We start from the raw sequence: 56,669 nt of genomic DNA on the forward strand, positions 1-56,669 counted from the left end.
TTGATAGGCCAGATCTGGAAGCCCGGTAACGGGTGGAGGTGACTGGTACTAATAGGCCGAGGGCTTGTCCTCAGTTGCTCGCGTCCACTGTGTTGTTCCCAGACAACGAACAGTTTGTGCTGGCTGAACAGTTTCACTTATCAATTGAAAAGTGTGCTAGTTCGCCGCCCTGTTCTTGCGTCCCCTGCGGGGGATGTCTGAAAGGGTTTCGGTGGTCATAGCGTGAGGGAAACGCCCGGTTACATTTCGAACCCGGAAGCTAAGCCTCACAGCGCCGATGGTACTGCAGGGGGGACCCTGTGGGAGAGTAGGACGCCGCCGAACTATTATTGAAGAGGACCTTCGGTCCCGGCACACATGCTGGGACCGAAGGTCCTTTTTGTATTTCCAGAGCTTTTCTCGCAGCGCGCCGGTCCGCCGGCTGCGCGAGAATGACTGCGGTACCGATGACAGGAGTCCCCCCGATGCCCACCAACTCTCCCGACGAGCGACCGGAGCGCGATCAGCGCCACCGGGACAATGGTGACCGCGGCGGCTACCGCAGCGGTGGCGCCCCCCGTAGTGGCGGGTTCCGTGGGCGCGATGACCGTCCGTCGTTCGGGGACCGTGACCGGGATCGTGGGCGGCGCCGTGATGGCGACCGTCCCCCGTTCCGCCGTGACGATCGGCGCGATGACCGGCGCGATGACCGGCGTGGTGGCGACAACCGGGGCAGTGACAGCCGCGCTGGGGACAGCCGGGGTGGTGGCTTCCGGCGCGACGACAATCGCGGCGGGGACAACCGCGGTGGCGGGTTCCGTGGGCGCGATGACCGTCCGTCGTTCGGGGACCGTGACCGGGATCGTGGGCCGCGCCGTGATGGCGACCGTCCCCCGTTCCGTCGTGACGACCGGCGTGACGATCGCCGCGATGACCGGCGTGGTGGCGACAACCGGGGCGGTGACAGCCGCGGCGGTGGTGGCTTCCGGCGCGACGACAATCGCGGTGGTGACAACCGTGGTGGCGGGTTCCGCCGTGATGACCGTGGCAGTGACCGGCGCGATGACAACCGCGGCGGCGGGTTCCGTGGGCGCGACGAGCGTCCGTCGTTCGGGGACCGTGACCGGGATCGTGGGCCGCGCCGTGATGGCGACCGTCCCCCGTTCCGCCGTGATGACCGGCGTGACGACAATCGCGGCGGCGGGTTCCGCGGGCGCGACGACCGTCCGTCCTTCGGGGACCGTGACCGGGATCGGGGGCCGCGGCGCGACAGTGACCGGCCTCCCTTCCGGCGTGATGACAACCGTGGCGGCGACAACCGTGGTGGCGGGTTCCGCCGTGACGACCGTGGCAGTGACCGGCGCGATGACAATCGTGGTGGCGGGTTCCGTGGGCGTGACGAGCGTCCGTCGTTCGGGGACCGTGACCGGGATCGTGGGCCGCGCCGTGATGGCGACCGTCCCCCGTTCCGTCGTGACGACAATCGCGGCGGCGGGTTCCGCGGGCGCGACGACAACCGGCGTGACGACAACCGTGGCGGCGGGTTCCGTGGACGGGACGACAACCGGCGCGACGACAACCGTGGTGGCGGCTTCCGCGGCCGCGACGACCGGGGCGGACGGCCCGGTGGCGGATACCGCGGGCGCGACGACCGCCGTGACGACCGCCGTGACGACCGCCGTGACGACCGCCGTGACGACCGGCGGGACGACCGTCGTGGTGGCGGGCGCTACCGCGACGAGCGTGAGCGGGACCGCGAGCCGATCCGGCGGCTGCCGATCCCCGAGGACGTCTCCGGCTTCGAGCTGGACAAGGACGTACTGCAGGAGCTGCAGTCCCTGCCGAAGGGGCTCGCGGAGGACGTCGCCAAGAACCTGGTGATGGTCGCCCGGCTGATCGACGAGGACGCCGAGGGCGCCTACGGGTACGCCAAGGTCGCCCTGCGGCTCGCGTCCCGCGTGGCGGCCGTCCGTGAGGCCGCCGGGTTCGCCGCCTACGCCAGCCAGAACTACAGCGAGGCGCTCGCCGAGTTCCGGGCGGCGCGGCGGATGACCGGGCGCGCGGAGCTGTGGCCCGTGATGGCCGACTGCGAACGCGGGCTCGGCCGGCCCGAGAAGGCGCTCGACATGGCCGGTGAGCCGGAGGTGCAGAAGCTCGACAAGGCCGGACAGGTCGAGATGCGGCTTGTGGCCGCCGGCGCCCGGCGCGACATGGGGCAGCTCGACGCCGCCATCGTGACGCTGCAGAGCCCCGAGCTGGCCTCGCACTCCGTACAGCCGTGGACCGCGCGACTGCGGTACGCGTACGCCGACGCGCTGCTGGCCGCCGGCCGTGAGGACGAGGCGCGCGAGTGGTTCGCCAAGGCCGTGGAGTCCGACAAGGACGGCAGCACGGACGCGTCGGACCGGCTGGCCGAACTGGACGGCGTCGAGTTCGTCGACGCCTTCGACGACGAGGACGACGACGCCGAGGAGAACGAGAGCACCGGCGGCGCCGGCGGGACGTCCGAGGTCGCGGACCGTGACGACAGCGGTGCCGACGAGGACGCGGAAGACGCCGACGAGAAGTAGGCGCGGCGCTGGTACGTGATGACGGGCGGGTCCTTCGGGGCCCGCCCGTCAGTCGTTTCTCAGCGTGCGCAGGACCAGGCCCGTGGCCGGCTTCGGGCCGAACGACGTCGACTTGCGGGGCATCGTCACCCCCTGGCGGGCCAGCTCGCGGACTACCTCCTCGCGGACCGGGTGCATGAGGACCGCCGTGCCGCCGTCGCGCTGCGCCTTCTCGACGGTCGCCGCCGTGTCGTGGATGTACGCGATGTCGGCGGGGGAGTCCTCGGGGATGCCCCAGACGTGGCCGAGGAGCGTGGAGTGCAGGACCGTCGCATCCAGGGTGCGCCAGGCCGCGGGGCGGTCCGCCGGGATCGTGCGGTCCAGGAGCGCCGGGTCCGGGCGGTCCAGCAGGTGGTAGGTGGCGCCGGCGCCCGTGAGGAGGAAGGCGTTGCCGTCCTTCGCTGCCTCGGCGAGGGAGTCCATCGCCGGGGCGAGGGGACCCGCGACCTCCCGGACGCGGAAGAAGGGGGCGGCCGCCGCGAGCGCGCGGTCGACCGGGAGGCGGTTGAGCAGCCGGTGGATGGCGCGGACCCGCAGCGGGTAGCGGGCCGTGTCGACGAGGAGGACCAGGCCGTGGTCCCACGGGGTGGGCGACGGGTGTTCGGCGCGCAGCCGCAGGTAGGTCGCCCAGCGGTGATGGCCGTCGGCGATCAGCGCCTGATGCCGGGCGAGGTCGGCGCGGACCGCCCGGATCTCGGCCGGGTCGGTGAGGGACCACAGGCGGTGGCTGTAGCCGTCCTCGGTGGTCGTCGACAGGAGCGGGGCGCGGCGGGCCGTCGCCTCGATGACAGCGGTGGCGCCCGTCGCGGAGCCGTCGCCGCGGTAGGTCAGCAGGAGGGGTTCGAGGTTCGCCGCGGTGGCGCGCATGAGCCCCGCGCGGTCCTCGACCACGTGCGGCATCACGTCCTCGTGCGGCAGGACCACGCCCTCCGCGGCCTCCGACAGGCGCAGCGCGCCGATCAGGCCGCGCTGGAGCAGGTCGCCGCTGCGCTGTTCGTACACGTAGAGGGCCGGTTCGGCGTCGGGGGCGAGGACGCCCTCGGCGAGCCAGCGGTGCAGAGTGGCGGCCGCCTGGTCGTTGCGCGACCGCGGAGAGCCTGACGGGCCGGTCTGCGGGAGGATCAGGCGGACGATGTTGTGCGGGTCCGCGCTCTCCAGGTGCAGCAGGCCGTCCGGGCGGACGACGACGTCGTACGGGGGCGAGGTGACGGCGGCGAGGCTGCCGATGCGCTCCGGCACGTAGCGCACTCCGCGGAAGGGGTGCAGATCCAAGCCGTCACCTGCAGTGTTCATCCGTGCATCGTACGAGTGTCGGTGGCGTGGGGGATGATCGGGGGAGTGGGACCGAGGGAAGGGCATACGGAATGAGCCAGAGCGCGAGCGGTGCGGACAACCAGAGGCCGCGGATGCGGCCCGCGAGCAGTCCGCGGGCGTTGAGCGAGGCGTACGACACCGCGCTGCTCGATCTCGACGGGGTGGTGTACGCGGGTGGGCACGCCATCGCGCACGCCGTGGACTCGCTGGCCGAGGCCCGGAAGGCGGGGATGGGGCTCGCGTACGTCACGAACAACGCGCTGCGGACGCCCGACGCCGTGGCCGGGCACCTGGGTGAGCTGGGGATCCCGACCGAGGCCGGGGATGTCATCACGTCCGCGCAGGCCGTCGCGAGGCTCGTCAGCGACCAGGTGCCCCAGGGGGCGCGGGTGCTGGTGATCGGCGGCGAGGGGCTGCGGGTGGCCCTGCGGGAGCGGGGTCTCGAGCCGGTGGACTCCGCCGAGGACGAGCCGGTCGCGGTCGTGCAGGGGTACGGGGGGCCCGATATGGCATGGGGGCGGTTCGCCGAGGCCTGTTACGCGATCGCCGCGGGCGTGCCGTGGTTCGCCTCGAACACGGATCTGACCATCCCGAGCGCGCGCGGGATCGCGCCGGGGAACGGGGCGGCGGTGGAGGTCGTCCGGATCGCGACGGGGGCCGAGCCGCAGGTGGCGGGGAAGCCGCTGCCGCCGATGCACCGGGAGACGATCCTGCGGACGGGGGCCAGGTCGCCGCTGGTCGTGGGGGACCGGCTGGACACGGACATCGAGGGCGCGTTCAACGGAGAGGTCGACTCGCTGCTCGTGCTGACCGGCGTGACGGACGCGGCGCAGCTGCTGGCCGCGCCGCCGCAGCACCGGCCCACGTATGTGGACCGGGATCTGCGCGGGGTCCTGACCGGTCAGCCGGAGGTGACCGAGGACGGCGACGGGTTCCGGTGCGGCGGGTGGACGGCCACGGCCGGGGACGAGCGGCTGGAGCTCGCGGGGGACGGGGAGGCGCTCGACGGCCTGCGGGCGCTGTGCGCTGCCGCCTGGACGGCGGCGGGGGACGGGTCCTGCGCGCTGGACGCGGCGAAGGCGCTGGCGCGGCTGGAGCTGTAGGGGACCGCCGGGCCGGGCCCGGGGTGGCGCAGCGGCATGCTCCGCCGGGTTTGCCGCCGCCGTATGGGGTGAGCAGAGCAGCGAGGTCGGGCGCTGCGCCGACCGCGTCCGGCGCGGGTCCGGGGGCGACCCGGGCCGGGCGGGAGGCGTGGGAGATGCTTCTCTCTGCGCAGCGGGCTGTAGCCGATTTGGAGGGTAGGCTAACCTAACCTCGTGTTGGTCGACAGTCCCCCAGAAACGAGCGCGGAGCCCGTACCCGCGCCCCCCGGCCGTCGTGCGGCGCTGCGCACGGCCGGGCTGCTCGCCTCGCTCGTCGTGCTGGCCGCCGTCCTGGTGGCGAGCATCGCCGTCGGCGCGAAACCGCTCGCGCTCGACCAGGTGTGGCACGGGTTGTTCCACGACTCGGGCACGTACGCGGACATCGTCGTCGGCGAGCGCGTCTCGCGGACGTTGCTCGGTCTGCTGGCCGGGGTCGCGCTCGGTCTCGCCGGCGCCGTCCTCCAGGCGCTGACCCGCAACCCGCTCGCCGACCCCGGCATCCTCGGCATCAACATGGGCGCCTCCGCCGCGGTCGTCACCGCCATCAGCTTCTTCGGGGTGACCTCGCTCAGCGGCTACGTCTGGTTCGCCTTCTTCGGCGCCGCCGCCGTCGGGGTCCTCGTCTACGTACTCGGCGGCACGCGCAGCGCGACGCCCGTGCGGCTCGCGCTCGCCGGCACGGCGATCACCGCGGCGCTCTCCGGCTACCTCTACGCCGTGATGATCACCGACGACGTGGCGCTCAACCGGATGCGGTTCTGGCAGGTCGGTTCGCTCGCCAGCGCCAAGACGGACATCATCCAGCAGGTGCTGCCGTTCATCGCCGTCGGTGTGGTGCTCGCGCTCGCGCTGGCCCGGCCGCTGAACGCCATGGCCATGGGCGACGACACCGCCCGGGCCCTCGGCGCCCACCTCGGCCGCACCCGCGCCCTGAGCATGGCCGCCGCGACGCTGCTCTGCGGCGCCGCCACCGCGGCCTGCGGGCCCATCGTCTTCGTCGGCCTGATGGTGCCGCACATCGTGCGCTCGTTCACCGGGCCCGACATGCGCTGGATCCTGCCGTACGCGGCGGTCCTCTCGCCCGTGCTGCTGCTCGGCGCCGACGTCGTCGGCCGGCTCGTGGCCCGCCCGGCCGAACTCCAGGTCGGCATCGTCACCGCCGTCATCGGGGCGCCGGTCTTCATCTTTCTCGTACGACGCCGGAGGTTGGCCCAGCTGTGAAGGCGATACGCACCCCGGGCGGACTCTCCGTGCGGCTCGACGTCCGGGCGGCCGTCGTCGTGGCCGTCCTGGTCGTGGCCGCGCTCGCCGCGAGCGTCGTCCTGATCGGCACCGGCGACTTCCCGATCCCCGCCCTCGACGTGCTGCGCACCCTGGCGGGCGGCGGCAACGCCGGGCAGGAGTTCATCATCAACGACCTGCGGCTGCCGCGGGTCCTCGTCGGCCTCCTGGTCGGCGGCGCGCTCGGCCTGTCGGGCGCCCTCTTCCAGTCCATCTCGCGCAACCCGCTGGGCAGCCCCGACGTGCTCGGCATCGGGCAGGGCTCGACCTCCGGCGCGCTCGTCATGATCGTGATCTTCGGCGGCAGCGCCGGGCAGGTCGCGGCCGGCGCCCTGGTCGGCGGACTCGTCACCGGCCTGCTCATCTACGTACTGGCCTGGAAGCGCGGCGTGCACGGCTACCGGCTCGTCCTGGTCGGGATCGGCGTCTCCGCGTTCGTCACCGCGGTCAACGGCTACCTGCTGACCAAGGCCGACTTCGTGGACGCGGCCCGCGCCACCGTGTGGATGACCGGCTCCCTGAACGGCCGCGGCTGGGAACAGGTGTGGCCGCTGCTGATCCTCTTCGTGGTGCTCGTGCCGGTCGTCGCCGCGTTCGGCCGGCCGCTGCGCATGCTGGAGATGGGCGACGACGCGGCCGGCGCGCTCGGCATCCGTGTCGAGCGGACCCGGCTGCTGCTGCTCACCGCCTCCATCTTCCTGACGGCCGCCGCGACCGCCGCGGCCGGACCGGTCGTCTTCGTGGCGCTCACCGCCCCGCAGATCGCCCGGCGCCTGACCAAGTCGCCCGGGCCGAACCTGATGGCCGCCGCCTGGATGGGCGCCACGCTGCTGATCGTCGCCGACCTGGCCTCGCAGCGGCTGTTCGGCGCGGACCAGCTGCCCGTCGGCGTGGTGACCGGCGTCGTCGGCGGCGCCTACCTGCTCTGGCTCCTGGTCACCGAGCGCAAGGCGGGCCGGATATGAGCGCCCGCCCGCACCCCTGTCCCGCGGACACGGACCAGCCGCACCAGAACCCAAGGAGCACCGCTGTGAACAGGCTGACAGCCGACGACGTGACCCTCGGCTACGACCAGCGCGTCATCGCCGAGAAGCTGTCCGTGGAGATCCCCGACCACTCCTTCACGGTGATCGTCGGCCCGAACGCCTGCGGCAAGTCCACGCTGCTGCGCGCCCTGTCGCGGATGCTCAAGCCGAGCGCCGGGCGGGTCCTGCTCGACGGCGGCTCCATCCACGCGATGCCCGCGAAGAAGGTCGCCAAGACGCTCGGCCTGCTGCCGCAGTCGTCGGTCGCGCCCGACGGCATCACCGTCGGCGACCTCGTCGCCCGCGGCCGCTACCCGCACCAGGGGCTGCTGCGCCAGTGGTCGCCCGAGGACGAGCGGGTCGTGCGGGAGTCCATGGAGTCCACCGGTGTCGCCGAACTCGCCGACCGGTACGTCGACGAACTCTCCGGCGGCCAGCGCCAGCGCGTGTGGATCGCGATGGCGCTCGCCCAGCAGACGCCGCTGCTGCTCCTCGACGAGCCGACGACCTTCCTGGACATCCAGCACCAGATCGACGTGCTCGACCTCTGCGCGGAGCTGCACGAGGAGCAGGGGCGCACGCTCGTCGCCGTCCTGCACGACCTCAACCACGCCGCCCGCTACGCCACCCACCTCATCGCCCTGCGCGGCGGCGAGATCATCGCCGAGGGCGCGCCGAAGGAGATCGTCACCGCCGACCTCGTCGAGCGGCTGTTCGGGATGAAGTGCCAGGTCATCGACGACCCGGAGACGGGAACTCCGCTGGTGGTGCCCGCGGCCCGCAAGGCGCGGAAGCAGCCCGTCGTCCCGGCCCCGGCCCCGGCCGTGGCTAAAGCAGCGTCCTGAGGCGCAGCAGGTCGCGGAAGGATGCCTCAAGGCGGACGCGGCCCGAGGCCCAGGCCTTCGCGAAGTTCAGCCGGCCCTCCACCAGCGCCACCAGGTCCTCGCCCGTCATCGCGAGGCGCAGCTGCGCCTTCTCCGCGGGCGGTCCGGGCCGGGTGGCGAGCACCTCGATCCGGCCGTCCCGCAGCCGCCCGGAGAACGTCACGTCCAGGTCCGTGACGTGGCAGCTGAGGGTGCGGTCGAGCGCCGCGGCGGCCCGGACCTCCCCGTCCGCGCCCGCCATGGTGTCCGAGAGTCTGTCGAGTGCCGCCCGGCACTCCTGCGTCGTCGCCATCGTGATCGACCGTACACGGGGCTTCCGGGGTAGCGTCGGGGCATGAGCGAGATCCCCGCCGGGACCGAGGCACCGGCCGAGACACAGGTCCCCGGCGAACCGTCGTACGAGCCCGCGGGGCCCGCCCCGCTCGGCGTCGACCGCACCCCCACCGGCGACCCGGACGTGGACGCCCTGCTGGAGCGGCTCGGCGACGTGGACCACCTCGCGGCGGACGGCCATGCCGAGGTGTACGAGGATGTACACCAGGGGCTGCGGACCGCGCTGACCGCGCTGGACGCTCCGCCCCGGCCGTCTTCCCCGTATGAGCACAGGAGCTGAACCGACGTGGCAGGTGTGGCACGTATCCGCCTCGACGCCGAACTCGTCCGCCGTGAGCTGGCCCGTTCGCGCGAGCACGCCAGTCAGCTGATCGCGGCCGGCCGGGTCTCCGTCGGCAAGATCGTCGCGACCAAGCCGGCGACGCAGGTGGAGAAGGCCGCGGCGATCGTCGTCGCGCCGGACGACGACGACCCCGAGTACGTCTCGCGCGGCGGGCACAAGCTCGCCGGCGCGCTGGCCGCCTTCGCGCCCCAGGGGCTCGCGGTGGAGGGGCGGCGGGCGCTCGACGCCGGGGCGTCGACCGGCGGCTTCACCGACGTCCTGCTGCGGGCCGGGGTGGCGCACGTCGTCGCCGTCGACGTCGGCTACGGACAGCTCGCCTGGTCGCTCCAGAGCGATGACCGCGTCACCGTCAAGGACCGGACGAACGTACGCGAGTTGACGGTGGAGGCGATCGACGGAGTGCCGGTGGACCTCGTGGTCGGGGACCTGTCCTTCATCCCGCTGGGCCTGGTGCTGCCCGCCCTGGCCCGGTGTGCGGCGCCCGGCGCGGATCTGGTCCTCATGGTCAAGCCGCAGTTCGAGGTCGGCAAGGAGCGGCTCGGCAGCGGCGGCGTCGTACGCAGCCCCGAGCTGCGGGCCGAGGCGGTGCGGGGCGTGGCCGCACAGGCGTTCAAGCTCGGGCTCGGCGTGCGGGGCGTCACCGCGAGCCCCCTGCCCGGGCCGTCCGGGAACGTCGAGTACTTTCTGTGGCTGCGTGCCGGGGCACCCGTGCTGGACCCGGCCGACGTTGACCGTGCAGTGGCGGAGGGGCCGCGTTGACACAGACCCGAGCTCGTACTGTTTTCCTGCTCGCGCACACCGGGCGGCCCGCGGCCATCCGCAGCGCCGAGCGCGTCGTGCAGGGCCTGCTGAGGCACGGCCTCGGGGTGCGGGTCCTGGAGTCGGAGGCGCCCGACCTGCCGCTGCCGCCCGAGGTCGAGCTGGTGAAGGAGGCCACGCCCGCCTGTCTCGACGGGGCCGAGCTGCTCATCGTGCTCGGCGGCGACGGGACACTGCTGCGCGGGGCCGAGTTCGCCCGCGCCTCCGGGGTGCCGATGCTCGGCGTGAACCTGGGGCGCGTCGGATTCCTGGCGGAGGCCGAGCGCGACGACCTGGACCAGGTCGTCGACCGGGTCGTCACCAAGGAGTACGAGGTCGAGGAGCGCATGACGATCGACGTCGTCGTGCACCACAACGGGGACGTCGTGCACCGCGACTGGGCGCTGAACGAGGCCGCCGTGCAGAAGACCGAGCCCGAGCGGATGCTCGAGGTCGTCCTGGAGATCGACGGGCGGCCCGTCACCGGGTTCGGCTGCGACGGGATCGTGTGCGCGACCCCGACCGGGTCGACGGCGTACGCGTTCTCGGCGGGCGGGCCCGTGGTCTGGCCGGAGGTCGAGGCGCTGCTCATGGTGCCGATCAGCGCGCACGCCCTGTTCGCCAAGCCCCTGGTGACCTCGCCGAACTCGGTGCTGGCCGTCGAGGTGCAGCCGGACACGCCGCACGGGGTGCTCTGGTGCGACGGGCGGCGGACGGTGGGGTTGCCCGCCGGGGCGCGGGTGGAGGTGCGGCGGGGGGCCGTGCCGGTGCGGCTCGCTCGGTTGCATCATGCCGTGTTCACCGATCGGCTCGTGGCCAAGTTCGCGCTGCCGGTGGCTGGGTGGCGGGGTGCTCCGCAGTAGCCGCGGCCTTGGGGGCCCGGGGTCTTGACCGGCCTGTATGTGGTTCGGCCGGGTCCCGCCCGGGTCTGGGAGGTGCGTTGTCGTCCGCGGTCCGGTGGGGGTTGAGCGCGCAGTTCTCCGCGCCCCTTTCGGGGCACTGGGGATGGGGGCCGTCGCATGGAGGGGGCGGGACCTCGTAAGGTCGTGTCCGTGTTGGAGGAGATGCGGATACGGTCGCTCGGAGTCATCGACGACGCGGTGGTCGAGCTGTCACCCGGCTTCACGGCGGTGACCGGCGAGACCGGCGCGGGCAAGACCATGGTCGTCACCAGCCTCGGGCTGCTGCTCGGCGGGCGGGCCGACCCCGCGCTCGTGCGGATCGGCGCGAAGAACGCCGTGGTCGAGGGGCGCGTCGCCGTGCCCGCCGGCTCGGGCGCCGCGCTGCGCGCCGAGGAGGCCGGCGCCGAGCTGGACGACGGGGTGCTGCTGGTCAGCCGGACCGTGTCGGCCGAGGGGCGCTCGCGGGCGCACCTGGGCGGGCGGTCCGTGCCGGTCGGCGTCCTCGCCGAGCTGGCCGACGAGCTGGTCGCCGTGCACGGCCAGACCGACCAGCAGGGCCTGCTGAAGCTCGGCCGGCAGCGCCAGGCGCTCGACCGGTACGCCGGGGACGCCGTCGCGGGGCCGCTCGCCAAGTACGCGGCCGTGTACAAGCGGCTCAAGGCCGTCGGCGCCGACCTCGACGAGATCACCACGCGCGCCCGGGAGCGGGCGCAGGAGGCGGACCTGCTGCGGTTCGGACTGGAGGAGATCGCCGCCGTCGAGCCGCGCGCGGGGGAGGACGTGGAGCTGGCCGAGGAGGCCTCGCGGCTCGGGCACGCGGAGGCGCTCGCGTCGGCCGCCGCCGTCGCGCACGCCGCGCTCGCCGGGAACCCGGAGGACCCCGAGAGCGTGGACGCCACGACCCTGGTCGGCGGCGCCGGCCGGGCCCTGGACGCCGTACGCTCCCACGACCCGGCCCTCGCCACGCTCGCCGAGCGGATCGGCGAGGTGCAGATCCTGCTCACCGACGTCGCCGCCGAACTCGCCGGGTACGCCGACGACCTGGACGCCGACCCGCTGCGGCTCTCGGCCGTCGAGGAGCGCCGGGCCGCCCTCACCCAGCTCACCCGCAAGTACGGCGAGGACGTCAGCGGCGTACTCGCCTGGGCCGAGGCCGGCGCCCAGCGGCTGCTCGAACTCGACGGCGACGACGAGCGCATCGACGAACTCACCGCCGAGCGCGACGCGCTCCGCGGCGAACTGGGCGCGCTCGCGCAGGAGCTGACGCGTGCCCGCACCGAGGCCGCCTCCCGGTTCGCGGCCGCCGTCACCGACGAGCTGGCGTCGCTCGCCATGCCGCACGCCCGGGTCTCCTTCGACATCCGGCAGACGGAGACCGGCGCGGCGGACGGCGTCGAGGTCGACGGCCGGACCGTGGCCTGCGGGCCCAGCGGCGTCGACGAGGTCGAGCTTCTGCTCGCGCCGCACCCCGGGGCGCCGCCCCGCCCCATCGCCAAGGGCGCGTCCGGCGGCGAGCTGTCCCGGGTGATGCTCGCGGTGGAGGTCGTCTTCGCCGGTACCGACCCCGTCCCCACCTACCTCTTCGACGAGGTCGACGCCGGTGTCGGCGGCAAGGCGGCGGTCGAGATCGGCCGGCGCCTCGCCAAGCTCGCCAAGTCGGCGCAGGTCGTGGTCGTCACGCACCTGCCGCAGGTCGCGGCGTTCGCCGACCGCCAGCTCCTGGTCGAGAAGACGAACGACGGAACGGTGACGCGCTCCGGAGTCACCGTGCTCGAAGGCGAGGACCGCGTACGGGAGTTGTCGCGGATGCTCGCCGGACAGGAGGACTCGGAGACGGCACGGGCCCACGCGGAGGAACTCCTCGAGGCGGCGCGGGCGGACGCGTAGCGCGCGGGGCACGGGGCCGCCCCGGAGCGCGGGCGGCCCTAAGGTTGAGGCCATGACCGACCTCGCCCGCACCCTGCGCACCGCCGCCCTCGCCGGCGGCCTCACCTGCGCCGCCCGCACCGTGCTGCGCCGCACCAAGCCGGGCGGCGCGCCGCTGTGGGACCGCAAGAACCACGCGGGCCGGGACGTCGATCTGTGTGCCGGGCCCGCCGTCACGGTGGGCGTCGCGACGGGGGCGCTCGCCGCGGACCCGGGCGCCCGGGGCGCCGCCCTCCTCGTCACGCTCACCGCCGGAGCCTGCGGCGCGTACGACGACGTGGCCGGGGCGGACGATCCGCGGCGCGGCCCGCGCGCCCACCTCGGCGCGCTGCGGCAGGGCGAACTCACCAGCGGCGCCGTGAAGTTGTTCGGCATCTCGGCGGCCGGTCTCGTCGCCGGCACGCTGCTCAAGGAGCGGTGGGCCGACCGGGTGCTGGCCGGCGTCGTCGTGGCCGGCACCGCGCACTTCCTCAACCTCGTCGACGTACGCCCCGGACGCGCGGCGCAGGCCGCTCTCGCCCTCGGCAGCGCCGGACTGCTGCGCGGATCGCTCGCCGCGGCGCCGATGGGGGCCGCCGCGGCCGTGCTCCCGGACGACCTCGCCGAGCGCGGCATGCTCGGCGACGCCGGGGCGCACGCCCTCGGCGGGGCGCTCGGCGTCGCCATCGTCGCGGGCAACGGGCGGGCCGGACTCGTCGCGCACGCCGCCGGTCTCGTGGCGGCGGCCGCCTGCGGGGAGCGGGTGAGCGCGTGGGCCGCGAAAGGGCCGGACGGCCCTCGGTGAGGGCCCCGGCGCCGGGCGGGCCGCCGTCCGTCACCTCACCCGTGCGGGTGGTCCGGTGCGCCGGGTTGCCTGAGGCGGCCCGGTGGGGGACCGTGGCCGGTGCCGGAACGCCCGTACGGGCTGGCATCCTTGGCCTGGACCACCCGAACCGAACCCTCAGGAGCCCCGCCGCGTGAGCCACGTGAGCAGCCACTCAGCCCACGGACAGTCGCCGCTGCGCACCGTGCAGGTGCTGGGCGGCGGCAGCGCGGGCAGCAGCGCCCACGTCCGGTCGCTGGCCGCCGGACTCGTCGCCCGCGGGGTGCGCGTCACGGTCTGCGCTCCGTCCGAGGCCGAGCACGCGTACGGGTTCGGCGACGTCGGCGCCCACCACCTCGCGGTGCCGCGCCGCAGCGACCCGGCGTCCGTCGCCGCGCTCCGCGCGGCCTGCGCCGACGCGGACCTGGTGCACGCGCACGGCCTGCACGCCGCCCTGCGCGCCGCCCTCGCGCTCCACGGCCGCCGCGTCCCCCTCGTCGTCACCTGGCACACCCGCTCCTCCGCCGAAGGGCCCCGCGCCCATCTGCTGCGGGTCCTGGAGCGGCGGGTGGCCCGGGCCGCGTCCGTGGTCCTCGGCACCTCCTCGGACCTGGTCGACCGGGCCCGGGCCCGGGGCGCCCGCGACGCCCGGCTCGCCGCCGTCTCCTCGCTGCCGCGCCGTCCCGGCCGGGCCGAGCCCGACGACCCCGAGGACGCCGAGCGCGCCCGCCTGAAGACCCGGGCCGAACTCGGCGCCGCGGACCGCCCGTTGCTGATGGCCGTGGGCAGCCTGGAGCGGCACCGGGGCTACGACGTACTGCTCGACGCCGCGCACGCCTGGCTCGACCTCGACCCCGCCCCGCTGCTCGTCATCGCCGGGGAGGGGCCCGAACGGGCCGCGCTCCAGCGGCGGATCACCGGCGAGGGGCTGCCGGTGCGGTTGGCCGGCCGGCGCGACGACGTCGCCGAGCTGCTGCCCGCCGCCGACATCGCGCTGCTGCCCAGCAGTTGGGAGTCGCGTTCGCTGCTCGCGCAGGAGGCGCTGCTCGCGCGGGTGCCGCTGGTCGCGACCGAGGTCGGCGGCACGCCCGAACTGGTGGGGGACGCCGCCGAGTTGGTGCCGTACGGTGACGCCCCGGCGCTGGCCCGGGCCGTCGAGCGGCTGCTGGCCGACCCCGGGCGCCGTGCGCAGCTGAAGGAGCTGGGCAGCGCGCAGGCCGCGTCCTGGCCGACCGAGGACGCCACCATCGCCCAAGTCCTCAGCGTGTACGACGAGTTGACCGGCGCCTTCTGAAACCGTCCGGCCGCGCGGCGCCGGTCACGGCACGTGGCGGCGGGCCCGCAGTGCCAGGCTCAGCGCGAGCACCGTCTGCGGATCGTCCAGGTCCGCGGCGAGCAGCTCCCCGATCCGGGCCAGCCGGTTGTAGAGGGTCTGGCGGTTCAGGTGCAGCTCCCGCGCCGTCTCCGCCTTGCGGCCGGCGTGCGCCAGATAGATCTGCAGCGTCGGCAGCAGCGGCGGCTTCGCCCGCTTGTCGTGCTCCTGGAGCGGGCCGATCGCCCGCTCCACGAACGCCGCCAGCGCCTCTTCGTCGTGGCAGTGCAGCCGCCACAGCAACAGGTCGATGTCCAGGCGCCGCGCGTCGTACCAGGCCCGGTCCTCCAGGCCCTGCGCCGCCGTCGCCGTCTCCGCCGCGTGCCGCAGCCCCGCGGCCGCCGCGGCCCAGCCGCCCGCGCCGCCGACCACCACGACCGAGGCCTTGGCGCCCGCCCGCCGCATCCCGGCCCGCTCCACCCCGGCCCGCAGCGCCGCCCCGACCCGCTCCGCGACCGTCACCCGCTCGCCTTCCGAGCGCAGCCCGATCAGCAGCGGCACCCGCCCCTCGACGGGACGTACGCCCAGCAGGACCGGCACTCCGACCGAGGCCAGCTCCTCCGACACGGCCCGGGCGAGCACCGCCCACCCGCCCCCGCCGGGGGAGAGGCCCACGGAGTTGGCCGACGCCTCCGGCAGCCGCATCACCACCGGGAGCAGCGGGCCCTGGCCGGGCTTGAAACCGAGGACCCGGGCCTGCGCGGGAGCGTCCTGCGGCGCGATCCGGCCCTCCGCGAGGTCGGTGAGGAAGTCGCCGCGCCCGCGCGCCGCCAGCTCCTCCTCCTGCCGGGCCTGCATCAGCACCACGGCCAGCGACCCGGCGGCCCGCTCCGCCGCGATCCGGTGGACCGGCGCGAGCGGCGCCGACGCCGGCAGCAGTACGAGCCGCGCCCGCACCGAACCGGCCCCGGGCCCGCCGCCGGGCACATCCACCAGCACGGCCCCGCCGGGCGGCTCGTCCTGGTGGGTGCCGCGCATGCCCTGCCACACCTGGAGCGGATCGGCGACATCGGCGGCGACCCCGGCCGCGTACAGGAGCTGTCCGTCGACGGTCTCCAGGAAGACCGGGTTGCCGCTGAACCCGGCCAGGATGCGCAGTACTTGGGGGACACCGCCGCCGCCGAGCAGCGCCTCGGTGCACCGGCGGTGCACCTCCTCGGCCCGCTGGAGCAGCGCGTAGTGCCCGTTGACGATCTCGGTGTGGATCTCCTCGGTGACCGTCACGAAGGGCACCTCGCGGTGCAGCTGCACCAGCGGCAACCCGGCGGCGCGCGCCGTGTCCACGAGCGCCGCGGGCAGCCGCGCGAACCGCTGCCCCAGCTCGATCACGAGCGCGGCGATGCCCCGCTCGGCCAGCTTGCGCACGAAGGCCCGCTGCTCGGCGGGCCGGGTCCCGATGCCGTACCCCGTGCTCAGCAGCAGTTCGCCGCCCTTGAGCAGCGACGCGATGTTGGGGACCTCGCCCGCGTGCACCCAGCGCACCGTCCGCTGGAGCCGGTCCGCGCCCGCCACCACCTCGGGCAGCCCGCTGCGCAGCCCCGGCAGTTCCAGGGCGCGCTGCACGGTGATGCCACCGGGGACGTTCTGCGGGGCGGGGGAGCTGTCCATGGAGCGGACGCTACCGGCGCGGCCGCTCCACGGGCATGCCGGGGTCAGCCGCTGTAGGCACCCGACGAGGTCAGCCGCAGGGCCGTGTCGATCAGCGGCACGTGGCTGAAGGCCTGCGGGAAGTTGCCGACCTGGCGCTTCAGGTGCGGGTCCCACTCCTCGGCGAGCAGGCCCAGGTCGTTGCGGAGGGCGAGGAGGCGCTCGAAGAGCTTGCGGGCCTCGTCGACCCGGCCGATCATCGCCAGGTCGTCCGCCATCCAGAACGAGCAGGCGAGGAAGGCCCCCTCGTCTCCGGGCAGCCCGTCGAGCCCCGCGGCCTCCCCGTCGGTCGGGTAGCGCAGGATGAAGCCGTCCGGCGTCGACAGCTCCCGCTGGATCGCCTCGATCGTGCCGATGACGCGCTTGTCGTCCGGCGGCAGGAAGCCCATCTGCGGGATGAGCAGCAGCGACGCGTCCAGCTCCTTGCTGCCGTAGGACTGCGTGAAGGTGTTGCGCTCCGGGTCGTAGCCCCGCTCGCACACGTCCCGGTGGATGTCGTCGCGCAGCTCGCGCCACTCCTCCAGCGGGCCGTCCGCGTCGCCCGACTCCACCAGCTTGATGGTCCGGTCGACCGCGACCCAGGCCATCACCTTCGAGTGCACGAAGTGCCGGCGCGGGCCGCGCACCTCCCAGATGCCCTCGTCCGGCTCGTCCCAGTGCTTCTCCAGGTACCGGATGAGCTTCAGCTGGAGCAGCGAGGCGTAGTCGTTGCGGGCGAGGCCCGTCATGTGCGCGAGGTGCAGCGCCTCGGTGACCTCGCCGTACACGTCGAGCTGGAGCTGGTGCGCCGCCCCGTTCCCGACCCGCACGGGGCCTGAGTTCTCGTAACCGGGCAGCCAGTCCAGCTCCGCCTCGCCGAGCTCGCGCTCGCCGGCGATGCCGTACATGATCTGGAGGTTCTCCGGGTCGCCCGCGACGGCCCGCAGCAGCCACTCGCGCCAGGCCCGGGCCTCCTCGCGGTAGCCGGTGCGCAGCAGCGACGACAGGGTGATCGCCGCGTCCCGCAGCCAGGTGTACCGGTAGTCCCAGTTGCGCACGCCACCGATCTCCTCCGGCAGCGACGTGGTGGGCGCGGCGACGATGCCGCCGGTCGGCGCGTACGTCAGCGCCTTGAGCGTGATCAGGGAGCGCACCACGGCCTCGCGGTAGGGGCCGTGGTACGTACAGTGCCCGACCCACTCGCGCCAGAACTCCTCCGTCGCCGCGAGGGCGCCGCGCGGATCCGGCACCGGCGGCTGGTCCTTGTGCGAGGGCTGCCACTGGATGGTGAACGCGATCTGCTCGCCGGGCTCCACCGTGAAGTCCGAGTAGGTCGTCAGGTCCTCGCCGTACGTCTCCGCCTCGGAGTCCAGCCAGACGGAGTCCGGGCCGGCCACCGCGACCGTGCGGGCGTCGACCTTGTGCACCCAGGGCGTGATCCGCCCGTACGAGAAACGCATCCGCAGCGCCGAACGCATCGGGACGCGGCCGCTGAGGCCCTCCACGATCCGGGTCAGCTGGGGCGCGCCGTCACGCGGCGGCATGAAGTCGGTGACGCGGACGGCGCCGTCCTGGGTGTCCCATTCGGATTCCAGGATCAGCGAGTCCCCGAGATAGCGGCGGCGGGCCGCGGTCGGCGGCTTCTCGTCCTCGGCGTGCGCGGGACCGAGGCGCCAGAACCCGTGGTCCTCGGTGCCGAGCAGCCCGGCGAAAATGGCGTGCGAGTCGAAGCGGGGCAGGCACAGCCAGTCGACTGTGCCGTCCCGGCAGACCAGGGCGGCGGTCTGCATGTCTCCGATAAGTGCGTAATCCTCGATGCGCCCGGCCACGTGCGTCTCCAGTCGAACGGCCACGTACGCCCCGGAGCCGCTCCAGCGTGGCACGGGACGTTCGCAATGGGTCTCAGCGGTCAGCGGTCAACGGTATAGATGGTCAACGGTCGATTGTGGGTCAGACGGATCGTCTTGATACGTCGTGGGGGTACGTCGTTGTCAAACGAACTGACGAGCCGGTTGTCTCCGGCGGGGCCGGAGTGCGGCTACGTGCTCCGGCGAACGGTCGGGAACGGACGGGGTGGTGCCGTTGTGGTGCCGTTTTCCTGTGTGACTCGACAGCCGACTGTCCGAGCAGGATACGTCGCACCCAAGTGATCCGCTTGCCGCTCGTGCCAACCTACCTGCGCCGAATGGGTGACCGTCGAGTGACGATGATGTGACCCCGTGGTGGAGTGTGCGCGGAGCGTGGCCGGAAGCACCCTCGTCCCGTCGCTGATACCCTGGTAGCCCGTGAGCCGGTGGTCATCGAACCCCCGAACCGCAGCGACGGCGCCTCCCCCCTGAAGTCCGGAGAGCACGCCGGTACGCACCCTCCAGACCGCGACCACGGGAGCCCCCTCTTGGCCATGACGCCCAAATCCACGACGACCAAGCACATCTTCGTCACCGGGGGTGTCGCTTCCTCCCTCGGCAAGGGCCTCACCGCCTCCAGCCTCGGGATGCTGCTCAAGGCCCGGGGCCTCCGTGTGGTCATGCAGAAGCTCGACCCGTACCTGAACGTCGACCCCGGCACGATGAACCCCTTCCAGCACGGTGAGGTCTTCGTCACGAACGACGGAGCCGAGACCGACCTGGACATCGGCCACTACGAGCGCTTCCTCGACGTCGACCTCGACGGCTCGGCCAACGTCACCACCGGCCAGGTCTACTCGCAGGTCATCGCCAAGGAGCGGCGCGGCGAGTACCTCGGCGACACCGTCCAGGTCATCCCGCACATCACGAACGAGATCAAGCACCGCATCCGGCGGATGGCGACAGACGAGGTCGACGTCGTCATCACCGAGGTCGGCGGCACGGTCGGCGACATCGAGTCGCTGCCGTTCCTGGAGACCGTCCGCCAGGTCCGCCACGAGGTCGGCCGGGACAACGTGTTCGTGGTGCACATCTCGCTGTTGCCCTACATCGGCCCCTCCGGCGAGCTGAAGACCAAGCCCACCCAGCACTCGGTGGCGGCCCTGCGCAACATCGGCATCCAGCCCGACGCCATCGTGCTGCGCTGCGACCGCGAGGTGCCCATCGCGATCAAGCGCAAGATCTCGCTGATGTGTGACGTGGACGAGGACGCCGTCGTGGCCTGCCCCGACGCCCGCTCGATCTACGACATCCCGAAGACCGTGCACGGCGAGGGCCTGGACGCCTACGTCGTCCGCAAGCTGGACCTGCCCTTCCGCGACGTGGACTGGACGACCTGGGACGACCTGCTCGACCGCGTCCACAACCCCGACCACGAGATCGTCATGGCCCTGGTCGGCAAGTACATCGACCTGCCCGACGCCTACCTGTCGGTGACCGAGGCGCTGCGCGCCGGCGGCTTCGCCAACAAGGCCCGCGTCAAGATCAAGTGGGTCACCTCGGACGACTGCAAGACCCCGGCGGGCGCCGCGAAGCAGCTCGGCGACGTCGACGCCATCTGCATCCCCGGCGGCTTCGGCGAGCGCGGCGTCTCCGGCAAGGTCGGCGCGATCCGCTTCGCCCGCGAGAACAAGGTGCCGCTGCTCGGCCTCTGCCTGGGCCTGCAGTGCATCGTCGTCGAGGCCGCGCGCAACCTCGCCGACGTGCCGGACGCCAACTCCACCGAGTTCGACCCCGCCACCGGCCACCCGGTCATCGCCACGATGGCCGAGCAGCTCGACATCGTCGCCGGTGAGGGCGACATGGGCGGCACCATGCGCCTCGGCATGTACCCGGCCAAGCTCGCCGAGGGATCCCTCGTGCGCGAGGTGTACGACGGCAAGGAGTACGTCGAGGAGCGCCACCGCCACCGCTACGAGGTGAACAACGCCTACCGCGCCGAGCTGGAGAAGAAGGCCGGACTGCAGTTCTCCGGCCTCTCCCCGGACGGCAAGCTCGTCGAGTACGTCGAGTACCCGCGCGAGGTCCACCCCTACCTGGTCGCCACCCAGGCCCACCCGGAGCTGCGCTCGCGCCCGACGCGTCCGCACCCGCTCTTCGCCGGTCTCGTGAAGGCCGCCGTCGCGCGCAAGGTGGCCGCCGCGGGGGGCAAGAAGGCCAAGTAAGGCCTGGCGCAGGAGCGATGTACGGTTACCGGGGTGCGTGCCTTATGCGGCACGTGCCCCGGTTTCTTTTGCGTGCGTGGGAGGACGTGTCGACATGACGACGATCAAGGACACCGCCGAGCAGTGGGAGGTCCGGGCGACCGAGACCCCCTTCGTCGGGAACAAGACCTCCGTGCGCACCGACGACGTCGTCATGCCCGACGGGTCGGTGGCCCGCCGCGACTACCAGGTGCATCCGGGCTCGGTGGCCGTCCTCGCCCTCGACGGCGAGGGGCGTGTCCTGGTCCTCAAGCAGTACCGGCACCCCGTGGGCATGAAGCTCTGGGAGATCCCGGCCGGCCTCCTCGACGTCCCCGGCGAGAACCCGCTCCACGCGGCGCAGCGCGAGCTGTACGAAGAGGCGTATGTGAAGGCCGAGGACTGGCGGGTCCTCACCGATGTCTACACGACGCCCGGCGGCTGCTCCGAGGCCGTCCGCGTCTTCCTCGCGCGGGATCTCTCCGAGGCGCAGGGGGACCGGTTCGCGGTGGAGGACGAGGAGGCGGACATGGAGCTGGCGCGGGTGCCGCTCCAGGATCTGGTGCGGGGGGTGCTCGCCGGTGACCTGCACAACAACTGCCTGGTGGTAGGGGTGCTTTCGCTGAGCGCGGCGCTTGCGGGGGAGGGGCTCGACGCGTTGCGTCCCGCTGAGGCGGCGTGGCCTGCCCGGCCGTTCGAGGCCTGATCCGGGTCTGGGCGCAGGTTTCTGCGGGGCTGTATGGGTGCGGCCGGGCAATAGTTGTCCGGCCGCGGGCCGGTGGGGCTTCTCGCGCAGTTCCCCGCACCCCTGAGATGCGCACTGCGTGCGGCATCTCACCGGGCCGTGGAGCTGCGGCGCAGCCGCATGCTCCAGGGGCGTGGGGAACTGCGCGACCAGCCACGACGAGACGCGCACCCGGCGACGAGACCGCACCGGCCGGACGCCCCCCGATACGACCATCCGCTGATCCGATCAGGGGACTTCCGCGCGCCGTCCGCCGGAGGCACCCGTACACCCTGAACTAGGCTCGGCTCCGCCCCTGCCGACCCCCGGAGGGGATGGGTGAGACGGAGCGTGACCCGTGACGGATCAGGCGGTCGAATCGGACGACGAGACGGCGGTCGAGCCCGGCTCCACGCAGGCCCGCACCCGCCGCCGCCCCCACCGCGAGCCATCCGTGACCGGTCGTCAGTTCCTGGGTCGCAGGCGCGAGTTGAAAGAGCTGAGCTCCGACATCGAGCGGGCCGGACTCGACACCCTCTCCGGCCGCAAGGCCCCCCGCGCCCGCGTCCTGCTGATCGCGGGACGCCCCGGCACCGGCCGCACCGCCCTCGCCGAGGAACTCCTCTCCCAGGTCGCCGACCGCTACCCGGACGGAGCCCTGCGCACCCGCCTGACCAGCCCCGACGGCACCCCCGTACCGACCGGACGCGTCGCCCGTGAGCTGCTGGACGCGCTCGATCTGCCCGCGCCTCCCGGCGAATCGGCCGAGGACCTGACCGAGCGGCTGCGCGAGGGGCTGTCCGTCCGCCGCGTCGTGCTGCTGCTCGACGACGCGGGCAGCGCCGAGCACGTCGACCCGCTGCTCCCGGACACCCCGGACTGCCTGGTCGTCGCCGTCGCCGAGGGGCCGCTCACCGGGATCGCGGACGTCCGGCCCTGCACGCTCGGCGGGCTCGACACGAAGGCCGCGCTGGAGTTCCTCAGCCGGCACACCGGGTCCGTCCGGATCACCTGCGACCCGCGCTCCGCCGAGTCCCTGGTCGAACTGTGCGGCGCCGAACCCGCCGCTCTGGAGATCGCCGGCGGCTGGCTCGCCCGGCGCCCCAAGGAATCCGTGGCCGACCTGGCCCGGCAGCTGCACGCCGCCGACGACACGGGGGACGGCTCCGCCCTCGCCCGCGTCTTCCGGCACTCCTACGCCGGCCTGGCCGGCCCCGCCGCGCGGATACTGCGCTACCTGTCCCTGGCGCCCGAGGGGTACGTCGACCCGCACACCGCGTCCGCGCTCGCGGGCTGCTCCGTCTCCGCGGCCCGCACCACTCTCGACGACTTCGTCACCCTCGGGTTCGTGCGGGCCGTCGGCTCACGGGTGCCGCAGTACGAGGTGCCGGGCTGCCTCGTGCCCCTGCTGCGCGGCCTCACCGAGACGCTCGACCGGCCCGCCGAACTCCAGCTGGCCCGCGCCCGCATGCTGGAACGGACCGTCCGGCTGCTGACCTCCTGCCGCGCGGTGACCGAGCCCGACGCCGCCCCGGCCCGCAAGAAGCTCGCCGGGCTGCCCAGCGCCCTGCGGTTCCCGGACCGGGCCGCCGCCGCGGAGTGGCTGCGCGCGCGGCAGCCCGCCCTGCTCGCCGCGGCCCGCCTCGCCGTGGCCGACGGCGAACTGGACACCCTGGCCCGGCGGCTGATGGCCGCCCTGGCGCGGGCCCTGGTCGCGCACCGGGGCGCCGAGTCCGCCGCGCCCGAGCTGTACGTGATCCACCGGCTCGTCCTCGACGTGGCCGAGCGCCGGAACCTGCCACGGGAGAAGGCGGCCGCGCTGCTCAACCTCGCCGACCTCGACGCCGGGACCGGCCGCACCCTGGAGGCCCTGGCGCGCTACCGGGCCGCGCTGGACGCCGGACGGGCTGCGCAGGACCCGTACGCGACCGGCCGCGCGATGGAATCCGTAGGCGGTGCGCACCAGGCGCTCGGGGACTGGCAGCGGGCCGCGGACTGGTACGGCCGGGCGCTCGCCCAGCGGCTCACCCGGGGGGAGCGGGCGGACGCCGCGCGGCTGCACGGGCGCATCGCCACCGTTCACACGTACGCGGGCCGCTACGGCGAGGCGCTGCGCGGCTGGCGCTCGGCCGTCGCCGCGTACCGCAAGGAGGGCGACATCGCCGCGCAGGCCCGGGCCCTGAGCGAGCTGGCCCGGGTGCAGGAGTACGCCGGGCGGCCCGAGGAGTCCCTCTGCACCTGCCAGGAGGCGGTCGAGTGGGCGCGGCAGGCCAAGGACGTACGGCTGCAGGCGGCGCTCCAGGTGCGCCTCGCGGACACGCTGGAGCGGCTCGGCGACCCCGCCGCGGCCAAGCTGCACCGGGGTGCGGCCGAGCGCATGCTGGGAGAGGAGCTGGCCGGCGGTGCCGGAGGTGGTGCTCTACAAGCAAACCCTTCGGAACAGGCCGCTAACACCTGCGAAACCCGTAGTGCTTCCGCAGAAGATTGATGGTTCGAAAGGCTAGACAGCGAGAAAACCTTCATTAGACTGGCTCCGCCGCGTACTTCCGTGGCGCTCTCCGGTGTGTCCGTCGGCGCACTGGTATGCAGTGCAATGACCGGTACATCCCCTGAGCCAAGGACCGTGATCGACGATGAAGGTCGGCATCCCCCGCGAGGTCAAGAACAACGAGTTCCGGGTGGCCATCACCCCCGCCGGCGTGCACGAGCTCGTGCGCCACGGCCACCAGGTCTTCGTCGAGCGAGACGCCGGTGTGGGCTCCTCGATCCCGGACACGGAGTACGTCGCGGCGGGCGCGGAGATCCTCACGACCGCGGACGAGGTGTGGGCCGTCGCCGACCTGCTCCTGAAGGTCAAGGAGCCGATCGCGGAGGAGTACCACCGCCTGCGCAAGGACCAGACCCTCTTCACCTACCTGCACCTGGCCGCGTCGAAGGAGTGCACCGACGCGCTGCTGGAGTCGGGCACCACGGCGATCGCGTACGAGACGGTCGAGACCGCCGGCCGCCAGCTGCCGCTGCTCGCCCCGATGTCCGAGGTCGCGGGCCGGCTGGCCCCGCAGGTCGGCGCCTACCACCTGATGGCCGCGAACGGCGGCCGCGGTGTGCTGCCCGGCGGCGTCCCCGGCGTCCTGGCCGGCCGCGCCGTCGTCATCGGCGGTGGCGTCTCGGGCTGGAACGCGGCCCAGATCGCCATCGGCATGGGCTTCCACGTGACCCTGCTCGACAAGGACATCAACAAGCTCAAGGAAGCCGACAAGATCTTCGGCACGAAGATCCAGACCGTCGTCTCCAACGCCTTCGAGCTGGAGAAGGCCTGCCTGGAGGCCGACCTCGTGATCGGCGCGGTGCTGATCCCCGGCGCCAAGGCGCCGAAGCTGGTCACCAACGAGCTGGTCTCGCGCATGAAGCCGGGAAGTGTCCTTGTCGACATCGCGATCGACCAGGGCGGCTGCTTCGAGGACTCGCACCCGACCACGCACGCCGAGCCGACCTTCGCGGTCCACAACTCGGTCTTCTACTGCGTCGCCAACATGCCCGGCGCCGTGCCCAACACCTCGACCTACGCGCTGACCAATGCCACGCTCCCGTACATCGTGGAGCTGGCCAACCGCGGCTGGGCCGACGCGCTGCGCCGCGATCCCGCGCTGGCCCTGGGCCTCAACACCCATGACGGCAAGGTGGTTTACAAGGAGGTCGCGGAGGCACACGGTCTCGACCACCTGGAGCTGGAGACGCTGCTCGGCTGAGCGCGCCCCGAGGCGACGTCAACAGAAGTCGTCAATCTCACGCTTACGGCCGGACCTTGCGAAGGGTCCGGCCGTAAGCGCATGCGTACGGACATGGTCAACTCGCCGCGAACGTAACCCTTTAGCCGTTTCGCGCACCTGCAAAACACCCTGAAGAAGCGTCGCACGCCCTTGACATGAGGGTGTTGCTTTGCCGACACATCGAGTCGGGAACGGCGGATTGTGTTGCTGCGGAGCGGTGACACGCCATAGAGTCGCCAACCGTCGGCAAGGTGCCACGCTGACCTATCGATAAATGTTCCTGGTCACATCCAAGGAGGTAAGACGACTTGTGAATGAGTCGACATTTACTCCCGGAGGCGGCCAGTCAGGCGGACAGGGAACCGCGGGGCTTCAAGCTGTCGGCTCCGTAGCTGTGCGTACCTTCGCGGCCCACCAGAGCGGCTACCAGAGCAGCCCCGAACAGAAGCCGACGCAGACAGCACACCAGAGCATGGATGGCCATCACGTGAACGCCATGGCCGGCGACCGAAGCGGCGACACACACAGCCACTTCGCCGACTACGACGAACTGTCCCCCGAGGGGCACTTCTACGACCCCGACGCCGAGTACGAGCCGGACCCCGAGTACGCGGCCACGCTCGCCCCGGACGCTGCCCGTCAGCGCCGTGAGCGGGTCGGCCCCACCGGACGCCCGCTGCCGTACTTCCCGATTCCAGGACCGCTGACCGACCACGGCCCGGCGAAGATCATCGCGATGTGCAACCAGAAGGGCGGCGTCGGCAAGACCACGTCGACCATCAACCTGGGTGCCGCGCTCGCCGAGTACGGCCGCCGGGTCCTGCTCGTCGACTTCGACCCGCAGGGCGCCCTCTCGGTGGGCCTGGGTGTGAACCCGATGGAGCTCGACCTCACCGTCTACAACCTGCTCATGGAGCGGGGGATGTCCGCGGACGAGGTGCTGCTCAAGACGGCCGTGCCCAACATGGACCTGCTGCCGAGCAACATCGACCTGTCCGCCGCCGAGGTGCAGCTGGTCAGCGAGGTCGCGCGCGAGTCCACGCTGCAGCGGGCGCTGAAGCCGCTGATGGCCGACTACGACTACATCGTGATCGACTGTCAGCCCTCGCTCGGCCTGCTGACGGTGAACGCGCTGACCGCCGCGCACAAGGTCATAGTGCCGCTGGAGTGCGAGTTCTTCGCGCTGCGCGGGGTGGCCCTGCTGACGGAGACCATCGAGAAGGTGCAGGAGCGGCTCAACCCCGAGCTGGAGCTCGACGGCATCCTCGCCACGATGTACGACTCCCGCACGGTGCACAGCCGTGAGGTCCTGGCCCGCGTGGTCGAGGCCTTCGACGATCACGTCTACCACACGGTCATCGGGCGCACGGTCCGCTTCCCGGAGACCACGGTCGCCGGTGAGCCGATCACCACGTACGCCTCGAACTCCGTCGGTGCCGCGGCCTACCGCCAGCTCGCCAGGGAGGTGCTCGCCCGGTGTCACGCCGAGTGAGTCTGCCGGGGGCCGACGAACTGTTCCGTACGACCGGGGGAATGGCACTTCAGTCGTCGTCGCCGCGACGTCCGGCCGGCGGTGAGCCGCGGGTTCCCGGGCCGGCCGGCGAGAGCGACGAGACGGCCGCCGCGTCGTCCGGCGCGGACGACGAGGACGGCGACAAGGCCGAGGCGGCCACCGGGCCGTCCGCCGAGCACACCGCCGCCGACGCCGAGTCGGAGGCCGGCTCGCGCAGCCGGGGCGCCGCCGACGCGGGCGAGAAGGCGGGCCGCCGCGGTGCGGGCGGGGTGCAGGAAGGTTCTGCCGGCGGACGCGGCTCGACCGCGGCCGCCCGGCGCCGTTCCCGCGCCGCCAACCGGCGGCCCAGCGGACGTGAGCGGCACGACGAGAAGATCACCGTGTACGTCTCCGCCGAGGAGCTGATGGACCTCGAACACGCGCGCCTCGTGCTGCGCGGGGAGCACGGGCTCGCCGTCGACCGCGGCCGCATCGTGCGCGAGGCGGTCGCCGTGGTCCTGGCCGACCTGGAGTCCCGGGGGGACGCGAGCATTCTCGTCCGCCGGCTGCGTGGGCGGTAGCTGCTCCGGCGGTAGCCTCCGGCAGTGATGCCCGTGAACGATTCCTCCCCTCCGCCCGGCCCTGGCGCCCGCCGCCGCGCGCTGGGCCGCGGGGCGGTGCCCCTGGCTCCGCCCCAGGGCGGTGCCGAGGCCCCGCCCGGGTCCGGGGTGGGGGAGAGCCCCGGGCCGGCGCCGACGCCCGTGACCGAGCCCGCCGCCGGGCCCGACGCGGCCGGGGAGGCCGAGCGGGAGGCCGACGCCGAGCCTGTCTCCGGATCTGAGCCCGCCTTCAAGCCCGGTTCCGAAGCCGACCCCGCCGCCCTCGCCGACCCCGTCGGCCCCGCCTCCGAGCCTGCGGTCGGTGCGTCCGGGTCCGATGACGGGCGGTTCACCGTGCGGCTCGCCAACTTCGAGGGGCCCTTCGATCTGCTGTTGCAGCTCATCTCGAAGCACAAGCTGGACGTCACCGAGGTCGCGCTGTCGAAGGTGACCGACGAGTTCATGGCCCACATCCGGGCGATGGGTCCGGACTGGGACCTCGACCAGACCACCGAGTTCCTCGTCGTCGCGGCCACCCTGCTCGATCTGAAGGCCGCCCGGCTGCTGCCCGCCGCCGAGGTGGAGGACGAGGCCGACCTCGCGCTCCTGGAAGCCCGTGACCTGCTGTTCGCGCGGCTGCTCCAGTACCGCGCGTACAAGCGCATCGCCGACATCTTCAGCGGCCGGCTCGACGACGAGGCGCGGCGCCACCCGCGCACCGTAGGGCTGGAGCCGCACCATGCGGAGCTGCTCCCGGACGTCGTCATCAGCATCGGCCCCGAGGGGTTCGCCCGGCTCGCGGTGAAGGCGATGCAGCCCAAGCCGAAGCCGCGGGTCTACGTCGAGCACATCCACGCCCCGCTGGTGAGCGTGCAGGAGCAGGCCGGGCTCGTCGTGGCCCGGCTGCGGGAGCTGGGCCGGGCCAGCTTCCAGGAGCTGGTGGCCGACACCGGGGACACGCTGACCGTGGTGGCGCGGTTCCTGGCGCTCCTGGAGCTGTACCGGGAGAAGGTCGTCGCCCTGGACCAGGAGACCGCGCTCGGGGAGCTGCTCGTGCGCTGGACCGGGGCCGCGGACGCGGCGGAACCCGTGGTGACCGACGAGTTCGACCGGGCGCCCGAGCCGGCGGCCGGGGAGAAGAAGGAGAGTGCGGGATGACGGCGGAGACCGAGGACGCGCAGAGCGGGGTCGCGGCGCTGGCCCTGCGGCCCGCCCTGGAGGCGGTGCTGATGGTCGTCGACGAACCCGCCACCGAGGAGCAGCTCGCCAAGATCCTCCAGCGGCCCCGGCGGGCCGTGGCCGACGCGCTGCGGGAGCTGGCCGACGAGTACACCGTGCAGGGACGCGGCTTCGAGCTGCGGCGGGTCGCCGGGGGCTGGCGGTACTACACCCGGCCCGCGTACGCGGACGCCGTCGAGGGGTTCGTGCTCGACGGGCAGATCGCGCGGCTCACCCAGGCCGCCCTGGAGACCCTGGCGGTCGTCGCGTACCGCCAGCCGGTGAGCCGGTCGCGGGTCTCCGCGGTGCGCGGCGTCAACTGTGACGGGGTCATGCGGACCCTGTTGCAGCGGGGGCTGGTGGCGGAGGCGGGCGCGGAACCCGAAACAGGTGCGATCCTGTACAGGACGACGAACTACTTTCTGGAGCGGATGGGCCTGCGCGGCCTGGACGAGCTGCCGGAACTCGCGCCCTTCCTCCCCGAGGCGGACGCGATCGAGGCGGAGACGCTGGAAGGGGTTCCGTCGTTCGATCCGGACGCACCCGATGCGCCCGGTTCCGAGTACACCCAGCACGCAGACGACTAGACGGAATCTTTGATGCGAAGCAGCAGCGGCAGGAACAGCAGCGGAAACAACGGCGGGAGCCGTGGTGGCAACAGCGGCGGCCGCGGCGGTAGCGGCGGTGGCGCCCGCGGCAACAGCGGCGGCCCCCGCGGCGGTGGTGGCGGAGGCCCCCGTGGCGGTGGCGGAGGCGGCCGGGGCGGCAGCGGCGGCGGTCGCGGCAACTTCCGGGGCGCCGGCAACGACCGCGACGACAGGCAGAGCGGCCCCCGTGACGACCGGCAGGCAGGCCCCGCCCGTCCCAAGAACCCGCGTCCCGAGGAGCGGCGCTACGACGTGGGCCCCGGCGGCTCGCTGGACGGCCCGAAGTCGGGCCGCGGCGCCTCGGCGCGCGGCGGTGCCAAGGGCGGCCCCAAGCGCGGGCAGCAGTCCGGCGGCCGCACGGCCCCCTCGCGCTCCCGCGAGTACGAGACGCGGACCGAGGAGCGCAACCGCGACCGGTACGCGGGCAAGCCGGAGGTGAAGCTCCCCAAGACCTTCCCCGGCGCCGAGCAGGAGGGCGAGCGGCTGCAGAAGGTGCTGGCCCGTGCCGGGTACGGCTCGCGCCGTGCCTGCGAGGAGCTGGTCGAGCAGTCCCGCGTCGAGGTCAACGGCGAGATCGTGCTGGAACAGGGCATGCGCGTCGACACCGACAAGGACGTGATCAAGGTCGACGGGCTGACCGTGGCCACGCAGTCGTACCAGTTCTTCGTCCTGAACAAGCCCGCCGGCGTCGTCTCCACGATGGAGGACAACGAGGGCCGGCAGTGCCTGGGCGACTACACGAACAACCGTGAGACGCGGCTGTTCCACGTCGGGCGGCTCGACACCGAGACCGAGGGTGTCATCCTGCTCACCAACCACGGCGAGCTGGCGCACCGCCTCACCCACCCCAAGTACGGCGTGAAGAAGGTCTACCTCGCGCACATCGTGGGCCCGATCCCGCGCGACCTGGGCAAGCAGCTCAAGGACGGCATCCAGCTGGAGGACGGGTACGCCAAGGCGGACCACTTCCGCGTCGTCGAGCAGACCGGCAAGAACTACCTGGTCGAGGTCACCCTGCACGAGGGGCGCAAGCACATCGTGCGGCGCATGCTCGCCGAGGCCGGGTTCCCCGTCGACAAGCTGGTCCGGGTCGCCTTCGGGCCGATCACGCTCGGCGACCAGAAGTCGGGCTGGCTGCGGCGCCTGTCCAACACCGAGGTCGGCATGCTGATGCAGGAGGTCGACCTGTAGGTCCGGACCTTCCGGGTCCTCCGGGGGCTTGTCCCCGGCAGCCCCCTCCTTTAGAGTCGTTGAGACCAATAAGGAAGGGGGCTGCCGCATGTCTCTGCACGGCTACGACAAACACGCCTACGAGCCCTTCGCCGTCACCGTCGACCTCGCCGTCTTCACGCTCCGCGCCGGCCGGCTGCAGATCCTGCTCGTCGAACGCGGCCAGGAGCCGTACGCGGGCCGCTGGGCGCTGCCGGGCGGGTTCCTCGCGCCCGACGAGTCGGCGGAGAGCGCGGCCCGGCGCGAACTGGCCGAGGAGACCGGGCTGAGCGATGTGGCCGGACTCCACCTGGAGCAGCTGCGCACCTACAGCGAGCCGGACCGCGACCCGCGGATGCGGGTCGTCTCCGTCGCGTTCGCCGCGCTCGTCCCCGACGCCCCGCAGGCCCGCGGGGGCGGGGACGCCGCCCGCGCCGCCTGGCTGCCCTACGAGCCCGGCGCCCGCGGCGCGTACGGGCCGCTCGCTTTCGACCACGCCGCGATCCTCGCCGACGCCCACCGGCGGATCGGCGGCAAGCTGGAGTACACCTGCCTGGCCACCGCGTTCTGCCCGCCCGAGTTCACCCTCGGCGAGCTGCGCCAGGTCTACGAGGTCGTCTGGGGCACCGAGCTCGACCCGGCGAACTTCCGCCGCAAGGTCCTGGCCACCCCCGGCTTCGTCGCGCAGATCCCGGGCGCGTCCCGGCTCACCGGCGGCCGCGGCAAACCCGCCGCCCTCTACCGGGCCGGCGGCGCCACCTCCCTGCTGCCGCCGCTGCTCAAGCCCGCGCCCGACCCTTCGGAAGGAACCCGCTGAGATGACGCCGACGACCACCAACCCCGCGACCGGATCGCTGCTCGGGCTCGCCCTGGGGGACGCGCTCGGCTTCCCGACCGAGTTCAACGACGTACCGGCGATCCTGGCCAAGTGCGGGCCCTGGCGCACGATGGAGCTGCCCGGCCCCGTCGCGTACATCACCGACGACACCCAGATGGCGCTCGCCGTCGCCCGGGGGCTGCTCACCGCCGTGGACCAGGGGCCGCTCACGCCGGAGCGGTTCGAGGGGCCGCTGCGCGCGGAGTTCGTCGCGTGGTACCGGTCACCGGAGAACAACCGCGCGCCCGGCAACACCTGCCTGCGCGCCTGCGACCTGCTCACCGCCCGGGACCGGTCCTGGCAGGACGCGAGCCAGCCGCACTCCAAGGGGTGCGGCGCCAACATGCGGGTCAGCCCGCTCGGACTGCTGCCCGCGCTCAGCGACGAGCAGCGGGCGGGCGCCGCACAGTTGCAGGCCGGGCTGACCCACGGCCACCCCACGGCGCTCGCCGCCTCCGACCTCACCGCGCACGCCGTCCGGCTGCTCGCCGAGGGCGCCGAACCGACCGGGCTCGTCGGCCGCCTGCGCTCCTACGCGTACGAGAACCGCGTGACCTACCACGAGGCGTGGCTCGGCGACCTGTGGCGGCGCGGCGGCGCGGCGAGCCCCGAGGCGTTCATCGCCGCCGGCTGGGACGAGTGCCTCGGCGTCCTCGACCGGCTGCGGGACGCGCTCGCGGCCCCCTCCCCGGAGACCGACCCCTGCCTGGCCACCGGCGCCGGCTGGATCGCCGAGGAGGCGCTCGCCACCGGCCTGCTGTGCTTCCTGCTCTTCGTGGACGAACCGGTGCTCGCCCTGCGCCGCGCCGCCTGCACCTCCGGCGACTCGGACTCGATCGCGGCGCTGACCGGCGCCTTCGCGGGCGCCCACCGCGGGCCGGAGGCCTGGCCGACGGAGTGGGTGGCCCGCATCGAGCACCGTCACGAGCTGCTCGCGTTCGGCGCGCGGTGGGACGCGCCCTGAGCGCGCCCTAAGCGGCGCCCTCCACGGCCGAGGCGCGCCGGGCCCGGACCAGGAAGTCCTCGATCCGGGCCCGGTCCGGCTCCGCCGGGAGCGGGGTGCGCACCGCGGCCTCGTCCGCCTCGGCCGCCAGGCGGGTCATCCGGCGGTCCACCTCCGCCCAGGCCACCTCGCCCCGCTTCACCGCGAGGAGCGGCGCGCGCTCCTCGCCCACGTCGATCGCCAGCTCGCCGGTGCGCAGCAGATCGCGGCAGGACATCAGCAGCCGCAACAGGTGCATCGCGTGCTTCCAGCGCGGCGCGCCATGGGTGCGGACGTCGGCCTCCAGCTTCCTGCGCTGGCCGGCCGCGTACCGCACGAACGTGGTGTGGGCCTGCCGGGAGAGGAAGGCGCCCCGCAGCGAGAGCAGCTCGCGGCCGGTCGCCGTGGCGTGCTCGACGAGCGGGGAGTGCAGGCACTCCAGGACGTTCGGATTGGCGCGCAGCGCCAGCTCGCAGAAGCGCTCCAGCTCCCAGGAGAACTGTTCCGGCGCCGGGCCCTCGACGTGGGCCGGCGGCTTGTCGAACCGCCAGTACAGCGGCGTCGGCGCCAGATAGACGCCGCGGCGGTCCGTGTCGCTCGCCTCCGTGGCCAGGCCGAAGGCGCGCGAACCCATGACGCAGGCGTAGACCATGTGGTCGCGCACCAGGTCCGCGCCGAGCGTGTGCTCCGCTTCCATGCGGGGAGCGTACGGCGTCCCCCGGGCCGGGCCGAGCGAGTTTCCGCGCCCGCGCTCCCGCCCGGCCGTGGACGGCCCGTCTCGACAGACGGGCGCCGCGCGCCGCCGCCCACCGGCGCCACTACGCTGACCATGGCAGACGTATGAACGGATCAAGGAGTGACACCGTGGCGGTACGAGCGGTCCGGGGCGCCGTGCAACTCGAGCGTGACGAGGCCGGGCACATGGACGAGCAGGTCGGCCGGCTGCTCACAGCCGTCCTGGAGCGGAACCGGCTGACCGGCGACGACCTGATCTCCATCTGGTTCACGGCCACCCCTGATCTGCACTGCGACTTCCCGGCGGCCGCCGCCCGCAAGCTCGGTATCGTCGACGTGCCCCTGATCTGCGCCCAGGAACTGGACATCGAAGGCGCCATGCCGCGCGTCGTCCGCATCCTCGCGCACGTCGAGACCGAGCTGCCCCGCGCCGACGTCGCGCACGTCTACCTCGGCACCGCGGCCGCCCTGCGCAAGGACATCGCCCAGTGAGAACCGCACTCGTCATCGGCACCGGCCTCATCGGCACCTCCGCCGCCCTGGCCCTCGTCTCGCGCGGCGTCACCGTGCACCTCGCCGACCACGACACCGCCCAGGCCCGCACCGCCGCCGCGCTCGGCGCCGGGACGGACGCGGCCCCCGAGGGCACGGTCGACCTGTGCGTCGTCGCCGTCCCCCCGGCCCACGTGGCCGCCACCCTCGCCGGCGCCATGCGGGCCGGCGCGGCCCGCGCCTACCTCGACGTCGCCAGCGTCAAGGGCGGCCCGCGCCGCGAGCTGGAGGCCCTCGGTCTCGACCTCACCGCGTACATCGGCACGCACCCGATGAGCGGCCGCGAGCGCAGCGGACCGCTCGCCGCGACCGCCGACCTCTTCGAGGGCCGCCCCTGGGTGCTGACCCCGACCCCGGCCACCGACACCGAGGTCCTGAACGTCGCCCTGGAACTGGTCGCCCTGTGCCGCGCCGTGCCCGTCGTGATGGACGCCGACGCCCACGACCGGGCCGTCGCGCTCGTCTCGCACATGCCGCACCTGGTCTCCAGCATGGTCGCGGCCCGCCTGGAGCACGCGGAGGAGAGCGCGGTACGCCTCTGCGGGCAGGGCATCCGCGACGTGACGCGGATCGCGGCGTCCGAGCCGGGCATGTGGATCGACATCCTCTCCGCGAACCCGGGGCCGGTCGCCGACCTGCTCTCCGCCGTCTCCGCCGACCTCGACGAGACGGTCCAGGCGCTGCGCTCGCTCCAGTCCGGCGACGACGCCAAGCGCCGCTCGGGCGCCGACGGGGTCGAGACCATGCTGCGGCGGGGCAACGCGGGCCAGAGCCGGGTCCCCGGCAAGCACGGCGCCGCCCCGGCCGCGTACGAGATCGTCGCCGTCCTCATCTCCGACCAGCCCGGCGAGCTGGCCCGCATCTTCGCGGACGCGGGCGCCGCCGGCGTCAACGTCGAGGACGTCCGCATCGAGCACGCCACCGGTCAGCAGGCCGGTTTCGTGCAGCTCATGGTGCAGCCCGCCGCGGCCCCGAAACTCGCCGCGTCGCTGCGCGAGCGCGGCTGGTCGATGCGGCAGTAAGAGGCGCTCGCGGGAGCCAGTAACCTTGTGCGGGGCGTCCTCGCGCCCCGCCCTCCTGCCCCGCGCACTCAGAAAGGTGTCCGTCACCGTGGAAACCGCCGCCCCGGCAGCCGTGATCGTCGCCATCGACGGACCCTCCGGCACGGGCAAGTCGAGCACCTCGAAGGCCGTCGCCGCCCAGCTCGGCCTGAGCTACCTCGACACCGGCGCCCAGTACCGGGCGATCACCTGGTGGATGGTGAACAACGGCATCGACCTGACCGACGCCTCCGCGGTCGCCGCGGTCGCGGGCAAGGCCGAGATCGTCTCCGGCACGGACCCGGCCGCGCCCACCATCACCGTCGACGGCACGGACGTGGCGGGTCCGATCCGCACCGGCGAGGTCACCTCCAAGGTCAGCGCGGTCAGCGCGGTCCCCGAGGTGCGCGCCCGCATCACCGAGCTGCAGCGCTCCATCGCGGCCTCGGCCGCGGCGGACGGCCGGGGCATCGTCGTCGAGGGCCGGGACATCGGCACGACCGTGCTGCCTGATGCCGACCTGAAGATCTTCCTCACCGCGTCGCCCGAGGCCCGCGCCGCCCGCCGCTCCGGCGAGCTGAAGGGCGCCGACGTCAAGGCCACGCAGGAGGCCCTGATCAAGCGGGACGCGGCCGACTCGACCCGCAAGACGTCGCCGCTGGCCAAGGCCGGGGACGCCGTCGAGGTGGACACCACCGACCTCACGCTGCAGCAGGTCATCGAGTGCGTCGTCACCCTCGTCGAGGAGAAGCGGGCCGCCAAGTGACCTCCGACAGTCCATCGGGCCCCTCGCGGCGCGGGGCCGAGATCGGCCGGCGCATCGGCGTCGGCCTGATGTACGGGCTGTGGAAGCCCCGCGTCCTCGGCGCCTGGCGGGTGCCGGCCAGCGGCCCGGTGATCTTCGCCGTGAACCACGCGCACAACGTGGACGGCCCCATGGTCATGGGCGTCGCCCCGCGCCCGACGCACTTCCTGATCAAGCAGGAGGCGTTCGTCGGGCCGCTCGGCACCTTCCTCGAAGGCATCGGGCAGGTGAAGGTCGACCGCTCCGGCACCGACCGGACGGCCGTCACCCGGGCGCTGGGCGTCCTCGCCGCGGGCGGGGCGCTCGGCATCTTCCCCGAGGGCACGCGCGGCGACGGCGACTTCGCCTCGCTGCGGGCCGGGCTCGCGTACTTCGCGCTGCGCGGCGGCGCCCCGATCGTCCCGGTCGCCGTGCTGGGAAGCACGGACGGGCGCGGACGGTTGATAAAGAAGCTGCCCCCGCTGCGCAGCCGGGTCGACGTCGTCTTCGGCGACCCCTTCGAGGCGGGCGACGGCAGCGGAGGGCGTACGCGCACCGCGCTCGACGCGGCCACCGTGCGCATCCAGGAGCGGCTCACCACGCACCTGGCGAACGCCAGGCGCCTGACCGGGCGCTGAGCGAGACTTTCAGTAGTGGACCGCGGTCCGCCGCGGAACACCGATCACCACGAATGAACGACGAGGTACGGACTTCATGAACGACCAGATCCAGCCCGAGGGCGACCACCCGGAGTATGAGCACGGGGCGCTCGGCGACGCGGAGTACGCGCAGTTCATGGAGCTCGCCGCCGAGGAGGGCTTCGACGTCGAGGACGTCGAGGGCGCGATCGAGGAGGCGGGCCACGGCCCGCTGCCCGTCCTCGCCGTCGTCGGCCGTCCGAACGTCGGCAAGTCGACCCTGGTGAACCGCATCATCGGCCGCCGCGAGGCCGTCGTCGAGGACAAGCCGGGCGTCACCCGCGACCGCGTCACCTACGAGGCCGAGTGGGCGGGCCGCCGCTTCAAGGTCGTCGACACCGGCGGCTGGGAGCAGGACGTGCTCGGCATCGACGCGTCGGTGGCCGCGCAGGCCGAGTACGCGATCGAGACCGCCGACGCGGTCGTCTTCGTCGTCGACTCCACCGTGGGCGTCACCGACACCGACGAGGCCGTCGTACGGCTGCTGCGCAAGGCCAAGAAGCCCGTGGTGCTCTGCGCCAACAAGGTCGACGGCCCCAGCGGCGAGGCCGACGCCACCGCCCTGTGGTCCCTCGGCATCGGCGAACCGCACCCGGTCTCCTCGCTGCACGGCCGCGGCACCGGCGACATGCTGGACGCCGTCATCGAGGCGCTGCCCGACGCGCCCCCGCAGACCTTCGGCACCGCCGTCGGCGGCCCCCGCCGCATCGCCCTGATCGGCCGCCCGAACGTCGGCAAGTCCTCGCTCCTGAACCAGGTGGCCGACGAGGACCGCGTCGTCGTCAACGAGCTGGCGGGCACCACCCGCGACCCGGTCGACGAGCTGATCGAACTCGGCGGCGTCACCTGGAAGTTCATCGACACGGCGGGCATCCGCAAGCGCGTCCACCTCCAGCAGGGCGCCGACTACTACGCCTCGCTGCGCACCGCCGCCGCCGTCGAGAAGGCGGAGGTCGCGGTCATCCTGATCGACGCCTCCGAGACGATCTCGGTGCAGGACCAGCGGATCGTGACGATGGCGGTCGAGGCGGGCCGCGCGATCGTCGTCGCGTACAACAAGTGGGACACCCTCGACGAGGAGCGCCGCTACTACCTGGAGCGCGAGATCGAGACCGAGCTCGCCCAGATCGCGTGGGCGCCGCGGGTGAACGTGTCGGCGCGCACCGGCCGCCACATGGAGAAGCTGGTCCCGGCGATCGAGACCGCCCTGGCCGGCTGGGAGACCCGGGTACCCACGGGCCGGCTGAACGCGTTCCTCGGCGAGCTGATCGCCGCCCACCCGCACCCGGTCCGCGGCGGCAAGCAGCCCCGCATCCTCTTCGGTACGCAGGCCGGCACCAAGCCGCCGCGGTTCGTGCTCTTCTCCTCCGGGTTCATCGAGCACGGCTACCGGAGGTTCGTGGAGCGGCGTCTGCGCGAGGAGTTCGGGTTCGAGGGGACGCCGATCCACATTTCCGTGCGGGTCCGGGAGAAGCGCGGACGCAAGAAGTAGCCGGACCTCCTACGGCGTGCGCCGCGGGCTGGGGAGCAGGTGCTCAGTGCGCGCGGCGCGGGGCGGGCGGCAGCGCGGCCGGGACATGGCCTCCCGGTGCGGGCTGCCGCCCGTTCTGCTGCGGGTAGTGGTGCTGGCCCGTCGCGTAGTACGGGGTGTGGTGCCGCGTCCCGTAGTACCCCGGCCCGAAGGCCGTGAAGCCCAGCTCCTCCTCGCCGCTGCGGTCGCCGGGCAGTGTCCGGAAGGACCGGCGGTACTCCGCGCACAGGGCGTCGTAGATCGGCGTGGCCGAGCGGCCCGGCGCGTAGTCCTCGGAGGGACGCATCGACGGGATGTAGCTCGGGTACGGCTGACGCCGTCCGGTGGAGGGGGCGCTGGAGGCGGGGTCGTATGGGTGCACATACGTGCCAACGACCCGGGCCCCCGACGGATGCGCCCTTCGCCTCGGCTTTCGCGAGACGTCACCAAGCTGACCGGCGCATACGTGGGGGCCCGGGGGTGCCGGGGCCGGCTCAGGTACCGGCGAGCGGCATGGCGGCGGCGACCAGGCGGCCATTGGCCGCGGCCTTGTCGAGGGCGTCACGCAGCACGTCCTCGCGGGGCTGGCGGCCGATGGAGCCGGCGGGGGCGGCGAAGACGAGCACCGTGTGCGTCTTGTTGGCCGCGGCGCGCCAGCCCTCCGTGACCACGAGCGGCTGGTGCGCCTGCCACCAGGCGACCTGGGAGGGCCCGCCGCCGGTGCCGGGCTGGAGCACGGCGTGCAGCTGGCCCATGGCGAGCAGCACCGACCAGCCGGGCAGCGGGTGCGGCGCCCGGGTCAGCTCGGTGACCGGCATGAAGCCCTGCTCGATCAGGAGCGGCAGGAAGTCGTCGCCGTCGGCGCTCTGCGCGCCGGGGCGGGAGATGGGGCCGGTCGGTTCGATGACGAGGGCCGGGTGCAGCTCGCCCGAGATCAGGATCAGACCGCTGGTCACGCCGAGCACCGCCTGCGCGGCGGTGGCCTGGGCCGGCACGGTGGCGGCCGCCGCTTCGGGGGCGGCGGCGACGGCCCGTACGGCGCCCTGCAGCTGGTCCTCGGCGACCTGGACCACCTGCGAGGGCAGGCAGCCGGCGTGGGCGAAGGCGAGGACGGCGGTCTCGTCGCCCACGAACAGGACCGTGCTGGTGCGTTCCTGCGCGGCGTCGCCGGGGGTGCGGCAGGACGTGCAGTCGTAACCGCCGGGCGTGTTCTCACCGGCGAGCAGCCGGTCGGCTTCGTCGTCGCCGATCTCGGCGCGGACGTCGTCACTCACGTCGAGCAAGCGCGGCACGGGGGCTCCTCTGGATCGGATGCGTGCTGATGAAGGGTCAACGGGCGATCCGCGGCCCGGGTCACGCCCACATCCGGACGGAATCGACGCGTGACGGGGCGCCCGGCCGGCCCCGCCCCGGTTCCGTCCGGGTGCGCCGACCGGGTGGGGCCCGCCCGGCGCCAGCGGCGCGGCAGCGGGGGCGCTCGGGCACAGCTGCTTAGCGTGGCCCGATGTACCTGATGCCTCTGAAGCCGAAATCGTCCGGCCGGGCCGTGGTCCTCCTGGCCGGGCTGCTCGCCCTGGCCTGTCCGCCGGCCGCCGCCTCCGCCGCCCCGTCCCCCGCCTTCGGTCCGGGGAACCCGGTCGCCGCCCCGTCCTACGGCTGCGCGGGCGAGCAGTGGCCGTGGTCCTGTCTCGCCGAGTGCGAGAGCGGCGGGCGCTGGTCCGCCAACACCGGCAACTCCTACTACGGCGGCCTCCAGTTCAAGCAGTCCACCTGGGAGGCGTACGGCGGCCTGAAGTACGCGCCGCGCGCCGATCTCGCGACCCGCAAGGAACAGATCAAGGTGGCCGAGAAGGTGGTGGACGAGCAGGGCTGGGGAGCCTGGCCCGCCTGCGCCCGGCAGTACCGGCTCACCGGCCGCGCCCTGCCCGCGGCGGGCGGGGGGACCCGGAATCACCCGGAGTGGTGACGGGCGCCGGAAGTTCCCGCGAGCGGCTACCGATCAGGCAACTGTTCTGGAACAAGATGGTGAGGGCGCACAACCCTCGCCGGGAGATCCCCGTCTAACCACCTGGTAGGCGGAGGACCCGGGCTGTTCGGACCGGAGCAGGCCGTCCGGACCGGTCGCGAGGAATGGTGGGATACGGGGACGTATGCAGATTTCTTTCCTGATTCACAATGCGTACGGGATCGGAGGGACGATCCGCACCACGTACAACCTCGCCAACACCCTGGCCGAGCAGCATGACGTGGAGGTCGTCTCCGTCTTCCGCCACCGTGACACCCCCGTCTTCGCGCCCGATCCCCGCGTGCGGCTCCGTCACCTCGTCGACCTGCGCCCAAACTCGCCCGCATACGAGGGCGAGGACCCCGAGTACCACAGGGCCGCCTCCGTCTTCCCCCGGCAGGAGGGGCGCTACGACCAGTACAGCGCGCTCACCGACCGGCGCATCGCCGAGCACCTGTCCGCCGTCGACGCGGACGTCGTCGTCGGCACCCGGCCCGGCCTGAACGTGCACCTCGCCCGGCAGACCCGGCGCGGCCCGCTCCGCGTCGGCCAGGAGCACCTCACGCTCGACACGCACTCCACGGCCCTGCGCCGCCGGCTGCGCACCGTCTACCCGCGCCTCGACGCGCTCACCACGACCACCGAGGCCGACGCCCGCGCCTACCGCGACCGGATGCGGCTGCCCGGCGTGCGCCTGGAGTCCATGCCCAACCCCGTGCCCGCGCCCGCCGTCGCGCCGGCCGACGGCAGCGGCAAGTGGGTCGTGGCCGCGGGCCGGCTCGCCCCGGTCAAGCGGTACGACCTGCTGATCAAGGCGTTCGACAAGGTGCGCGCCGAGCGCCCCGACTGGCGGCTGCGGATCTACGGCGGCGGCAAGCAGAAGGAGAAGCTGCGCCGCCTCATCGACCAGCGCGGCCTCTACAACCACGTGTTCCTCATGGGCACCGCCCACCCCATCGAACCCGAGTGGGCCAAGGGGTCGGTCGCCGCGGTGACGTCGACCTTCGAATCGTTCGGCATGACGATCGTCGAGGCGATGCGGTGCGGTCTGCCCGTGGTCTCCACCGACTGCCCGCACGGCCCCGGCGAGATCATCGACAACGGTGTCGACGGACGCCTCGTGGAGGTCGGCAACGCGGACGCGATCGCCGGCGGCCTGCTCGAACTGATCAACGACGACGCGCTGCGGCAGCAGATGGCGGCGCGCGCCCTCACGCACTCCGCGCGCTTCGACCCCGCGCGCATCGCCGAGCGCTACGAGGACCTCTTCGGCTCGCTCGGCGGCCGCGGCGGCTCCGTCGGACTGCTGCACCGGGCGCGCGGAACCCTGTTGAGCGGCGCGTACGCCGTCCGCGACGCGCTGAGACCACCGGAGAAGGGGCGCACCGCATGACGACCACACCGCTCGCCTCGCCCCGCGCCGTCCCCCCGCCCGACGACAGGACCGTCCGCATGGCACCTCGCGCCGACTGCATCGCCGATTCCGCCGGCGGGCTCACCTTCGACGTCCTGGACCACGGCGGCCCCGTCCCGGCCCACCTCGTACTGGTCCGCCGGGCCGACGAGGAGGAGGTGCGGCTGCCGCTCACCCCGGCCGGCGACGGCCGCCTGCGCGCCACCCTGCCGATCAGTGTCGGCCTGCCGGAGGGGCGCTGGGACGCCTATGTCCAGGTCGCCGGGGACGAGCCGGTGCGCCTCGTGCCGGGCGTGAACGATCTGCGCTCGCTGGTGGACCGCGCGCCCGGCGGATCGCGCGGCTACGTCGCCGTGCGCATCCCGTACGCGACCAAGCACGGCAACCTCACCGTGCGCAGCTGGCTGCGCACCCCGCACGCCGAGGCCGGTGAAGTGCACATCGCCGACGGCGAGCTGACCGTCCAGGGCCGGCTCTACGGCACGGAGTTCACCGCCAAGGCGCACGCGGAGATACGGGCCCACGCGGCGGCCGGACCGGTCCTGCGGGGCGAACTGGGCGTGAGCGGGACCGAGTTCACCCTGCGCATCGGGTACGACGAACTGTCCGAGGGGCGCTGGGAGCTGTGGCTGCGGCCGGGCGGGGACGACGGGCCCGAGGTGCGCCTGGCCCGGCTCCTGGACGACGTCGCCGACAAGAAGCCGATCTTCGCCTACCCGGCGAGCCGGGTGAGCGTCGCCGGGGGCGAGCTGGACGCCCAGCCGTACTACACGGGCGACAACGACCTCGCGATCGTGGTGACACCGGTGGCGTAGCGCCCCGCGCTGCAGCGCCCGCTCACTCGCCGACGTGCGCGCCGGTGTCCGGGTTGTGGGTGCCCGGCCCGGCAGCGGTGTGCGCCGCGAACCGCGGGTGGTGCAGGTCGAACGCCGGGGACTCCGAGCGGATCCTCGGCAGCGTCGTGAAGTTGTGCCGGGGCGGCGGGCACGAGGTGGCCCACTCCAGGGAGCGGCCGAAGCCCCAGGGGTCGTCCACCTCGACCTTCGTCCCGTACTTCGCCGTCTTCCAGAGGTTGTACAGGAACGGCAGGGTCGACAGGCCGACGAGGAACGAGCCCACGGTCGACAACGAGTTCAGGGCCGTGAACCCGTCCGCCGCGAGATAGTCCGCGTACCGCCGCGGCATGCCCTCGGCGCCCAGCCAGTGCTGCACGAGGAACGTCAGGTGGAAGCCGACGAAGAGCGTCCAGAACTGGATCTTCCCGAGCCGTTCGTCGAGCATCTTCCCGGTCAGCTTGGGCCACCAGAAGAAGAATCCGGCGAACGTGGCGAAGACGACCGTGCCGAACACCACGTAGTGGAAGTGCGCCACGACGAAGTACGTGTCCGAGACGTGGAAGTCCATCGGCGGCGAGGCCAGGATGACGCCGGTCAGGCCGCCGAACAGGAACGTGACCAGGAAGCCGACCGACCAGAGCATCGGTGTCTCGAACGAGAGCGAGCCCTTGAGCATCGTGCCCGTCCAGTTGAAGAACTTCACGCCCGTCGGCACCGCGATGAGGAAGGACATGAAGGAGAAGAAGGGGAGCAGGACGCCGCCCGTCACGAACATGTGGTGCGCCCACACGACCACCGACAGACCGGTGATCGCCATCGTCGCGCCGACCAGCATCGTGTAGCCCCAGATCGGCTTGCGGCTGAAGACCGGCAGGATCTCGCTGATGATGCCGAAGAACGGCAGCGCGATGATGTAGACCTCGGGATGGCCGAAGAACCAGAAGAGGTGCTGCCACAGCAGCGCGCCGCCGTACTGGGCCTCGAAGACCACCGAGCCGAACCGGCGGTCCGCCTCCAGGCAGAGCAGCGCGGCGGCCAGCACCGGGAACGCGAGCAGCACCAGGATCGACGTGAACAGCGTGTTCCAGGTGAAGATCGGCATCCGGAACATCGTCATGCCGGGCGCCCGCATCCCGATGATCGTGGTCAGGAAGTTCACCGAACCGAGGATCGTGCCGAACCCGGAGAGCGCGAGCCCCATGATCCACATATCGGCGCCGATGCCGGGGGAGCGGGTCAGGCTGTTCAGCGGCGCGTAGGCGAACCAGCCGAAGTCCGCCGCGCCGCCCGGCACCATGAGCGACGCGAGCACGATCAGGCCGCCGAAGAGGAACAGCCAGTACGAGAGCATGTTCAGGCGGGGGAAGGCGACGTCGGGCGAGCCGATCTGCAGCGGCATGATCTCGTTGGCGAAGCCGGCGAAGGTCGGCGTCGCGAAGAGCAGCAGCATGATCGTGCCGTGCATGGTGAACAGCTGGTTGTACTCCTCGTTGGAGAGCAACTGGAGTCCGGGGCGGGCGAGTTCGGCCCGCATCAGCAGGGCCATGACCCCGCCGGCCAGGAAGAAGGCGAACGCCGTGATCAGGTAGAGGTGGCCGATCTTCTTGTGGTCGGTGGTGGTCAGCCACTCCACGATGACCCCGCCCGGGCGGCGCTCCCGGACCGCTTCCACCGCCGGTGGCCCGGCCTGCACACCGGTCGTTCCCATGGGCTGTCCCCTCGCTGTCGACGCGTTCCGGGCCTGACGGACAACACCCGTCATGATGCTCGCGTCGCCCGCGCCGCGACAGGGGGCAACGCCCTCTTCCCGGCCTGGACCGGCAATTCCCGGACGGCCTCAACTCGCCTGTCGCACGGCGGAATCGACACGGTGCGGGAAATCGGGAAGCCGCCGTGAATGGCTTTCCCCGGCGCGGCCGACGGGCTTCCGGCGGACCGGTGGAATTCCGGGCGCGGCCACCGGGAGCGCCCGGATAAGAAGCGCGTAAGAAGTCGGGAACCGCCCGATCGTGTGAGGAAGTTCGACAGAAACAACTGTCGTGATCTTGTGACGAAAGCGTGACCGGGCCGCCCGTGACGGCCGCGCGCGGGCGGCCCTGGCGCGGCCCGGTCCGACCGCCTACGGTGGCCGTATGGCACCCATTCCGACCCCGCCCGCAGAGCCCCAGGACACCCCCGACGCGTACGTCGGGCTCGCCGCCGAGCCCGCCGAGCGGCAGGCGCGCGGCCGGGGCTGGTCGACCGTCCGGCAGCTGCCGCCGGGGGCGGTCATCACGATGGAGTACCGCACGGGGCGGCTGAACTTCGAGGTCACGGACGGCACGGTGACCCGCTGCTGGAAGGGCTGAGCGACCGCGAAGGGCCCCGGAACCTCCCAGGAGGTTCCGGGGCCCTTCGCGGTGCGGACCGGCTGTGCGTACCGGGCCCGCTGATCCGGGGGAGCTAGGCCCGCTGCGGGTCCGTCGTCGCGGCCCGTGCGGGGTTCCGGGCGGTCGCGGGGCGCCTGCTGCCCGCCGGGCTGACCGGCGTGCGCTCGCCGCGCGGGGTGTGCGGGCCCGGCGCGAGCAGCGCGGAGGGGCGGCTGGTGGGGCGCGCGGCGCCGACCGGCTCGCGGGACCGGGGCCCGTCCTCGGCGGGGGCCGGGGCGCGGGCCGGGACCCGCGCGGGGGCCGGGGCTGGTGCGGCCAGACCGGCGCCGCGGGTGCGCCAACGGGTGCGGACGGCGAGGACCACGGCCTCGACGCGGGCGACCGCCGGCTCGAACCAGGGCAGCGCGAGCAGGATGAGCAGGCCCGCGGCCCAGCCGAGGAGAACGTCGCTCAGCCAGTGCGTACCGAGGTAGACGGTGGTGAGGCCGACGCTCAGGGAGATCACCGCGGAGACCGCGGAGAGCCAGCGCCTGGCGCGCGGCGTGGAGGCCAGGTAGGCGAGGATTCCCCAGGTCACCACCGCGTTGGCGGTGTGGCCCGAAGGGAATATATCGCCGTTCTGCCACATCTCGTTCGAGCCGATGAGGGTGGCGTAGTGCGGTCCGGCGCGGCCCATGCCGAGCTTGGCGGCGCCCACCGTCACGTTCAGCAGAAGCAGTGCGGTACCGAACATCAGCAGCGGGCGCAGGGTGTGCTGGCGCCACGAGCGCCAGCCCAGCCACGCCATCACCATCACGGCGGTGGGGCCGCGCTGGCCGAGGACCACCCAGTAGTCGAGGAAGGCGTGGATCTCCGGCCACTGCTGGTAGGGCCGGAAGAACATGACCTGCCAGTCGAAGGCGACCAGCCACGACGTGGTCAGGACCGCCACCACGATCGCGAGGTAGAAGGAGAGGGTCAGCCCGAGGAGCACGACGCGGTGCCGGCTCATCCTGGGCATGTCCAGGTGGGCCGGCCGTTCGGGCTCGCGGTCGAGCCGGGCGAAGACCCGCTCGAGGCGGCGGGTCAGGTTCCGTTCGGTACGCACCCAATCGACGCTACAGCGGGCGCGCGGCGCACCAGCACGGAACAGTGGCTTTGTGATGACGATGTGATGTGGGATTCCTCTCAGAACTTCTTTTGTTCCGGGCATTCCGATAACCGGGTCCGGAAGTCCTCTGTTATTCGCTGATCGTTTCCGGGGTCTCGTTATGGCGCGCTTATAAATGCGTTCACCGCGTGCTGGCACGGAATTCTCCGTCCGGTCATCGGGCCCGCGCCGGCCGATCAGGACCGGTCGGCGCCGGTCACGGGGGGCCGGAACCGTTCAGCCAGAACGCCCCGTAGACCGCCGAGACCAGTGCCAGACCGCCGAGCAGCCACGCCGACCTGCTGGTACGCCACCGGGCGAGCGCCACCGCGACCGGGAGCAGCAGCGGGAACGCGGGCAGCAGCAGCCGCGGTTTCGATCCGAAGTACCCCGAAGCACACAGGGCAAGCGCGACGACGATCCCGGTGTAGACCAGCAGCGGCACCGGCCGGCGCCGCCGCACCTCGGTCACGTAGAGCCAGATCACCAGCGCCACCCCGAGGATCAGGCCCGTCCCCGCCAGCGCGCCCAGCGGCGACGTGAACCGCTCGCCGACGAACCGGGCGAAGGCGGCGCCCCCGTCGAAACCGTTGCCCCACTGCCCCTGTACGTCGAGATAGCCGAAGAGGCCGCCGCCGGTGCGGTGGCCGACCCAGAGCACGTACGCCGCCGCGCCCGCCGGCGCCAGCAGCACGCCGAGCACCAGCCGCCACGGGGCCCGGCGCTCGCGCGCGATCCACAGCGCGGCCGCCACCCAGACCGCCGCCACCACGGCCGCGCCGACCGGCCGGGTCAGCCCGGCGAGCGCGGCCAGCAGCCCCGCGCTCACCCAGTGCCGCCGCAGCACCGCCCAGAGCCCCCAGGCCGCCAGCGCGGTGAAGAGGGCCTCGCTGTACGCCATCGACGCCACGATCCCGACGGGCAGCGCCCCCCACAGGACGGCCAGGCAGACGCCGGTCCGGCCCCCGCCCACCTGGTCACCGACGGCGAAGACGCCCCAGGCCGCCGCGAGCGAGGCGAGCCCGCTCACCACCAGGCCCGCGTCGGCGTAGGAGAGCGGGGTCAGCGCCGCCCCGGCCCGCTCCAGCCAGGGCAGCAGCGGGAAGAACGCGAGGTTCGAGTGGACGCTGCCGTCCGGCAGCGTCACCGACCAGCCGTACCCCTGCCCGGCGACCCGCGTGTACCAGAGGGAGTCCCAGCGCGCGCTCAGCAGCGTGTGCGGGCTCTTGCCCGCCGCCGCGCTCCAGACGGCGAGCGCGAGCAGGCCGACGGCGCGCACCCCCGCGTAGCCGAGCAGCGCGGGCAGGGCCCGGCGCGGGGTGGGCCCTCGATGCGGATCTTCGTCGTTCACGGCCCCGATTATCGACGCCGGCCCGGCGACCGCGGTGCGCCGCCCCCGCCGCACGAGTGGCGCACACCACACGGGTCCGGGCGGATCGTGAGAGGTCCGCCACGTGTCCGAAGCATGAACTCGCGTACGCTGACGGCTCACTCGCCTTCCGCAGCGGGGCCGGGAGGCCGCTCCTCCCGGGCCGAAGACCGCGGGCATCCCCAGCCCTCGGATCCGCCGGACGCGAGGACCATTGGGAGGTACGCACATGTCCGGGACGAGCACGGCCACCGGACGCCTGCGCCGGCGGGTGGCAACCGTCCGGGCCCGCACCAACCGCTGGGTCGTCCTGGTGGTGCTCTGCACCAGCCTGCTGCTGGTCGCCCTCGACTCGACGATCCTCTACGTCGCCCTGCCCTCGGTCACCGAAGACCTGCGGCCCACCTCCGTCGAACTGCTCTGGATCGGCGACGCCTATCCGCTGATCTGCGCCTCGCTGCTGATTCTCTTCGGCACCCTCGGCGACCGCGTCGGCCGCAGACGCATCCTGCTGCTGGGGTACGCCCTGTTCGGCGCGGCCTCCGCGCTCGCCGTGCTCGCCGACTCCGCGCAGGTGCTGATCCTGGCCCGCGCCCTGCTCGGCATCGGCGGCGCGATGATCATGCCCGCGACCCTGTCGATCCTGCGGGACGTCTTCCCCGACCGGCGCGAGCGGGCGGTCGCCATCGGCGTGTGGACCGCGGTCGCCGCGGTCGGCGCCGCCACCGGGCCCGTCCTCGGCGGTTTCCTCGTCGAGCACTTCTGGTGGGGCTCCGTCTTCCTCATCAACATCCCGCTGATGGCGGTCATGCTGCCGCTCTGCCGGATCCTCGTACCCGAGTCCAAGGGGCGCGCGGACGGTCCCTGGGACCTGTTCGGCGCGCTGCTCGCCGCGCTCGGCGTCCTCGGTGTCGTCTACGGCATCAAGGAGCTGGGCATCGGGCGCGATCCGCTCGACGCCGCCGCCGTGCTGCCGTTCCTCGCGGGGCTCGCGCTGCTCGTGCTCTTCGTGCGCAGACAGCGCCGCCGCGCGCATCCGCTGATCGACATGCGCCTCTTCTCCCGCGCCGCGTTCTCCACCTCGGTGGGCTGCATAGTCATCGCCATGCTGGCGCTGGTCGGACTCGAACTGATCGCTGTGCAGTACCTCCAGCTGGTGCTGGGGATGAGCCCGCTGGAGACCGGTCTGCGGATGCTGCCGCTGACCTTCGCGGCGATGATCGCGGGGGTCATCGGCTCCGCGACGCTGCGCCGGATCGGGCCGCGCGCCATGGTCGCGTGCGGCTTCACGCTCACCGCCTGCGCCGTGCTGCTGCTCTGCCTGATGGGTGAGCACGACCGGCCGTGGCTGCTCGGCACCGGGTTCGTCCTGCTCGGCTTCGGCTTCCAGTCCACGCTGTTCGGGGCCTACGAGTCGATGCTCACCGAGGCCCCGGCCGACGACGCGGGCGGCGCGGCCGCGATCGGGGAGACGTCGTACCAGCTCGGCGCGGGCATGGGCATCGCGCTGCTCGGTTCGGTGATGAACGCGGCCTATGCGCCCGGGCTCACCCACGTCACCGGCGTCCCCGCCGCGGCCAGCGGGGCGGCCGGACACTCGCTGGGGGAGGCGTACCAGGTCGCGGCGCGGCTCGGGGGCGGTGCGGGGGCGGCGCTGCGGGATGCCGCGCGGGCGGCGTTCGTGCACGGGCTGCACGTGACCCTGGTCGTCAGTGCCGTGCTGCTGTTCCTCGGCGCGGTGGCCGCGCTGCGGCTGCCGCGGCGGATGGAGTGCGAGGCGCCCGCGGCGGGCGACGCGCAGGTGCGGGAGGCTCGGGGTTCGTCCCGGGCCGAGTCGTCATCCGTGGGCTGAGCGGCTGAGCGCCGGTGGGGGGCGCGCCCGGCCTGCGGCCGTGCGGCATCGCCCACCCGCCCGCCCGAAGCTCGGCGCCTCAGGGTGCGGGCAGCGCGGGTCCGGCGGTCCACCCGGGGTCCCGTCCCGAGCGGAGCGCCTCAGCTCTGGTTGAAGAAGCCGTCCGGGTGGGTCCGGGCCTCGCGGCCCGAGACGATCTGCGTGTCGGCGGGGGTCAGCAGGAAGACCCGGGTGGCGACCCGGTCGATCGATCCGCGCAGGCCGAAGATGAGGCCCGCCGCGAAGTCGACGACGCGCTTGGCGTCGGAGGGCTCCATCGCCGTCAGGTTCATGATGACCGGGACCCCGTCCCGGAACATCTCGCCGATCCGCCGCGCGTCCCGGAAGCTGTCCGGCGTCACGGTGCCGATGCGACGGCCCTCCTCCTCGGCCTCCTCGGCGGCGACCTTCACGCGCGGGTCCGTCACCCAGGCGGCCGCGCTCGCAGCGGGCTCGGGGCCCTCGTCGTAATCGTCGTCGTAGTAACGCTCGTCATCGTTGTCGTCGACGAGGCCAAGCCAGGCACTCGCCTTGCGCACCGATCCCATGGACGCCTCCTCTCACACCGGTTCCTCTGCGTTCTGTATCCCTATCGTCGTCCATGATGCGGATACGGCGCCAAGTGGATAGTCGCCGCGCGGGGTTTTCGTGACGGGACTGGTGCACAGTCAACACGGTGTTGTCCCGGTGTTCCCAAGGGTCATGCGGGTAAAGGCTGCTGACAGTGAGTGAAATATGATTGTTCGCGGCATTTGGGTGAGGCGAGGGGCGTACGGGTGAACGAAGGGGCCGTTCGGGCGCTCGGTACGATGCGACCGTCCCGGTCCGTGCGGTCCGACACAGCGTGTCGGCTTGATGACGGGCCGTCATCCGGCGTACGGGGGAGTCGCCTTGTTCGGAATCGTCCGGCCCTGCAGCCATCGGCTCGGTGCGGGCCTGAAGGCCCAGTGGACGGCCCATCTGTGCGGGCTCTGTCTGGCCCTGCGCAGCGATCAAGGGCAGTTCGCCCGGGTCGTCACCAACTACGACGGCCTGCTCGTCTCGGTCCTGACGGAGGCTCAGTCCGAGCGGCCCGCGGACAGCCGCCGGCAGGCGGGACCCTGCCCGCTGCGCGGGATGCGGACCGCGTCGGTCGCGCGGGGCGAGGGCGCGCGGCTGGCCGCCGCCGTCTCGCTGGTCCTCGCCTCGGCGAAGGTGCGCGACCACGTCGAGGACCGGGACGGCCTGTTCGCCCGCCGGCCGGTGGCCGCCGCCGCCCGGAAGGTCGCGGCCCGCTGGGGCCGGGCCGGGGCCCGGAGCGCGGCCGGGGTCGGGTTCGACACCGCCGTGCTCGTCGACGCCGTCGAACGGCAGGCCGGGATCGAGGCGCAGGCCGGCCCCGGCACCTGCGTGCTGACCGTGACCGAGCCGACCGAGGCCGCGACCGCCGCGGCGTTCGCGTACACCGCCCGGCTCGCGGGGCGGCCGGACAACGCCGGGCCGCTCGCCGAGGCGGGCCGGCTGTTCGGACGGCTCGCCCACCTCCTGGACGCCGTCGAGGACCGGTCCGCCGATGCCGCCGCCGGGGCCTGGAACCCGCTGACCGCCACCGGGACCTCCCTCGCCGAGGCGCGGCGGCTCGCCGACGACGCCGTACGCGGTGTCCGGCTCGCGCTGCGCGAGACCGCCTTCGTGGACGGGAAGCTGGCGCATCTGCTGCTCGCGCACGAACTGGCGCGGTCGGTGGACCGGGCGTTCGGGACCCAGGGGTGCGCGGCCGGGCACGCGGTGGCCGGGGCCGCGGGGGCCGTGCCGGGGCCGAGGAGCGCGGGCGGCGCCGGCCGCGCGGCGCACTCGGCCGCCGCGTCCACCCCGCAGGGCGGGGGCGACCGCGGGAACGCGGGCGCGGCCGGGCATGCCGCCCACGCCGCTGCCGCCTCCACGCCCCAGCAGGGCGGCCCGCCCGCGGGCTGGGTGCCGACCGGCGCGCCCGGCAGTCCGTACGAGCCCGCCGGGCCGGGGGCGTACACCTCGAACAACCCCTACGGCGGTGGACCCGGCGGGCCGGGCGGGTCCGGCGGCGGCGGGTTCGGGGGCGGCCCGTCCTTCCAGCCGCCCAAGCCCGGCAAGCGCGGGCTGCTCGCCGGGTGCGCCGTCGCGGTCGGTCTCTGCTGCACCTGCAAGGTGTGCTGCGCGGACGAGTTCGAGGGGCCCTGGTCCCGGCAGAGGCGGGAAGGGCTGTGCAGCAGCTGTGGCGACTGCGACTGCTCCTGCTGTGAGGCGTGCGAGTGCTGTGAGTGCTGCTCCTGCTGTGACTGCGGGCTCTGAGGCGGAGGGCGCGTGCGCCGTGGCCGGTCGGGCGGGTCCCCGCGCCCCTGCCGGGGCGCCGCTCGGCCTCAGTCCTTGATCTCCGGTGGGGAGACGCGGGACGTGGTGATCGCCGACGCCGTCGTGCCCCACTTCTTGAGGATCTTTCCGTACGTGCCGTCGGCGATCAGCTTGTTCACCGCGGCCTGGAACGCGGGCGCCAGCGGCGTTCCCTTCTTGAAGGCGAAGCCGACGTCGAGCCGGTGGAACTCGTTCAGGAACTTCAGGCCCCGCTGCTGGGTCACCGCGTACCGCAGCCCGTTGATCGTGCTCATCACCACGTCCGAGCGGCCCTGCTGGAGCGAGGACCAGACGGCGCTCGACTCGGCGTACGTCTGGACGGCGTAAGCCTTCCTGCCCGCCTTCGCGCACCTCCCCTTGCTCTTCTCCAGGGTGGCCTCGAAGGTCGTGCCCGCGCCCGTCGCCACGTTCAGGCCGCAGAGCCGGGTGAGGTCGGTGACCTTCTTCAGAGTGCTGTCCTCGCGGACGGCGAAGCCCTGGCCGTCATTGATGTAGGTGACGAAGTCGATGGTCCGGCGGCGCTCGTCCGTGACGCCGAAGTTGCCCGTGCCGAGGTCGTACTTGCCGCTGTCCAGGGCGGGCAGGATGGCCTCGAACCCCGCGACCTGCTGGTGGAGGCGGAGTCCGAGCACCTTGCCGACGGCCTCGGCGAAGTCGATGTCCTGGCCGACGACCGTCTTCCCGTCGGGCAGGTATGCCGCGTTGGGCGGAGAGCCGCCGACGCTCACGGCGAGGGTGAGGCTGCCGTCGCGGCGGACGTCCGCGGGCAGCAGCTTCGCCGCCGCGGGGTCCTTCGTGACGGCGGAGACCACGTCTGTCGTGGGGATCCGGGCGTGCCCGGCCGCGGCGGGCGCCGTGCCTGCGGCGCCGTCCCCGGCGCCGCAGGCGGTCAGGCCGAGTGCGGCGCCGGTGATCAACGCGAACGCCGAGATCAGGGAAGCGGTGCGCATGGGATGAGGTACTGCCCTTCGAGGTGGCTGGCGCGCGGGGTGGAGCGGGGCGGGACGAGGGGAGGGTGCGGCAGGGTGCAGGCGCGGGCGGATCGGCGCGGCGGCGCGTACCGGGACGCGTGAAAGAGCGGTCGCGAAGAGGTGGGAGTGGAAGCGACGCGGGGGTGCGCTGAGGCACCGGGAGGAGAAGAGAGAGCGACGCGCGCAGAAGGCGTCAGAAGGGCATCAACAGGACGCGGACCACACGCGACCGAAGTCGATGTGGGAGCGCGTGACCAGCCACTGCTGTGGATGCATGCGCACAAGTGGAACAGGCATCCGTTTGGGCGTCAACTCACCTGAGACGTACGGCTCACAGTCTGGACACCCTTGACAGCGCAGGCGATCCGCCCCGTACTCTCGGGTGCGGTACCGCTGCTGAGGGGCTCCGGTGCCGCGTTCCGTACGCGCATCACCCGGCGTGCGACCCCGCAGGTGTGAAGGCAAGGACCGTGCTGGATGTCCAGCCCCACGGAGCCTTCTCATGTCCGCACAGACCCTCACCGAAATCCCGCCCTCGGCGCCGCCGGACCCGGCCGCCGTGCCGCGCGTCGTCCCGCGGCGCCGGGCCGGCCAGTGGGCCGCCGCCACCGTCGTCCTCGCCCTGCTCGCCCTCGCGCTCACCTCGGTCGTGCGCAACGACGCCTTCCAATGGGGCGTCGTCGGGGAGTACTTCACCACGGCCGCGGTCCTGCGCGGACTCGGGCTCACGCTCTGGCTGACCGCGCTCGTCATGGCGCTCGGCTTCGCCTTCGGCACGCTCCTCGCCGTCCTGCGGCTCTCCGCCAACCCCGTGCTGCGCGCGGTGAGTTGGGGGTACGTCTGGCTGTTCCGGTCGATGCCCGTCCTGGTGCAGCTGCTGTTCTGGTTCAACATCGGCGCCCTGTACCCGAAGATCCTCGGGGTGCGGACGGTCGATCTGTTCGGGCCCGTCACCGTCGCCCTCATCGGGCTGACCCTGCACGAGGCCGCGTACGCCGCCGAGGTCGTGCGCGGCGGCATCCTCTCCGTCGAGCGCGGGCAGATCGAGGCCGCCCAGGCGCTCGGGCTCGGCCGGTGGCGGCGGTGGCGGCGCATCGTGCTCCCGCAGGCCATGCGCTCCATCGTGCCGCCGGCCGGGAACATGCTGATCGGCACCCTCAAGGGCACCTCCATCGTCAGCGTCATCGCCGTCCAGGACCTGCTGTACTCGGTGCAGCTCGTCTACCACCGCACGTACCAGGTCATCCCGCTGCTGCTCGTCGCCACCCTCTGGTACATCGTGGTCACCTCGCTGCTCGGCGCCGGCCAGTACGCCATCGAGCGGCACTACGCCCGCGGGACCGTGCGATGAGCGCGGCCGGGCCGGGCCGGCGGTCCCTGGTGATCGTGGGCGCGGGGCCGCGGGGGACCGGCGTCCTCGAACGCCTCGCGGTCAACGCGCGGGAGACAGCGGGCGGGTTGGCGCTCGACGTGCACCTCGTCGACCCCTACCCGCCGGGCGGCGGACGCATCTGGCGGCGCGAGCAGTCACCGCTGCTGTGGATGAACTCGCAGGCCCAGGACGTCACCATGTTCACCGACGACACCGTGCGGATCGACGGGCCGGTGCGGCCCGGGCCCGCCCTGCACGAATGGGCCGGGATCGACGGACGCGTCTTCGCCGACCGGCGCAGCCAGGGCGGCTACCTGCGCTGGGTGTTCGAGCGGGCCGTCGCCGAACTGCCCGACGGCGTCACCGTCCACCACCACGCCACCCGCGCCCTGCGCGTCGGCGGACCGCGCCACGGACGCCAGCAGGTCTGGCTGGAGGACCGCCCGCGGCCGCTGCTCGCCGACGCCGTCGTCCTCACCCAGGGCCATCTCGACGCCGAACCCGACGACGAGCAGCGCCGGTTGAGCGCGTACGCCGAGCGGCACGGCCTGGTCCACCTGCCGCCCGACTTCACCGCCGACTCCGACCTGAGCGCGCTCGCGCCCGGGCAGGACGTCCTCGTCCGCGGCTTCGGCCTCGCCTTCGTCGACCTGATGGTGCTGCTCACCGAAGGGCGCGGCGGCCGCTACGAGGGGGACCGCTACCTCCCCTCCGGCCGCGAGCCCGTGCTGCACGTCGGATCGCGGCGCGGCGTGCCCTACCACGCGAAGATCGGCTACGACTGGGACGCGGCGGCGGGGGAGCGGCCACCGCTGCCGCGCTTCCTCGGACCCGCCCAGATCGACGAACTCCTCTCCAGAGAAGGCGGATTCACCTTTGAGGCCGACGTCTGGCCGCTCGTCGACAAGGAACTCGGGTACGCCCACTACCACCGCCTGTTCACCGCGCACCCCGAGCGCACCACCATGGCCTGGACCGACTTCGAGGAGAAGTACGCCGCCGCCACCCCGCTCGGCGCCGAGCTGCGGGCCCTCGTCGCGTCCGCGGTGCCCGATCCCGCCGACCGGCTCGACCTCGCCGCCCTCGACCACCCCCTCGACGGCGTCCGGTACGCCTCGTACGAGGAGTTCCAGGAAGGGCTGCGCGGCCGTATCACCGCGGGGTTCGACCGCCGCCACGACCCGGCGCACAGCCCCGACCTGGCCGTCTTCCTCGGCCTGCTCTCCGTGTACGGGCAGCTCGTGCGGCTCGGCGACATCGGCACCTGGTGGCACGGCTTCTTCAGCTTCCTGGCCTCCGGGCCGCCCGGACCGCGGGTGCGCCAACTGCTCGCGCTCTCCCGCGCCGGTGTCGTGCGGTTTCTCGGCGCCGGCATGCGGGTCACCGCCGAGGACGGCGTCTTCCGCGCCACCGGCGCCACCGTGCCCGGCCACGTGGTGCAGGCCCGCGCCCTCGTCGAGGCCCGGCTGCCGCACCCCACCCTCGCCCGCACCCGCGACCGGCTGCTGCGCGAGCTGTACGAGGAGGGGGCCGCGTCGACCCCCGCCGGGCTGCTCGCCGTCGACCCGGCCGACGGCCGCGTCCTGTACCGCGACGGCAGCGCCCACCCGCGCCGCTTCGCGCTCGGCCCGCAGACGAACGCGCGCGGCGCCGGAGCCTTCACCCGGCCCCGGACGAACAGCCCGGCGTTCCGGCAGAACGACGCCACCGCGCGCGCGGTCCTCGCGTTCCTGCGCGACCTCTCCTGTAGCGCCACCGCCGCCTGACGGCGCCCGCGCACCCCTTCGCCCGTCCCGACCTCGTGAGGTACCCCATGCCCCTGACCAGTGACCCACCCCTGGAGAAGAGCGACAGAGCCGCCACCGCCGGGCCCGAGACGGACCACGCGCGGCTGAAGGTCGTCCCCGTCCGCCACCCGTGGCGCTGGGCGGCCGTCGCCGTGACCGCCGTGCTGCTCGCCCAGTTCGTCCACGGGCTCGTCACCAACGCGGGCTGGGAGTGGGCGGTGTTCGCGGAGTTCTTCACCGCGGAGGTCGTCCTCAAGGCGGTCTGGACCACCCTCCAGCTCACCTTCTACGGCACGGTGCTCGGCTTCGCCCTCGGCATCGTGCTCGCCTTCATGCGGCTGTCACGCAGCCGGTTCCTGAAGACGGTGGCGTTCGGCTACATCTGGGCGTTCCGCTCGATCCCGCTCATCGTGCAGCTGCTGTTCTGGTTCAACCTGGCCTACCTCTACAAGGAGCTGCGGTTCGGCATCCCCTTCGGGCCCGGGTTCCTCTCCTTCGACACCATGCGGCTGGTCGGCGCGATGAGCGCCGCCGTCCTCGGGCTCGCCCTGCACCAGGCCGCGTACGCCGCGGAGATCGTGCGCGGCGGCGTACTCGCCGTCGAGAGCGGCCAGCTGGAGGCCGCGGCGGCGCTCGGCATCCCGCGGCTGCGGCAGATCCGCCGGATCGTGCTGCCGCAGGCGATGCGCTCGATCCTGCCCAACGCCGCCAACGAGGTCATCTCCCTCTTCAAAGGAACCTCGATCGTCTCCGTGATGGCGATCGGCGAACTCTTCTACCAGGTGCAGGTCATCTACGGCCGCAACGGCCGCGTGGTGCCCCTCCTCATGGTCGCCACCGCCTGGTACGTCCTGCTGACCAGCGCGCTCTCCGTACTCCAGTACTACGTGGAGCGCCACTTCGCGAAAGGCACCACCCGATGAGCGCCCCCGCCCCCGCCATGGTCGACATCAGGGCCGTCCACAAGAGCTTCGGCGCGCTTCAGGTGCTGCGCGGCATCGACCTGGAGGTGCGGGCCGGCGAGGTCACCGTCGTCCTCGGCCCCTCCGGCTCCGGCAAGTCGACGCTGCTGCGCACCATCAACCACCTGGAGAAGGTCGACAGCGGCTGGATCAGCGTCGACGGCGCCCTCGTCGGCTACCGCCGCTCCGGCGACAAGCTGTACGAGCTGCGCGAACGCGAGGTCCTCAAGCAGCGCACCCACATCGGCTTCGTCTTCCAGAACTTCAACCTCTTCCCGCACCTGACGGTCCTGGAGAACGTCATCGAGGCGCCCGTCGCCGCGCTGCGCCGCCCCCGCGCCGAGGCGGCCGAGAGCGGCCGCCGGCTCCTGGCGCGGGTCGGGCTCGCCGACAAGGCCGACGCCTACCCCCGTCGGCTCTCCGGCGGCCAGCAGCAGCGCGTCGCCATCGCCCGCGCCCTCGCCCTGGAGCCGAAGCTGCTCCTCTTCGACGAGCCGACCTCCGCGCTCGACCCGGAACTGGTCGGTGAGGTCCTCGACGTCATCAAGGACCTGGCCGGCCAGGGCACCACGATGATCGTCGTCACGCACGAGATCGGCTTCGCGCGCGAGGTCGCCGACACCGTCGTCTTCATGGACGAGGGCCGCATCGTCGAGCGGGGCGCCCCCGGCGACGTACTGGACGCGCCGCGCGAGGAGCGCACCAAGGCGTTCCTGTCGAAGGTCCTCTGAGACCCGCCCCCTGAACAACCGTCCCCGCATGCCCCCTTCCCCGAGGAGAACCTCCATGCTGTCCCGTCGCACCCTCGCCGCCTCCCTCGCCGCGCTCGCCGCCGCTCCGCTGCTCGCCGCCTGCGGAGGTGACAGCGACGCCGCCGACACCGGCGCCGGCACGAAGAAGGTCGGCGGCATCAACATCGGCCCCGACCAGCACC

The 56,669-nt window shown here is 73.1% G+C and carries 51 protein-coding genes and 1 rRNA gene (1 of these 52 running past the window's edge); 40 read left to right on the plus strand and 12 right to left on the minus strand.

Annotated elements, in window-relative coordinates; translation table 11 throughout:
* Nucleotides 1-207 precede the first annotated feature (207 nt).
* From rrf to ABZY33_RS24890, 3 genes are all read left to right on the plus strand, one after another.
* Nucleotides 208-324 (plus strand): 5S ribosomal RNA (rrf, locus tag ABZY33_RS24880).
* Nucleotides 325-582: 258 nt separating this feature from the next.
* Nucleotides 583-1,860 (plus strand): hypothetical protein, encoded by a 1,278-nt coding sequence (locus ABZY33_RS24885; RefSeq protein WP_356493927.1) that lies wholly within the window; start codon nt 583-585, stop codon nt 1,858-1,860.
* Nucleotides 1,752-2,549 carry a tetratricopeptide repeat protein gene (locus ABZY33_RS24890; protein WP_356493921.1) on the plus strand — a complete coding sequence of 266 codons (798 nt, stop codon included), beginning with the start codon at nt 1,752-1,754 and terminating at the stop codon, nt 2,547-2,549. Before ABZY33_RS24885 ends, ABZY33_RS24890 begins: the two co-directional genes overlap by 109 nt.
* A 48-nt stretch (nt 2,550-2,597) precedes the next feature.
* Here the strand turns inward: ABZY33_RS24890 and ABZY33_RS24895 are convergent, their stop codons facing one another.
* Entirely contained in the window at nt 2,598-3,881 is a 1,284-nt protein-coding gene (locus tag ABZY33_RS24895; protein WP_356493873.1) for a DUF1015 domain-containing protein, read from the minus strand.
* Nucleotides 3,882-3,994: 113 nt separating this feature from the next.
* Between ABZY33_RS24895 and ABZY33_RS24900 the strand changes: the two genes are divergently transcribed.
* The 4 genes from ABZY33_RS24900 to ABZY33_RS24915 all read left to right on the plus strand — a co-directional run bounded on the left by ABZY33_RS24900 (nt 3,995) and on the right by ABZY33_RS24915 (nt 8,195).
* On the plus strand, nt 3,995-5,005 hold the full coding sequence (locus ABZY33_RS24900) for an HAD hydrolase-like protein (RefSeq protein ID WP_356493922.1): 1,011 nt from the start codon (nt 3,995-3,997) through the stop codon (nt 5,003-5,005).
* A 213-nt stretch (nt 5,006-5,218) separates the two neighbouring features.
* On the plus strand, nt 5,219-6,265 hold the full coding sequence (locus tag ABZY33_RS24905) for an iron chelate uptake ABC transporter family permease subunit (protein ID WP_356493874.1): 1,047 nt from the start codon (nt 5,219-5,221) through the stop codon (nt 6,263-6,265).
* Complete coding sequence (locus ABZY33_RS24910; RefSeq protein WP_356493875.1) at nt 6,262-7,290, plus strand: iron chelate uptake ABC transporter family permease subunit; 1,029 nt, start codon at nt 6,262-6,264, stop codon at nt 7,288-7,290. The genes ABZY33_RS24905 and ABZY33_RS24910 overlap by 4 nt, the downstream gene beginning before the upstream one ends.
* Entirely contained in the window at nt 7,287-8,195 is a 909-nt protein-coding gene (locus tag ABZY33_RS24915; RefSeq protein WP_356493876.1) for an ABC transporter ATP-binding protein, read from the plus strand. Before ABZY33_RS24910 ends, ABZY33_RS24915 begins: the two co-directional genes overlap by 4 nt.
* On the opposite strand, the gene ABZY33_RS24920 is transcribed toward ABZY33_RS24915, so the two are convergent.
* On the minus strand, nt 8,179-8,526 hold the full coding sequence (locus ABZY33_RS24920) for an SCP2 sterol-binding domain-containing protein (protein ID WP_356493877.1): 348 nt from the start codon (nt 8,524-8,526) through the stop codon (nt 8,179-8,181). The two genes, ABZY33_RS24915 and ABZY33_RS24920, sit on opposite strands and share 17 nt — an antisense overlap.
* A 42-nt stretch (nt 8,527-8,568) precedes the next feature.
* Here ABZY33_RS24920 and ABZY33_RS24925 point away from each other — a divergent pair, with 42 nt between their 5' ends.
* From ABZY33_RS24925 to ABZY33_RS24950, 6 genes are all read left to right on the plus strand, one after another.
* A complete protein-coding gene (locus ABZY33_RS24925) occupies nt 8,569-8,847 on the plus strand; it encodes a hypothetical protein (protein WP_356493878.1) in 279 nt (92 codons plus the stop codon).
* 6 nt (nt 8,848-8,853) lie between these two features.
* The gene (locus ABZY33_RS24930) at nt 8,854-9,669 is read left to right on the plus strand and encodes a TlyA family RNA methyltransferase (protein WP_356493879.1); all 816 of its coding nucleotides are present in this window, start codon (nt 8,854-8,856) and stop codon (nt 9,667-9,669) included.
* Complete coding sequence (locus ABZY33_RS24935) at nt 9,666-10,571, plus strand: NAD kinase (RefSeq protein ID WP_356493880.1); 906 nt, start codon at nt 9,666-9,668, stop codon at nt 10,569-10,571. Before ABZY33_RS24930 ends, ABZY33_RS24935 begins: the two co-directional genes overlap by 4 nt.
* A gap of 201 nt (nt 10,572-10,772) precedes the next feature.
* The gene (recN, locus tag ABZY33_RS24940; protein ID WP_356493923.1) at nt 10,773-12,497 is read left to right on the plus strand and encodes a DNA repair protein RecN; all 1,725 of its coding nucleotides are present in this window, start codon (nt 10,773-10,775) and stop codon (nt 12,495-12,497) included.
* 52 nt (nt 12,498-12,549) lie between these two features.
* Nucleotides 12,550-13,320 (plus strand): hypothetical protein, encoded by a 771-nt coding sequence (locus ABZY33_RS24945; RefSeq protein ID WP_356493881.1) that lies wholly within the window; start codon nt 12,550-12,552, stop codon nt 13,318-13,320.
* A gap of 172 nt (nt 13,321-13,492) precedes the next feature.
* Complete coding sequence (locus ABZY33_RS24950) at nt 13,493-14,632, plus strand: glycosyltransferase family 4 protein (RefSeq protein ID WP_356493882.1); 1,140 nt, start codon at nt 13,493-13,495, stop codon at nt 14,630-14,632.
* Between the two features lie 24 nt (nt 14,633-14,656).
* On the opposite strand, the gene ABZY33_RS24955 is transcribed toward ABZY33_RS24950, so the two are convergent.
* On the minus strand, nt 14,657-16,318 hold the full coding sequence (locus ABZY33_RS24955; protein ID WP_356493883.1) for a PucR family transcriptional regulator: 1,662 nt from the start codon (nt 16,316-16,318) through the stop codon (nt 14,657-14,659).
* Nucleotides 16,319-16,362: 44 nt separating this feature from the next.
* Nucleotides 16,363-18,165 (minus strand): glycoside hydrolase family 15 protein, encoded by a 1,803-nt coding sequence (locus ABZY33_RS24960; protein WP_356493924.1) that lies wholly within the window; start codon nt 18,163-18,165, stop codon nt 16,363-16,365.
* Nucleotides 18,166-18,737: 572 nt separating this feature from the next.
* On the opposite strand from ABZY33_RS24960, the gene ABZY33_RS24965 reads away from it, so the two are divergent.
* From ABZY33_RS24965 to ABZY33_RS25015, 11 genes are all read left to right on the plus strand, one after another.
* Nucleotides 18,738-20,408 (plus strand): CTP synthase, encoded by a 1,671-nt coding sequence (locus ABZY33_RS24965; RefSeq protein ID WP_356493884.1) that lies wholly within the window; start codon nt 18,738-18,740, stop codon nt 20,406-20,408.
* A gap of 94 nt (nt 20,409-20,502) precedes the next feature.
* Complete coding sequence (locus ABZY33_RS24970) at nt 20,503-21,132, plus strand: NUDIX hydrolase (protein ID WP_356493885.1); 630 nt, start codon at nt 20,503-20,505, stop codon at nt 21,130-21,132.
* 472 nt (nt 21,133-21,604) lie between these two features.
* On the plus strand, nt 21,605-23,638 hold the full coding sequence (locus ABZY33_RS24975; RefSeq protein WP_356493925.1) for a tetratricopeptide repeat protein: 2,034 nt from the start codon (nt 21,605-21,607) through the stop codon (nt 23,636-23,638).
* A 145-nt stretch (nt 23,639-23,783) separates the two neighbouring features.
* Nucleotides 23,784-24,899, plus strand: coding sequence for an alanine dehydrogenase (gene ald, locus ABZY33_RS24980; protein WP_356493886.1), 1,116 nt, complete (start codon nt 23,784-23,786; stop codon nt 24,897-24,899).
* 331 nt (nt 24,900-25,230) lie between these two features.
* Nucleotides 25,231-26,412, plus strand: coding sequence for a ParA family protein (locus tag ABZY33_RS24985; protein ID WP_356493887.1), 1,182 nt, complete (start codon nt 25,231-25,233; stop codon nt 26,410-26,412).
* Between the two features lie 41 nt (nt 26,413-26,453).
* Nucleotides 26,454-26,993 (plus strand): hypothetical protein, encoded by a 540-nt coding sequence (locus ABZY33_RS24990; RefSeq protein WP_356493888.1) that lies wholly within the window; start codon nt 26,454-26,456, stop codon nt 26,991-26,993.
* Nucleotides 26,994-27,020: 27 nt separating this feature from the next.
* A complete protein-coding gene (locus ABZY33_RS24995) occupies nt 27,021-28,169 on the plus strand; it encodes a segregation/condensation protein A (protein WP_356493889.1) in 1,149 nt (382 codons plus the stop codon).
* Nucleotides 28,166-28,816 (plus strand): SMC-Scp complex subunit ScpB, encoded by a 651-nt coding sequence (gene scpB / locus ABZY33_RS25000; protein WP_356493890.1) that lies wholly within the window; start codon nt 28,166-28,168, stop codon nt 28,814-28,816. Before ABZY33_RS24995 ends, scpB begins: the two co-directional genes overlap by 4 nt.
* 12 nt (nt 28,817-28,828) lie before the next feature.
* A complete protein-coding gene (locus ABZY33_RS25005; protein ID WP_356493891.1) occupies nt 28,829-30,067 on the plus strand; it encodes a pseudouridine synthase in 1,239 nt (412 codons plus the stop codon).
* 88 nt (nt 30,068-30,155) lie between these two features.
* Entirely contained in the window at nt 30,156-30,902 is a 747-nt protein-coding gene (locus ABZY33_RS25010; protein WP_356493892.1) for an NUDIX domain-containing protein, read from the plus strand.
* Between the two features lies 1 nt (nt 30,903).
* A complete protein-coding gene (locus tag ABZY33_RS25015) occupies nt 30,904-31,926 on the plus strand; it encodes an ADP-ribosylglycohydrolase family protein (RefSeq protein WP_356493893.1) in 1,023 nt (340 codons plus the stop codon).
* 7 nt (nt 31,927-31,933) lie between these two features.
* Here ABZY33_RS25015 and ABZY33_RS25020 read toward each other — a convergent pair whose 3' ends face one another.
* The gene (locus tag ABZY33_RS25020) at nt 31,934-32,641 is read right to left on the minus strand and encodes a nucleotidyltransferase domain-containing protein (RefSeq protein WP_356493894.1); all 708 of its coding nucleotides are present in this window, start codon (nt 32,639-32,641) and stop codon (nt 31,934-31,936) included.
* Between the two features lie 167 nt (nt 32,642-32,808).
* Between ABZY33_RS25020 and aroH the strand changes: the two genes are divergently transcribed.
* From aroH to der, 5 genes are all read left to right on the plus strand, one after another.
* Complete coding sequence (gene aroH, locus ABZY33_RS25025) at nt 32,809-33,171, plus strand: chorismate mutase (protein ID WP_356493895.1); 363 nt, start codon at nt 32,809-32,811, stop codon at nt 33,169-33,171.
* On the plus strand, nt 33,168-34,253 hold the full coding sequence (locus ABZY33_RS25030) for a prephenate dehydrogenase (RefSeq protein ID WP_356493896.1): 1,086 nt from the start codon (nt 33,168-33,170) through the stop codon (nt 34,251-34,253). The genes aroH and ABZY33_RS25030 overlap by 4 nt, the downstream gene beginning before the upstream one ends.
* 88 nt (nt 34,254-34,341) lie before the next feature.
* On the plus strand, nt 34,342-35,037 hold the full coding sequence (gene cmk, locus ABZY33_RS25035; protein ID WP_356493897.1) for a (d)CMP kinase: 696 nt from the start codon (nt 34,342-34,344) through the stop codon (nt 35,035-35,037).
* On the plus strand, nt 34,995-35,693 hold the full coding sequence (locus tag ABZY33_RS25040; RefSeq protein ID WP_356493898.1) for a lysophospholipid acyltransferase family protein: 699 nt from the start codon (nt 34,995-34,997) through the stop codon (nt 35,691-35,693). The genes cmk and ABZY33_RS25040 overlap by 43 nt, the downstream gene beginning before the upstream one ends.
* Before the next feature lie 76 nt (nt 35,694-35,769).
* Nucleotides 35,770-37,245, plus strand: coding sequence for a ribosome biogenesis GTPase Der (gene der, locus ABZY33_RS25045; RefSeq protein WP_356493899.1), 1,476 nt, complete (start codon nt 35,770-35,772; stop codon nt 37,243-37,245).
* A gap of 43 nt (nt 37,246-37,288) precedes the next feature.
* Here the strand turns inward: der and ABZY33_RS25050 are convergent, their stop codons facing one another.
* Both ABZY33_RS25050 and ABZY33_RS25055 read right to left on the minus strand, forming a co-directional pair.
* Nucleotides 37,289-37,570: a hypothetical protein gene (locus ABZY33_RS25050; protein ID WP_356493900.1), complete on the minus strand. Its 282-nt coding sequence runs from the start codon at nt 37,568-37,570 to the stop codon at nt 37,289-37,291.
* Between the two features lie 187 nt (nt 37,571-37,757).
* Nucleotides 37,758-38,555 carry a hypothetical protein gene (locus ABZY33_RS25055; RefSeq protein ID WP_356493901.1) on the minus strand — a complete coding sequence of 266 codons (798 nt, stop codon included), beginning with the start codon at nt 38,553-38,555 and terminating at the stop codon, nt 37,758-37,760.
* A gap of 212 nt (nt 38,556-38,767) precedes the next feature.
* On the opposite strand from ABZY33_RS25055, the gene ABZY33_RS25060 reads away from it, so the two are divergent.
* The 3 genes from ABZY33_RS25060 (at nt 38,768) to ABZY33_RS25070 (ending at nt 41,497) form a co-directional block, all read left to right on the plus strand.
* Nucleotides 38,768-39,229: a transglycosylase family protein gene (locus ABZY33_RS25060; RefSeq protein WP_356493902.1), complete on the plus strand. Its 462-nt coding sequence runs from the start codon at nt 38,768-38,770 to the stop codon at nt 39,227-39,229.
* A gap of 184 nt (nt 39,230-39,413) precedes the next feature.
* A complete protein-coding gene (locus ABZY33_RS25065) occupies nt 39,414-40,661 on the plus strand; it encodes a glycosyltransferase family 4 protein (protein WP_356493903.1) in 1,248 nt (415 codons plus the stop codon).
* Nucleotides 40,662-40,720: 59 nt separating this feature from the next.
* Nucleotides 40,721-41,497: a hypothetical protein gene (locus ABZY33_RS25070; protein WP_356493926.1), complete on the plus strand. Its 777-nt coding sequence runs from the start codon at nt 40,721-40,723 to the stop codon at nt 41,495-41,497.
* 22 nt (nt 41,498-41,519) lie between these two features.
* Here ABZY33_RS25070 and ctaD read toward each other — a convergent pair whose 3' ends face one another.
* A complete protein-coding gene (ctaD, locus tag ABZY33_RS25075) occupies nt 41,520-43,226 on the minus strand; it encodes a cytochrome c oxidase subunit I (RefSeq protein ID WP_356493904.1) in 1,707 nt (568 codons plus the stop codon).
* Nucleotides 43,227-43,650: 424 nt separating this feature from the next.
* Between ctaD and ABZY33_RS25080 the strand changes: the two genes are divergently transcribed.
* On the plus strand, nt 43,651-43,866 hold the full coding sequence (locus tag ABZY33_RS25080) for an I78 family peptidase inhibitor (protein ID WP_356493905.1): 216 nt from the start codon (nt 43,651-43,653) through the stop codon (nt 43,864-43,866).
* A 94-nt stretch (nt 43,867-43,960) separates the two neighbouring features.
* Here the strand turns inward: ABZY33_RS25080 and ABZY33_RS25085 are convergent, their stop codons facing one another.
* Together ABZY33_RS25085 and ABZY33_RS25090 are read right to left on the minus strand one after the other, a co-directional pair.
* Nucleotides 43,961-44,974 carry a phosphatase PAP2 family protein gene (locus tag ABZY33_RS25085; protein WP_356493906.1) on the minus strand — a complete coding sequence of 338 codons (1,014 nt, stop codon included), beginning with the start codon at nt 44,972-44,974 and terminating at the stop codon, nt 43,961-43,963.
* 259 nt (nt 44,975-45,233) lie between these two features.
* Entirely contained in the window at nt 45,234-46,367 is a 1,134-nt protein-coding gene (locus tag ABZY33_RS25090; protein ID WP_356493907.1) for a hypothetical protein, read from the minus strand.
* A 247-nt stretch (nt 46,368-46,614) separates the two neighbouring features.
* On the opposite strand from ABZY33_RS25090, the gene ABZY33_RS25095 reads away from it, so the two are divergent.
* The gene (locus tag ABZY33_RS25095; RefSeq protein ID WP_356493908.1) at nt 46,615-48,237 is read left to right on the plus strand and encodes an MFS transporter; all 1,623 of its coding nucleotides are present in this window, start codon (nt 46,615-46,617) and stop codon (nt 48,235-48,237) included.
* Between the two features lie 140 nt (nt 48,238-48,377).
* Here ABZY33_RS25095 and ABZY33_RS25100 read toward each other — a convergent pair whose 3' ends face one another.
* On the minus strand, nt 48,378-48,824 hold the full coding sequence (locus ABZY33_RS25100; protein ID WP_356493909.1) for a cell division protein SepF: 447 nt from the start codon (nt 48,822-48,824) through the stop codon (nt 48,378-48,380).
* A gap of 343 nt (nt 48,825-49,167) precedes the next feature.
* Here ABZY33_RS25100 and ABZY33_RS25105 point away from each other — a divergent pair, with 343 nt between their 5' ends.
* Nucleotides 49,168-50,583 (plus strand): DUF5685 family protein, encoded by a 1,416-nt coding sequence (locus ABZY33_RS25105; RefSeq protein ID WP_356493910.1) that lies wholly within the window; start codon nt 49,168-49,170, stop codon nt 50,581-50,583.
* A 68-nt stretch (nt 50,584-50,651) separates the two neighbouring features.
* On the opposite strand, the gene ABZY33_RS25110 is transcribed toward ABZY33_RS25105, so the two are convergent.
* Complete coding sequence (locus ABZY33_RS25110; protein ID WP_356493911.1) at nt 50,652-51,593, minus strand: ABC transporter substrate-binding protein; 942 nt, start codon at nt 51,591-51,593, stop codon at nt 50,652-50,654.
* A 523-nt stretch (nt 51,594-52,116) separates the two neighbouring features.
* On the opposite strand from ABZY33_RS25110, the gene ABZY33_RS25115 reads away from it, so the two are divergent.
* The 5 genes in view from ABZY33_RS25115 to ABZY33_RS25135 are tightly spaced (at most 55 nt apart) and all read left to right on the plus strand, a layout consistent with a single transcriptional unit that may run on beyond the window.
* Nucleotides 52,117-52,965: an amino acid ABC transporter permease gene (locus ABZY33_RS25115; protein WP_356493912.1), complete on the plus strand. Its 849-nt coding sequence runs from the start codon at nt 52,117-52,119 to the stop codon at nt 52,963-52,965.
* The gene (locus ABZY33_RS25120) at nt 52,962-54,752 is read left to right on the plus strand and encodes an FAD/NAD(P)-binding protein (RefSeq protein WP_356493913.1); all 1,791 of its coding nucleotides are present in this window, start codon (nt 52,962-52,964) and stop codon (nt 54,750-54,752) included. Before ABZY33_RS25115 ends, ABZY33_RS25120 begins: the two co-directional genes overlap by 4 nt.
* 47 nt (nt 54,753-54,799) lie before the next feature.
* The gene (locus tag ABZY33_RS25125; RefSeq protein ID WP_356493914.1) at nt 54,800-55,696 is read left to right on the plus strand and encodes an amino acid ABC transporter permease; all 897 of its coding nucleotides are present in this window, start codon (nt 54,800-54,802) and stop codon (nt 55,694-55,696) included.
* A complete protein-coding gene (locus tag ABZY33_RS25130; RefSeq protein ID WP_356493915.1) occupies nt 55,693-56,466 on the plus strand; it encodes an amino acid ABC transporter ATP-binding protein in 774 nt (257 codons plus the stop codon). The genes ABZY33_RS25125 and ABZY33_RS25130 overlap by 4 nt, the downstream gene beginning before the upstream one ends.
* 55 nt (nt 56,467-56,521) lie before the next feature.
* Nucleotides 56,522-56,669, plus strand: the beginning of a protein-coding gene (locus ABZY33_RS25135; protein WP_356493916.1) for an ABC transporter substrate-binding protein. 818 nt of this gene lie beyond the right edge of the window; 148 of the gene's 966 nt are visible here — the first part of the coding sequence; its start codon is at nt 56,522-56,524; its stop codon lies off the right edge, out of view.

The organism is Streptomyces sp. NPDC006552, from assembly GCF_040611655.1.
Lineage (GTDB): Bacteria > Actinomycetota > Actinomycetes > Streptomycetales > Streptomycetaceae > Streptomyces.

Coding starts and splice junctions, on each gene's coding strand:
- ABZY33_RS25005 (WP_356493891.1), top strand. CDS start 28,829: ATGCGAAGCAGCAGCGGCAGGAACAGCAGCGGAAACAACGGCGGGAGC.
- ABZY33_RS24925 (WP_356493878.1), top strand. CDS start 8,569: ATGAGCGAGATCCCCGCCGGGACCGAGGCACCGGCCGAGACACAGGTC.
- ABZY33_RS25050 (WP_356493900.1), bottom strand. CDS start 37,570: ATGCGTCCCTCCGAGGACTACGCGCCGGGCCGCTCGGCCACGCCGATC.
- ABZY33_RS25065 (WP_356493903.1), top strand. CDS start 39,414: ATGCAGATTTCTTTCCTGATTCACAATGCGTACGGGATCGGAGGGACG.
- ABZY33_RS25015 (WP_356493893.1), top strand. CDS start 30,904: ATGACGCCGACGACCACCAACCCCGCGACCGGATCGCTGCTCGGGCTC.
- der (WP_356493899.1), top strand. CDS start 35,770: ATGAACGACCAGATCCAGCCCGAGGGCGACCACCCGGAGTATGAGCAC.
- ABZY33_RS24895 (WP_356493873.1), bottom strand. CDS start 3,881: ATGAACACTGCAGGTGACGGCTTGGATCTGCACCCCTTCCGCGGAGTG.
- ABZY33_RS24945 (WP_356493881.1), top strand. CDS start 12,550: ATGACCGACCTCGCCCGCACCCTGCGCACCGCCGCCCTCGCCGGCGGC.
- ctaD (WP_356493904.1), bottom strand. CDS start 43,226: ATGGGAACGACCGGTGTGCAGGCCGGGCCACCGGCGGTGGAAGCGGTC.
- ABZY33_RS24990 (WP_356493888.1), top strand. CDS start 26,454: ATGGCACTTCAGTCGTCGTCGCCGCGACGTCCGGCCGGCGGTGAGCCG.
- ABZY33_RS24915 (WP_356493876.1), top strand. CDS start 7,287: ATGAGCGCCCGCCCGCACCCCTGTCCCGCGGACACGGACCAGCCGCAC.
- ABZY33_RS25100 (WP_356493909.1), bottom strand. CDS start 48,824: ATGGGATCGGTGCGCAAGGCGAGTGCCTGGCTTGGCCTCGTCGACGAC.
- ABZY33_RS25095 (WP_356493908.1), top strand. CDS start 46,615: ATGTCCGGGACGAGCACGGCCACCGGACGCCTGCGCCGGCGGGTGGCA.
- ABZY33_RS24965 (WP_356493884.1), top strand. CDS start 18,738: ATGACGCCCAAATCCACGACGACCAAGCACATCTTCGTCACCGGGGGT.
- ABZY33_RS25120 (WP_356493913.1), top strand. CDS start 52,962: ATGAGCGCGGCCGGGCCGGGCCGGCGGTCCCTGGTGATCGTGGGCGCG.
- ABZY33_RS25020 (WP_356493894.1), bottom strand. CDS start 32,641: ATGGAAGCGGAGCACACGCTCGGCGCGGACCTGGTGCGCGACCACATG.
- ABZY33_RS25110 (WP_356493911.1), bottom strand. CDS start 51,593: ATGCGCACCGCTTCCCTGATCTCGGCGTTCGCGTTGATCACCGGCGCC.
- ABZY33_RS25115 (WP_356493912.1), top strand. CDS start 52,117: ATGTCCGCACAGACCCTCACCGAAATCCCGCCCTCGGCGCCGCCGGAC.
- recN (WP_356493923.1), top strand. CDS start 10,773: ATGCGGATACGGTCGCTCGGAGTCATCGACGACGCGGTGGTCGAGCTG.
- ABZY33_RS25070 (WP_356493926.1), top strand. CDS start 40,721: ATGGCACCTCGCGCCGACTGCATCGCCGATTCCGCCGGCGGGCTCACC.
- scpB (WP_356493890.1), top strand. CDS start 28,166: ATGACGGCGGAGACCGAGGACGCGCAGAGCGGGGTCGCGGCGCTGGCC.
- ABZY33_RS24955 (WP_356493883.1), bottom strand. CDS start 16,318: ATGGACAGCTCCCCCGCCCCGCAGAACGTCCCCGGTGGCATCACCGTG.
- ABZY33_RS25060 (WP_356493902.1), top strand. CDS start 38,768: ATGTACCTGATGCCTCTGAAGCCGAAATCGTCCGGCCGGGCCGTGGTC.
- ABZY33_RS24900 (WP_356493922.1), top strand. CDS start 3,995: ATGCGGCCCGCGAGCAGTCCGCGGGCGTTGAGCGAGGCGTACGACACC.
- ABZY33_RS24920 (WP_356493877.1), bottom strand. CDS start 8,526: ATGGCGACGACGCAGGAGTGCCGGGCGGCACTCGACAGACTCTCGGAC.
- ald (WP_356493886.1), top strand. CDS start 23,784: ATGAAGGTCGGCATCCCCCGCGAGGTCAAGAACAACGAGTTCCGGGTG.
- ABZY33_RS25080 (WP_356493905.1), top strand. CDS start 43,651: ATGGCACCCATTCCGACCCCGCCCGCAGAGCCCCAGGACACCCCCGAC.
- ABZY33_RS25130 (WP_356493915.1), top strand. CDS start 55,693: ATGAGCGCCCCCGCCCCCGCCATGGTCGACATCAGGGCCGTCCACAAG.
- ABZY33_RS25125 (WP_356493914.1), top strand. CDS start 54,800: ATGCCCCTGACCAGTGACCCACCCCTGGAGAAGAGCGACAGAGCCGCC.
- ABZY33_RS25010 (WP_356493892.1), top strand. CDS start 30,156: ATGTCTCTGCACGGCTACGACAAACACGCCTACGAGCCCTTCGCCGTC.
- ABZY33_RS24970 (WP_356493885.1), top strand. CDS start 20,503: ATGACGACGATCAAGGACACCGCCGAGCAGTGGGAGGTCCGGGCGACC.
- ABZY33_RS24885 (WP_356493927.1), top strand. CDS start 583: ATGACCGTCCGTCGTTCGGGGACCGTGACCGGGATCGTGGGCGGCGCC.
- ABZY33_RS24995 (WP_356493889.1), top strand. CDS start 27,021: ATGCCCGTGAACGATTCCTCCCCTCCGCCCGGCCCTGGCGCCCGCCGC.